Origin of the sequence: Xanthobacter oligotrophicus (assembly GCF_008364685.1) — a bacterium.
Taxonomy (GTDB): domain Bacteria; phylum Pseudomonadota; class Alphaproteobacteria; order Rhizobiales; family Xanthobacteraceae; genus Xanthobacter; species Xanthobacter oligotrophicus.
On the sequence record NZ_VTTL01000003.1, the window covers coordinates 113,789 to 171,459 of the forward strand.

The window sequence follows — 57,671 nt, forward strand, 5'->3', positions numbered from 1 at the left end:
CGGCGGTCAGGCCGAGCCGGCGCGCCGCGGCAGCGATGGACCGCTCCTCGATGACGGCGATGGCGGTCCTGACGAACTCGGTGTCCATCCGCAGTTTTCCTGATTCTTGAAGTCAGGCTCCAGCAGCTTTTATCGCCTATCGGCATGGCGTAGCAAGGAGCCGCACAGGAGATTGCCCCCATGTCGCTTCCCTCCACCTCGCTTCGCCCCTTCCACCTCGCCTTCCCCGTCCATGATCTTGCCGCCGCCCGCGCCTTCTATGGCGAAAGGCTCGGCTGCCCCGAGGGGCGCAGTTCCGACGAATGGATCGATTTCGATTTCTACGGCCACCAGATCGTCGCCCATGTGGTGCCGGGCATGGCCGAGGCCGACCGGGGCGGCAATGCGGTGGACGGTCATCACGTGCCCGTGCCGCACTTCGGCGTGGTGCTGAAGATGGCCGACTGGCAGGCCCTGGCCGACCGGTTGACGGCGGCGGGCACCCGCTTCGACATCGAGCCCTATGTGCGCTTCAAGGGCCAGCCCGGCGAGCAGGCCACCATGTTCTTCCGCGACCCGAGCGGCAACGCCATCGAGATCAAGGCGTTCGAGGACCTGGGCCAGCTGTTCGCCAAGTGAACGTAACGTATGAGGTGTGAAGCCGGGGGGCGGCGCGGGTTCAGCCCCGCGGCGTACCCCGGGCTTTTTCAAAGCGCTTGATCACGCGCTCCCGCTTCAGTCGCGAGAGCCTCTGGATCCAGAACACGCCGTCGAGCTGGTCGATCTCGTGCTGGTGGCAGATCGCGCGCAGGCCCTCGGCCTCCTCGACGTGTTCGGCGCCGCTCAGGTCCTGGTAGCGCACGTGGACGCGCGCCGGGCGCTCCACCTCCTCCGACACGCCGGGCATGGAGACGCTGCCTTCCGGATGCCGGATCAGCTCCGCCGAGGCCCACACGATCTGCGGATTGATGTAGGCGCGCACGCCGTCCTCGGCCGAAAGCTCCAACACCACCACTCGCTTGCCGATGCCGATATGCGGTGCCGTGATCCCGATCCCCGGCGCGGCACGCAGGGTGTCGAGCAGGTCGGCGACGAGATGTGCCAGCTCTTCATCGAAGACGGTCACAGGCGCGGCCACGCTGCGCAGGCGCGCATCCGGGAAGATGATGATCTGCCTTGCCGTCACGATCCGCTGCCTCGCGCCGCCGCTTCTCTGGTACGCCCCTGGAAGCCCTGACGCTCCAAGTGCCTCAACGATAAGCGCACGCCGCTGAAGCCCTCCTTCTCAGAACCTCCGCGTCGCGCGCAAGAGGGCTTTGGAGTGGCAGATCCAGCCTCTCCGTTCAAGTTTCCAACGGACGTTTCGGGCTGCAATTTCGGAGCTGATGCACCCGGCACTATACGAACGTGCGGCCTCTGCCTTCGGCAGGGATTACTGGTAGCTCCGTCGAAATTACGAAGTAGCGCGAAGAAATTAATTATCATACTGCGAATAATCAAGAATTTTAGATGAGCTTTAGCCGCGGCTATCCTTTTCGCCGACAAGGGCTATGACGCCAAGGCCGACCGGGCCGTCGCCCGAGCCCGCGGCATCGCGCCGGTCATCCCTTTCAAATCCAACGCGAAAACCCGGCCGGTCTTCTTTCCGAAGGCGCTCTATCGGGGCCGCGCCCGCATCGAGCAGTGCTTCGGAAAGCTCAAGCGATTCAAACGCGTCGTGCTAAGATGCGAGAAGATCGAATGCGGCTCCGACGCCATCGTCGCTCTTGCCTGAAGCTTGATCCTCATCAAGGTCGTCCACACCTCCTAGACGCCGGTTTCCGCCGTCAGCTGGATTCAGCCCGGCGGCATGGGGCGTCAAGGTCCTGAAGGAGGAGCTTCCGGTCATCCGGGATGACGCCAACAGCAAATCCGGGACAATTGAGTGACCCGATTGCCAATTGGCCGTCCCGGATCGTCAGGCGAGCCGGCTTTCCCGGGGCGCGATGGTAAAGATCGGGGTGCTTCGCCACGAAATGGTCCTGCTCGTCATCAGGGGCGAAGCTCATTCCGTCGATATAGTGGTGGCCGTTGCGCTCGAGGTGCGTGAGGCCGAGCAGCGAGACGAGGGCGATGTCCTGCTGCGTACAGATGCCGGCCCAGGTGCACAGGTCCTCGGCGGAGACGAAATAGCGTCCGCCGCCCCCTTCGGCATTGCGCCGGGCCACCCGCGCCGCATTCAGGATGGACTTGTAGAAGCCCTTGCACGTCTTACTGGAAACGCCCTGGTAGCCGAGCCCGACGGCACGCGGGAAGGCGTCGAGATCGCCATCCGATTCATCGATCATCATCGGCTTGAGCATGGAGAGCGCCCGGACATCCCGCTCCAGCGCCACGGCCCGCTTGATGGGCTGCTCGATGCATAGAACGGAAGCCGCGAGCCGCTTCAGGGCCGGGTGTTCATCGATGCGGCGCCATAGCTCGGCGATGCCTTCCACGTCGCCATATTGCTCATTGCCGTCGAGGGTGGAGCGGTAGTCTCCGGCGGACCCGTCCAGGACGGCGGCGATGCCCTGGAGCCGGTCGAGGTCCGCCGCCGGGTCGCCGGACACCTTGATCTTGAAGTAGCGGCAGCCATAGGCCCGCACCACCTCCGCCAGCGTGCGCGGCAGACCGTCATCCGGCGCCGCCGCATCCAGGTCGCCGGCATCCAGGGCATCCACCAGCCCTACCGTGTGGCGCACGGCGATGCTGTCGGCGGGCGCAAGGCCGGCGAGGAATCCGGGCAGGTCGAAGCCCGCAAGGTCGGGCGTCAGCTCGGTGACGGCCAGGCCCGGCACGTTCGCCGTGATCATTTCGGCAAACGACAGGCCGAGCATGCGCCCCACCGCGTCAAGGATCGCCCGGTCGATCAGTGCCGGGCCGTAGGATGCCACCAGCGGGTTCAGCCCCACCACGCGGCAGCTTGCTTGCTGTTGCGGATAGACGCGGGCCGAAAGACCGAAAGGCGTATCGGTGCCAGCGTGCCGGTAGAGGTCGAGGGCAATGGCGAGGGCGGTGCGCAACTGTTCGACATTGTCGGCGTCGGTGAGCTGCGGGTTCTTATCGAACCATTTCGGCAGCAGACATTCCGCTGCGATGCCGACCGCTCCGCCACCATCGGCCCGCGCGATGCGCACCCGCAGCACGGCCTGCCGGGCCTCCGTCATGGTGGTGACGCCGAAGCGGAACGGCAGGCGCAGGCGCACTGTGCGTTCCGTCAGTTCGGCCTCGACCAGACGCACGCGCACGTCTTCCGGTCTGCTCATGGAACAGCCTCTTGAAGCAGGAAGGGAGCAAGATGAGAACCGATGCCGCGCGCGCGGCCGGCCCCTATTCCACCATGCGCGGGAAGGCGCCGCTGCGCGCGCGTGCCTCCAGCGGCCAGGTCTCGCCGAGCCGCGTGGTGGTGGAAACGACGATGGAGCCGCAGCTTTCGAGATCGGAGCGGCTCATGCGGTTGGTAGGAGCGGCGAGGCTCACCACGCCGACGCATTCGGAAGCCCCGCCGAGGGTGGGCGCCTTGATCGGCGCGGCTACCGCGCCCACGCCCAGTTCGTTCTCCTCATAGCTTAGCGCGAAGCCCCGGCGCGCCACTTCCTCCAGCTCGGCACGAATGTCCGAGATGGAGGTCTTGGAATAGGCCGTGGCCGGCTCGAGGCCATGCTGAAGCAGCAGTTTCAGGGCGGTCTCAAAGGGTAACGTTGATAGCCATGCCTTGCCGGTCGCATGGGTGTGAAGGCCGATTTCGAGCGTGTAGTTCGGATCGATGCGCAGGGAGCGCTTGCTCCCGGCAAAGGACTGCACCCAGACGATGCGCTGGCCGCCCGGCTCGACGATGGCCAGGCGGACCAGCTCGCCGGTCTCCTCCGCCAGCTGGCGCAGGGCGGCGGAGCACTGGTCCAGAAGGCGGCTCGTCTGCAGGTGGCGCAGGCCAAGATTGCTGATGCGATAGGTGAGGTAGTAGCGCTGGGCCCGCTCGTCGCGCCACACCAGATTCATGCCTTCGAGCGTATTCAGCAGCTTGCTGACGATCGACTTGTTGAGGGCCAGCCGGCGCGAGATCTCGGACAGGGGCAATCCATCCACGGAATCGGCCAGCATGCCGACGATCTCGAACGCCCGCTCGACCGAAATGATGGTCTCATCGATTTTCTCTGACCGCCCCGGCGTCACGATCTTTGCCGTCTCTCGCACCATGTCTCACGCACCATGTCTACTGCCGCTAACGGCGATACCCATATTTGATAACAGTGTTACTCATATTCATGCAGGGCGCAACGGCAGATTTGCGTGCAGAATTCAGATTGAAGCCAGTTGACTCCCAAAATCGGTGCATATATCCCATTCATCAATGGTAACGCAGTTACCTAATCAGAGGCCGCCGCCGACGGGCCCTTACCCCGGCAGGGCCGCCCAGCACAGGGAGCCGTACCTTGAGTGGACGCCTGACTTTCGACACCCTTCCCGACCTCATCGAGACCGAGGCCCAGCTCGAAGAGCTGATCTCCCGGCCGACCCAGGGCCTGATCGACGATCTCGCCACGGTGGAGGGCGACATCGTCGTCCTCGGCGTCGCCGGCAAGGTTGGTCCCTCCCTCGCCCGCATGACCAAGCGCGCGGCACCCGACAAGAGGGTGATCGGCGTCGCCCGCTTCTCCGAGCCCGGATCGCAGGAGGAGCTGGAGGGCTGGGGCATCGAGACCATCAAGTGCGACCTGCTCGACCAGTCCGCGGTCGCGCGTCTGCCGCAGGCCGCCAATGTGGTCTACATGGCCGGCAAGAAGTTCGGCACCAATGAGGATCCGTCCTTCGCCTGGGCCATGAACACCATGGTGCCGGCCACCATCGCCGCGCATTATCGCCAATCCCGCATCGTCGCCTTCTCCACCCTGTGCGTCTATCCGTTCGGCGTGGTGGCGCATAATGGCTGGGACGAGCGGGTGCAGCCCCGCCCGGTGGGCGACTACGCCAATTCCTGCGTCGGCCGCGAGCGCGCGTTCCAGTACGGCTCCCACAGCTGGGGCACGCCGGGCCGGCTCATCCGGCTGAACTATGCCATCGACCTGCGCTACGGGGTGCTGCACGACATCGCCCAGTGGGTGATCAAGGGCGAGCCGATCCCGATCCGCACCGGCCATGCCAGCGTCATCTGGCAGGGCGATGCCAATGCGCAGATCCTGCGCTGCCTGAAGCATGCCACCGTGCCCACCTCGCCCATCAACATCGGTGGCCCGGAACAGGCGAGCGTGCGGGCCATCGCCCACGCCTTCGGCGAGAAGTTCGGGAAGGCACCGATCTTCGACGGCGAGGAAGAGCCCACGGGCTGGATCAACAGCACCTACCTCTCCCAGCGGCTGTTCGGATACCCAAACGTGCCGCTGGCCCGGATGATCGACTGGGTCGCCCACTGGGTGGAAAACGACATGCCCATCTACGGCAAGCCGACCCGCTACGAAGTCCGCGACGGCCTGTTCTGAGCCCCGGGAGGCCGCACCAATGAACGGCAATCTCGGCTTCATGGGCTTCTGGTCCGACATCGACCAGGACTACCAGCTCCGCTACCAGGAATGGCACAATTGCGAGCACATTCCCGAGCGTCTCGGCATTCCCGGCTTCATCGAGGGACGTCGCTATCGCGGCGCCCCCGGCGGCCCGAACTTCTTCATGTGCTACATCACCGCCGGACCGGAAGTGTTGCGGAGCGAGGCTTATCTTTCCGCCCTCAACCGGCCGACCCCATGGACGAAGGAGGCCCTGACCCACTTCCGCAATCCCACCCGCACGCTCTATCGCAAGTTGAGGGCGGTGAGGTCGGAAGGGGGCTACGCGCCCTATGTCCTGCTCCTGCGCTTCGACGATGAACGCCCGGCTGAAGTGCTGGAAAATCAGGTGGTTGAGGCGCTTTCCGGTACCGGATCCGCCGCCGTGTCGGGGGGGCTCTACGAGGTGGATGCGGAGGCGTCCGGCATCATGACGGCGGAGCGCCGGATCTATTCCGGCGGCCCCGGCAGCCAGCGCTACCTCATCGCCGTGGAGGCGCTCGACCGCGCCCAGGCGGAGGCGGTGGCGGAGCATGTCGAACGACGGCTCTCGCCCGGCATCCATGACCTCGACCGCAGCATCTACTGGCTGGAAACCCGCATCCGCGCTGAAGATCTGCGCGGTCCCGCCCGGAAGGACGTGCAATGAAACTCCTCAGATACGGCGCGGCGGGGCAGGAACGCCCCGGCCTTCTCGCCCCCGACGGCTCCCTGCGCAGCCTTGCCGAACACATCGGCGACTTCGACAGGTTCCTGTTCGCCGACCCGGCCCGCCTGGCCGAACTGCAAGCCATTGATCCAGAAACGCTTCCCGTCGTTGAGGGGGCGGTGCGCCTCGGGGTACCGCTCGCCGATATCGGCAAGATCGTCGGCATCGGCCTCAACTACCATGACCACGCCCGCGAGTGCGGCGCCGCCATCCCCTCCGAGCCCATCCTGTTCCTGAAGGCGACCACCTCGCTTTCCGGCCCGAACGATGCCATCCGCCTGCCGGAGGGCGCCGAGAAGACGGATTGGGAAGTGGAGCTGGGCGTGGTCATCGGACGGACCGCGCGGGACGTGCCGCTGGCCTCCGCCCTCGATCACGTCTTCGGCTATTGCGTCGCCCACGACGTGTCGGAGCGCGCGCATCAGCTGGAGCGCGGCGGGCAGTGGACCAAGGGCAAGAGCCACGACACCTTCTGTCCGGTGGGGCCCTATCTGGTCACCGCCGACGAGGTGCCGGACCCGCAGTCTCTCGACATGTATTGCGAGGTGGACGGCATCCTGCGCCAGTCCAGTTCCACCGCCGAAATGATCTTCGGGGTGGCGGAGGTGGTCAGCTACGTGAGCCGCTTCATGACGCTCGCCCCCGGCGACCTGCTCATCACCGGCACGCCGGCCGGGGTCGGCCTCGGCCTGAAGCCCCCCACCTATCTTGCCCGTGGCGCGCAGGTGCGGCTCGGCATCGCCCGTCTCGGCGACCAGCACCAGCACGTCGTCTGATCCAGCACCGGAAAGGCGCCTGCCATGGCCTTGCTCGATAGCCTGAAGAAACTGGCCTCCTCCGAGGCCGCGCGACCGCTGCTGCTGGTGGCGGTCATCCTCGTCGGCTGGGATATCGCGGTGCGGATCTTCAAGATCCCACCCTATCTCATCCCCGCCCCGTCGCTGGTGGTGGAGCAGGTGATCGCCCAATGGCCGCTGCTGTTGCGCGAAAGCCTGCCCACCCTCTACGCCACCCTGGGCGGCTTCCTGCTCAGCGCGCTGTTCGGCATTCCGGTGGCACTGCTGATCGCCTCGTCCCGCACCATCGAAAGCTATCTCTACCCACTGCTGGTGTTCTCCCAGAGCGTGCCGAAGATCGCGGTGGCGCCGCTGTTCGTGGTGTGGTTCGGCTTCGGCATCGTGCCGAAGATCATCGCCGCCTTCCTGCTCGGCTTCTTTCCGGTGGTGGTCTCCACCGTGCTGGCGCTGAAGAGCATCGACCAGGAGATGATCGACCTTGCCCGCTCCATGCGCGCAGGGCCGCTTCGGACCTTCCTGCGCATCCGCCTGCCCCATGCCCTGCCGGGCATCTTCGGCGGGCTGAAGGTGTCCATCACTCTCGCGGTGGTGGGCGCGGTGGTGGGCGAGTTCGTGGGGTCGAACTCCGGCATTGGCTACGTACTGCAGATCGCCAACGGCAATTTCGACCTGCCGCTCATGTTCGCCGCCCTGTTCGTGCTCTCCATGATGGGGGTCATCCTGTTCATGGCCCTCGACCTTTTGGAGCACCTGATGATCCCCTGGCATGCGTCCCGCCGCACGGGCGGGGGCGGGGCCGCCTGACGACACGCAAGACTACAAAAGTAAAAACAAAATCACCGGAGGAGGAAACCATGTTCTGGCGAATTCTCGTCGCTGTATGCTTAGCATCCGGTCTGGCCGCACCGGCCCTGGCCCAGACCGCCGACAAGCCCCTCGAAAAGCCCCTCGACAAGGCGGTGCTGATGCTCAACTGGTTCGCCTATGGCGAGCATGCGCCCTTCGTGCTGGGGCGCGACAAGGGGTTCTACAAGGACGAGGGCATCGACCTTGAGATCCAGGAGGGGCGGGGCTCCAGCGTCACGGTGCAGGCGGTGGCCGCCGGAACCGTGCTCTTCGGCCTTGCCGACGTATCGGTGATGATGAAGGCCGCGACGAAGGGCGCCCCGGTGAAGTCCGTGGGCGTGCTGCTGCAGCGGACCCCCGCCGCCGTCATCACCCCCGAGGGCAAGATCAAGAACCCCAAGGACATCGTCGGCAAGACCATCGCCATCACCCCCGGCGATGCGCTGACCCCCATCTGGCCGTTGTACCTGAAGAAGGTGGGCCTTGCCGACGGCAGCTTCCGCACCGTGGCCGGCGATGCCCAGACCAAGCTCAACGCCGTGGTGAACGGCCAGGCCGACGGGCTCATCGGCTTCACCACCGAGCAGGGCGCGCGCCTGCCCGACATCATCAACAAGCCGGTGACCATGCTGCGCTTCACCGATGCGGGGGTGAACCTCGTCAGCCTCGGCATCGTCGCCAACCACGACACCATCAAGAACCGGGGCGACCTGGTGCGGCGCTTCATGCGCGCCACCACCCGCGCCGTCGAGGCGGCGATGGCCGATCCCAAGGGTGCCGTGGACCTGCTTCTGATCGCCTATCCCAAGATGGGGCTTCCCGACGCGCAGCTGCGCAGCCTGCAATATGCCCAGGCCCTCTACAGCGCCCCGAACGCGCTTGGCCCACGGCCGTTCCAGATGAACCCGGCCCTCATCACCGACACCCTGGACGTGCTCAGCCAGTATGGCGGCCTGAGCGAAGCCGATCGCGGCAAGGTCTCCGACTACTACACCGCGGAATTCCTGCCATGAGCCGCACCCTGAGCCCCACTGCAACGAGAGCCTCGGCGATGGTCCTTCCTGCTCATGCCGCGACCCCCGTGGCCGCGGCCCGCGAGACGCATATCGAGATTTCCGCCGTCACCAAGACCTACCGGTCGAAGACCGGCGCGGTGCCCTCGCTGCGGCCCTTCGACCTCTCCATCGCGCGCGGCGAGTTCGTCGCCATCGTCGGGCCGAGCGGCTGCGGCAAGAGCACCCTGCTGAAGCTGGTGGCGGGCCTCCTGCCGGTCACCAGCGGCACCATCTCCATCGCCGGCAAGACGGTGAAGGAACCACTCGACGACGTGGGCATCGTGTTCCAGAGCCCGGTGCTGCTGCCGTGGCGCAACGTCCGCGACAACATCCTGCTTCAGGTGGAGATGCGCGGGCGCAATGTGGGCGCCTACCGTGAGACCACCGCGCGGCTGCTGAAGACCGCAGGCCTCGAAGGCTTCGAGGACCGGTTTCCGTGGGAATTGTCAGGCGGCATGCAGCAGCGCGCCGCCATCTGCCGCGCTCTGGTGCACGATCCCGGCGTGCTGCTGATGGACGAGCCCTTCGGCGCCCTCGACGCCATGACCCGCGAGCGCATGAACGCCGAGCTGCAGCGCATCTGGATCGAGACCGGCAAGACGGTGCTGCTCATCACCCACTCCATCCCGGAGGCGGTCTATCTCGCCGACCGCGTGGTGGTCATGTCGAGCCGGCCCGGCGCAGTGGAGGCGATCTACGACATCGACCTGCCGCGCCCGCGTGACCTTTCCATCATGGGTGAGCCGGCCTTCGTGCGGTTCACAAAGGAGATCCGCAAACACTTCTTCGCCGCAGGCAATCTCGACCACTGAACACCCGGCATGTGCTCCTCCCCTGAAAGCGCCGCGACGGCGCTGCTCAGGCACCATACGTGCCCGCAGGAGGGGGCATCCACCCCATCAGTTCAGGTTTGACGAGGGGACGCGTTGCAGCGTGTTCAGGCCTCCGCGGGTCGGTTGCAATCGGAACCTAGGGGCTGTCGTCGTCCGCCTTCGCGGCGAGGATGGTTCCTTCAGCACCTGGAACCGCCGGCCAGCGGATCAGTGCCTCGCGCCCCGCCGGCGTGAGGCCGTAGATGCCGCGATCTGCACGGGCGAACCAGCCATAGACATTGTCCAGAAGGATTTTTCCGGCGTTGGGCGCGAACGCACGAAGATCGCGCGGGCGTTTGGGGGCCTCCGTCATGGCCAGGGCACAGGCGAGCGCCTGCTGCCGATATGCGGTCATGATGGGTGTACGAGACCCGCCCCCCACCGCCGGATCGCCCACCCGGCGCCGGTGCTCATCCACGAGCCGCGACTTGCGGCGCGGATCCTTGCGCGGCATGGGAGACGTGGGACTGACGATGATCGTCACCTCGCCCGCAGGCGAGACGCCGAGCATCCCGAAACCAAGGCGTCGACACAGGTTGCGGAAACGCGAGTCGCTTTCCCGTCCGTTTCCGCGCGCCGATGTGCGCGCTGCGAGCCAGACCTCGTCGCAGGCGGTAGCGCGGTCGACGGCCTGGAGGACGAGTTCCAGATTGAAGCTGAGCTTCAATTCCCCGATGACCACGATCGGTATTCCGTCTCCTGCAAGCGCAACCAGGTCGCAGCCGCCGACCTCGCCTTTGACGGCAAAGCCGAGGCCTTCCAGAAACGCTTTCACCGGCGGATAAAGGGATGTCTCCAGGATACGCTCTCCGTCATCAGGCCGGCCTGTGCCGGGCAGGGCCGGGAGGGCGAACCTCCGGATTGGTGGCGATCCAGATGATATGGCGCGCGCCCCCGCGCCCTCCATTGGCCCGCACCCGCGCCTCTTCGACGCCAAACCCCGCCTTGCGAAGCCGCTGGGTGAAATTTTGGTCCGGTCTCGATGACCAGACGGCCAGCAAGCCGCCGGGTCGCAGCGCCGCCCTGGCCGCGTTGAGGCCGGCACTATCGTAAAGCCGGTCGTTGGCCGCGCGTGTCAGCCCTTCGGGTCCGTTGTCGACATCAAGCAGGATCGCATCGAACGTCGCCCGGCCGGCGCGGATCGGGCCGCTCACGTCCTCTTCGCGGATGCTGACGCGCGGATTGGTCAGGCAACCTGCGAAGATCTCCGCCATGGGGCCCCGCGCCCACGCAACCACCGCCGGCACCAGTTCCGCCACGGTGACACGGGCATCGGGCCCGAGTTCGGCGAGCGCCGCGCGAAGGGTAAAACCCATGCCCAGCCCCCCGATGAGCACATGTGGCTTGGGGCGGTCCCGAAGCCTGGCGCAGACCATCGTGGCGAGCGCCTCTTCCGACCCGCTGAGGCGACTGTTCATCAGCTCGATGGAGCCGGCCATGATCGAGAATTCCGCGCCGCGCTGCATCAGGCGGAGCTGGCCGCCGCCATCGGGCACTTGCGCGGTGTCGAGCTGCAACCAGGGGATCACGGGTCACTCTTCGGTTGAGGATCGCGTTTCGCGAGCCGCCGTATATAGGCCAAACCTCCGTCCCCCCGCCACCGGCGAGGAGACGACCACGTACCGTCTCTCGATGAGCGGGCTGGTGTCCCAAGTTGAGGTTTAAGGCGAAGCAGAGGTCCCACTGACCGCTTTCGCCGTGCCCGACCGCGCCAGGAGCAGGCGTTGGCTCGGTTACGGGATCCGAACCTTCAGAGAGCGGCCACCCTCCAGAACGCTGAGTGTCCACACGGCACTGGGCTTCTCGCTAGAGACGTGCGGCGGAGACGCGAGAGAGACCATCCGCGCCCTCCTTGTCGGGCAACAGGAGCGACCAGAGGCCGCCCGTATGCGGCATGCCGGCGGGGAGTTGGTCGCCGGCTCGTGAGAGCCGCGCACCATGCCCGATTTTGTGTCGCGTGGTGACCCGGTGGTGACCCAGATCCGCCGCCAAGGAACGGGGGCTTCCCCGCGCCGCACAAGTCCAGGATTTTATTTAAGAAATGGCGCACCCGGCACGATTCGAACGTGCGGCCTCTGCCTTCGGAGGGCAGCGCTCTATCCAGCTGAGCTACGGGTGCCTGCTGCTGCAGGGCTTACGCGGATTTTCCACGAGAGAAAAGCTCTCCCGGACCATCCTTGCAAGACACTGAACTTACAAACTCTTGTCTTCTCGCCTGACACACCGGCCGGAGTGGCATCCGCCCTTGGAAGGCGATGCTGCTTCTGGCTGGCAGACCGACGCGTGGCGCGGACGTCACTTCGGCCTTCATACTGGAAGCCGTCGCGGGCGGCAACAGGCGTCGGGACCTGTGGCCGCGGCGTCCCCAATGGATCTCCCGGAGCTCGGCCACATCGCCCGCGCGCCAGGACCAGGACCCGGCCGGAACAATCCGTCGGCTGAGCCGGCGCAGGCTCCTTCTTGAATTTAGAGGGCGCTGCCCGACGAAGCCTCGGCTTGCGCCTGCAAGGCCGCGAGCAGGGCCATGAAACGCTCGCCCAGAACCTGGACATGGGCGCGCATCCGCTCCGCAGCCCCAACGCCGTCGCCGGCGGAAAGCGCCGCCATGATGGCCTCGTGTTCGGCGAAGGACGCCTCCATGCGGCGCGGCACGTTGAGCTGCAGCCGGCGATAGGGCCGCAATGCCCGCTGCAGGCGCAGGGCCTCGCCATGGATCACGCGATTGCCGGTGGCGGCATAGATGGCGGCGTGGAACGCAGCATTGGCCGTATAATAAGCGGATGGGTCCCCTGCCGCCACCGCCGCCCCGCAGGCGGCATGGGCGCAGGCCAGGGCGGCACGATCGGCGGCTCCCATGCGCTGGGCAGCCAGGCGCGCGCAGGCGGCTTCCAGTTCCTCCATGAGCTCGAAGGATTCCAGCAGCTCGCGGGGGCCAAGCAGCACTACGAAGGCGCCGCGGCGCGGGCGGATCTCGATGAGGCCCGAGGCGGACAGCTGGATCAAGGCTTCGCGGATCGGCGTTCGCGATACGCCGAAGCGCTCGGCGAGCCCCACCTCGTCGAGCCTCTGGCCCGGTCGCAGCCGGCCGGAGACGATGTCCTCCTCCAGCGCCTCCCTCAGCCTCGGGGTCTGCTCGCCGCGCACGATCCGCCTCCGTTCGCTCCATCGTCGCTGCGCCGACGCCAAGGATGCACTTACAATAATCTTGTATACAAGATTATTGACAAAAAATCCAAACTGGATTTCATTCCATGCATCCTAGTCGCAGAGGTCGCCATGCCCCATCCTTCCTCGCGGCACCGTCCACGCGCCGCAGCGCCCGGACGCCCTCAGCCGAAAGAGATGGGGCATGCGGCGCACGCGCGCCTTGCCATTGCCGGTTTCCCGCTCTCCCATAGGCGCTTCGACAGCGGGCTCTGAGACCACGGCGGGGCGATGCGATGAGTTCCAACACTTCCTTCTTCGGCGACCTCCTCACCTCCATCGCGGAGCGCGGGCGCTCGCTGCTCGACCGGTCGAGCCGGGTGTCCGGCGCCACCAAGGCGGCGACCCTGGTGGAGCGGTGCGAGCAGCTTCTCTCCGGCCGGGGCGAGGCCTCCGGCGTGGCGCTGGCCTCCGACATCCTGGACCGTTACGCCCGCATGAAGACCGGCGAGCGCATCGCCTTCTTCGAGGCGCTGGCGGAGACCTTCGGGCCGGACCGGGCGCGGCTTGAAAAAGCCATCGAGAGCTACGGCCGCACCGGCTCGGACGCGGCGGCGGCCGAACTCCATCTCGCCAGCGAGCCGCGCCGGCAGGAACTGTTCCGCCGGTTCAACCTCGGCCCCGGCGCGACCCTCTCCCTGGTGCGCATGCGCGAGAATCTCATGGACGCCCTCGTCCATCGCCGCGATCTTGCCGCCGTGGACCGGGATTTCGGCCATCTGTTCTCGTCCTGGTTCAACCGGGGGTTTCTCGTGCTGCGCCGCATCGACTGGTCGACGCCCGCCAACGTGCTGGAAAAGATCATCCGCTACGAGGCGGTGCACGCCATCCGCGACTGGAACGATCTGCGCGCCCGCGTGGATACGCCGGACCGGCGCTGCTACGCCTTCTTCCACCCCGCCCTGGTGGACGAGCCGCTGATCTTCGTGGAAGTGGCGCTGATGAAGGACATTCCCGGCGGCATCGCCCCGGTGCTGGACCAATCGCGCGCGCATCTGGAGCCGGAAAAGGCCACCACCGCGGTGTTCTATTCCATCTCCAACTGCCAGCGCGGGCTCGGCGGCGTGTCCTTCGGCAACTTCCTGATCAAGCAGGTGGTGGAGGAGATCTCCCGCGAGATCCCCTCGCTCTCCACCTTCGTCACGCTCTCCCCCGTGCCCGGCTTCCGCGCCTGGCTGGATGCCGAGCGCAAGGCGGAGAATTCCCCCGCGCTCACCGCCCTCGATCGCGAGGCGCTGGCGGCGCTCGATGCCCCGGACTGGGCCGAGAAGGCGGAGACGCGCGAGGCGCTGGTGCCGGTGCTCTCGGCGGCGGCGGCCTATTATTTCCTCGTCGCCCGCACCACCAAAGGCAAGCCGGTGGACCCGGTGGCGCGCTTCCACCTTGGCAACGGGGCACGGCTGGAGCGCATCAACCCCATGGGCGACCTCTCGCCCAAGGGCATCGCCCAGGCCGCCGGGCTGATGGTGAACTACCGCTATGTGCTGGCGGACATCGAGAAGAACCACGAAGCCTTCCTCGGCAAGGGCGAGGTGGTGGCGAGCGGGCCGGTGAAGAAGCTGCTGAAGGCCGAGGCCGCCAGCCGCGCGCTCGTTCCCACCTCCTGAAGCAGGACGGACCAAACCAGATCGGCCCCCGGAAGAAGGGGCCGATGGCACGAGAGAAACGATGAGCGACAACCATCTCTTCGGCGCCATCCGCGCCGCCATGCCCGCCCTCGACACCCCGCTCGCCAGCCTCATAGACGGGCGGGTGGAGACCTATGGCGATGCGCTGGCGCTTTCCGCCCGCCTCGCCCACCTGCTGGTGGCGCGCGGCGTGAAGCCCGGCGACCGGGTGGCGGTGCAGGTGGAGAAGTCCTGGCCCGCCCTCGCGCTCTATCTCGCCACGGTGCGCGCCGGCGGCGTCTACCTGCCGCTCAACACCGCCTACACCCTGAACGAGGTGGAGTATTTCCTCTCGGACGCGGAGCCCACGCTCTTCGTCTGCCCGCCCCACATCGAGGCCGACGCCCGCGCCCTGGCGACGCGTCTCGGCGTGCCCTCCATCGAGACGCTGGGCGCCGACGGCACCGGATCGCTGACGGACGGGGCCGCGAACCTGCCCACGGAATTTGCCGACGTGCCGCGCGGGCCGGAAGACCTCGGCGGCATCCTCTACACCTCCGGCACCACGGGCCGCGCCAAGGGCGCCATGCTGAGCCACGACAACCTCTTGTCCAACGCCCTGACGCTGAAGGACGAATGGCGGTTCACGGGCGACGACGTGCTGCTCCACGCCCTGCCCATCTTCCACACCCACGGGCTGTTCGTGGCCTCCAACATCGTGCTTCTGGCCGGCGCCGCCATGATCTTCCGGGCGAAGTTCGATCCGCGCGAGGCGCTGGAGCTGATGGCGGCGGGCAAGGCGACGAGCCTGATGGGCGTGCCCACCTTCTACACCCGCCTCCTCGACCAGCCCGGCCTCACCAGCGAAGCGACGGCGAAGATGCGCCTGTTCGTCTCCGGCTCTGCGCCGCTTTTGGCGGAGACCCATCGCGCCTTCTTCGAGCGCACCGGCCACGCCATTCTCGAACGCTACGGCATGACCGAGACCGGCATGAATACCTCCAACCCCTATGACGGCGACCGCATCGCCGGCACCGTGGGCTTCCCCCTGCCCGGCATCTCCCTGCGCGTCACCGATCCGGAGAGCGGGCGGGTGCTGTCCACTGACGACATCGGCATGATCGAGGTGAAGGGCCCCAACGTCTTCAAGGGCTACTGGCGCATGCCGGAGAAGACGGCGGCGGAATTCCGCGACGGCTTCTTCATCACCGGCGATCTCGGCAAGATCGACGCCAGGGGCTACGTGCACATCGTCGGCCGGGGCAAGGACCTCGTCATCACCGGCGGCTTCAATGTCTATCCCAAGGAAGTGGAAGGCGAGATCGACGCCATTCCCGGCGTCGCGGAAAGCGCGGTGATCGGCGTGCCCCACCCCGATTTCGGCGAGGGCGTCACCGCCGTGGTGGTGAAGGTGGCAGGCGCCAGCCTGACCGAGGCGGACATCCACGCCGCGCTGGAGAGCCGGCTCGCCAAGTTCAAGCAGCCCAAGCGCGTGTTCTTCGTAGCCGAACTGCCGCGCAACACCATGGGCAAGGTGCAGAAGAACGTGCTGCGCGACACCTACAAGGACATCTTCCGCGCCGTAGCGTGAAGCGCGCTCATGCCAGCGGTCCCGGTCTTTGACCGGCGCCGGGGGCGCTCAGGCGCCGCACAGCCTTGCGGCAACGCGTGTTCTTGCGGCAACGCGTGTTGGCCTCACCGCACCACGGGGGCCACGTCCACGCCTACGGACAGGCGATGGTCGCCGGAGGTGACGATCACCCCGTCCACCGGCGCCACATCGGCATAGTCGCGGCCGACGGCGAGGATGATGTGGTCGTCCCCCACCGGAATGGCATTGGTGGGATCAAGGCCGATCCAGCCCGCCTCCGGCCCGCACCAGATCTCCACCCACGCGTGGGTGGCGTCCGCCCCTTCCAGGCGCGGCTGGCCCTCCGGCGGGATGGTGCGCAGATAGCCCGACACATAGCGCGCCGGCAGGCCGAGGCCGCGCAGGCCGGCGATCATCACCTGGGCGAAGTCCTGGCACACACCGGCCTTGGCGGCGAACGCCTCGTGGGGCGGGGTGGCCACATGGGTCGCGCCGGGCTGGTAGGTGAAATCCTCGTACACCCGATGCATCAGTTCCAGCCCCGCCTCGAGCACCGGGCGGTCGCCGCGGAAGCTGGTGGCCGTCCACTCGGTGATCTCGGTGTCGAGCGGCACCGCGCGGCTCGGGAACAGGCCGTGGGCCGCCGCATCCGGGCCGAGGTCCGCCTCCTCCAGCGCCGCGGCGCGCACGTCGTCCACCAGCAGCGTCTCCTCCGGGTCCGGCAGGGCGGTGGAGGTCACGTCCACCCGGCTGCGGGTGGTAAGCGAGAGATGGCCGTGGGGCTGGTCGATGGTGAGCCAGGTGAGGCCGTTGCCGAAGAAGTCGATGCCGTGCTCCAGCTCCGCCGGATCGGGATCGATGTCGAGGATGTGGGCGATGACGTGCTGGTGGCCGATGCGGTCCACCGGCGTCATGCGCAGCACCTGCCGCACCACCCGCACGGGCACCTGATAGCTGTAGGTGGTGGTCTGGCGGATGTCGTAGAGCATCTGTCCCTTCCTCGCGGATCCCTCGGATGCGCCGCATCCGGGATCCCTCTTGCTCAATCGCCGCGCGGGCTACGCGCCCACATGGGAGAGAGACGGCGTCATCTCCGGGGCATGACCCTGGAGGAAGTAATGGGCGGCGATCTCATCGGAAAGCTCCATCAGCATCTTCTCCATGGCGTTGAACCAGGCCGGCTCGAAGCTATCCGCCGTGCTCGCGGCCAGCTCTGCCTGCATGCGGGCGACAAGGCGCTCCCAGAGCGGCGGCGGCGCATCCTGGTCACGGCCCGGCAGCACCTTCAGATGGTTGGCCATGCGGTGCACCTGGAACGCCACCGAACGCGGATTGTCGGGATCGAGCAGCACCAGGTCCAGCACCGGCCCGCGCGCTTCCATCATCACGTAGCGGGTGCGGTAGGTGATGAGGCTGTCGGCCACCTGCAGCAGCGCATCGAGGGAGCCCAGCGGCGCCCCCACCTCGCCGAAGGTGCGGGCGAAGCGCAGGGTGCCGATGGCCCGCTCGGTGCGACGGCCCAGTTCCAGAAACCGCCAGCCGGTCAGCCGGTTCATGTTCTCCGAGGCGAGGCCGTAGAAGGCGGCGATGATGCGCAGGGCGGCATCCGCCCGCTCCGCCGCGTCCGCCTCGGACGGGGCGGTGGCGATGGGCGCGTCCACGCAAGCCTCAAGGTCCACCAGCGCCCGCCAGGCGTCGGGCGAGAAGCGGTCGCGGATCACCGAGGCCGAGGCCCGGGCCGCCTGCACCAGCTGCGGCAGGGCGCCGGGCACGTCGCGGCGGGTCAGCACCGCCACCGCATAGCGGGCCGGGGTGGCGCGGGCGAGATCGCGCGGCATGGCGCCCCAGGCGCCCAGAAGGCCGAGTAGGCGCGTGACCAGGGGGCTGGCGCCACTGTCGCCGCTCTCGGCGAGGCGGCCCACCAGCACCCGCGACAGCCGCAGCGTCGCCTCGGCGCGCTCCACATAGCGCCCGAGCCAGAACAGATTGTCCGCCGCCCGGCTCGGCAGCGTACCGGAGGAGCGGCGCACCTTCACGTTGGCCGAGCTCGGCAGCAGCGTGGTGTCCGACACCGCCTCGTCCGCCAGCACCCACACATCCGCCGAGCGGTCGCCCTTCTGCATGGAGACGGCGCGGGCGTCGGGTGCGGAGGAGATGCGGCAGAAGCCGCCGGGCATCACCGTCCAGCCCTTGTCGGTGGCGGCGAGGAAGACGCGCAGCATGAAGGGGCGTGGCGTCAGTTTCTCCCCGGTCCACACCGGGGTCGTGGACAGGCGCGCGATATCCTGGCCCACCACGTCGCCGCCACGCCGGGCAAGCAGGGTGGACAGGCGCCGCCGGTCGGTGGCGGTCAGGTCGGCGCCCAGCACCGAGCCGCCATCCGGCAGGCCCGGCAAGGCGCGGCCAAAGGCCGAGGAGATGACCAGCTCGTCCAGATGCTCCATCACCTGCGCCCGCTCGGCGGGCTGGCCGCACCACCAGGTGGCCACGTGCGGCAGCTTGAGCGGCCGGCCGAACACGCGGGTGGCGATGCGCGGCAGGAAGGCGAGCAGGGCCGGCGCCTCGATGAGGCCGGTGCCCAGCGCATTGGCCAGCGACACGCCGCCCATGCGCACCGCCTGCACCAGGCCGGGCACGCCGAGCCGCGAGCCGGCATTCAGCTCCAGCGGATCGGCAAAGTCGGCGTCGAGCCGGCGCAGCAGCACGTCGATGCGCCGCAGCCCGGCCACCGTGCGCACATGCAGCGTATCGCCCCGCACGGTCAGGTCCTCGCCCTCCACCAAGAGGAAGCCGAGATAGCGGGCCAGCAGCGCGTGCTCGAAATAGGTCTCGTTGAGGGGACCCGGGCTGAGCAGGCCGATGCGCCCCTCCCCGGTCCGGTCGAGCTTCATCAGCGAGGTGCGCAGCGCCTGGAAGAAGGAGGCGACGCGCTGCATGTTGAGGTTGCGCGACACGTCCGGCAGGGCGCGGGTGGAGGCGAGGCGGTTCTCCAGCGCATAGCCGGCGCCTGACGGCGCCTGAGTGCGATCCGCCAGCACCCACCAGCGGCCATCCGGCCCGCGTCCCACATCGGCGGCATAGACCCGCAGGAAGCGCCCGCCCTCGGGCTTGATGCCCACCAGCGGCCGCAGGAATTCGGGGCTGCCGGCCACGGCCGCGGCGGGCAGGTCGCCATCGGCGACGAGATGGCCGGCGCCGTAGAGATCCTGAAGCACCACTTCGAGAAGCTCGGCGCGCTCGATGAGGCCGGCGGAGAGCGCCTGCCAGTCCGCATCCTCGATGAGCAGCGGCATGTGGCTGAGCGACCACGGCCGCTCGCCGCCGCCGGTATCGTCATAGACGCGATAGAAGACGCCCGAATCGCGCAGATAGCGGTCGGCAGCGGAAAAGCGTCGGCGCAGTTCGTCGGAGCCAAGTTCGGCGAGGGCGGCGAGGAAAGGCATCCAGTGGCGGCGCGGCTGGCCGTCCTGGTCCATCATCTCGTCGCGGATGCCGGGCAGGGTCCGGTAGCCTCCGATGAGGCTTTCCGCGGCCGCCCGTTCAAACACCTCGCTCCGCTGCTCGGCCCCCGACACGACTACCCCTTCCAGGGCCGGATTCGGTGTGGGCGGAATGTGCGCAGCGATCCCGTCCAAAATCTGAACCCGCCTCTAAGCCTAAGAGAAGAGCACATTTTACCCATCGGATTGCACCGCAATCCGATGGCAACGCGCTCAAGGTGCCCGGCGTTCCCGAACGCCCCATTATGACCCGCCCGGCGCCGGATGCACTCTTCTTTGGAAGAGGTCGAGGCCGACCCCTGTGCGGAGCACTTCCGCCGGCCCCGCACGTGTCGGGCCTTCCGCGTGAAGATGGAGGCCGGGCCAAAGCGCAGTTCCCGCTGGTCCCAGGCTAACCCGGCTCAAGCAGCAACCCTACACCGGTCGTTTGTTTACCAACAGTTTTCGACCAGCCCGACAGCTCGTCCATTGCAACGCCCGCCTGATCCGGACGAAGCCGGACCGCGCGCGTTGCCACGGCACCGCCCCTGCCCCACCCCGTCCCGATGAGGAGGGATGAGGCAGGCAGCGGCCGGTGGCTTTACGCGCCGATGGGGCGGCGCAGGTCGAGGGTGGTGGGGAACTCGTCCGGCGCGTTCTCCTCCGGAACGGGGGTGGTGCCGGGCGTGTGGCCGTAATCCTGGAAGCGGGCGAGGCGGCGGGCCTCGGCTTCATAGGAATTCACCGGGAAGGTCTCGTAGCTGCGACCGCCCGGATGCGACACGTTATAGCGGCAGCCGCCGCGCGACCGCTCGCTCCAGGTGTCCACCACGTCGAAGGTGAGGGGCGCCTGGACCGGGATGGTGGGATGCAGGCCCGACCAGGGCTGCCACGCCTTGTAGCGCACGCCGGCCACGAAGGTGCCGTTGCGGCCGGTGGGCGCCAGCGGCAGCCGCCGCCCGTTGCAGGTGACGATATGGCGGGCGGGGTTGAAGCCCTCCACCTTCACCTGCAGGCGCTCCACGGACGAGTCCACGTAGCGCGCCGTGCCGCCGACGACGCCCTCTTCACCCAGCACATGCCAGCATTCGAGGGCCTGGCGGATCTCCAAGTCCACGCCGCCCCGCTGCACCTTGCCGTAGTGCGGGAAGCGGAACTCGAACTGGGCGCGGAACCACTCCGGATCGAAGCTGTAGCCGGCGTCCGAGAGGTCCTCCAGCACGTCCACGAAGTCGGCCCACACATAGTGGGGCAGCATGAAGCGGTCGTTGAGGATGGTGCCCCAGCGCGCGCACTTGCCGGTGACCGGCTTGTGCCACAGCCGGGCGACGAGGGCGCGCAGGAGCAGCTGCTGGGCCAGGCTCATGCGCCAGTCCGGCGGCATCTCGAAGCAGCGGAACTCCACCAGGCCCAGGCGGCCGGTGGGGCCGTCCGGCGAATAGAGCTTGTCGATGGAGATTTCGGTGCGGTGGGTGTTGCCGGTGACATCCACCAGGATGTTGCGCAGCAGGCGGTCCACCAGCCACGGCGGGGTCGGGCCTTCTTCCGCGCCCGGCAGGCCGATCTTGGAAAGCGCGATCTCCAGCTCGTAGAGGCTGTCGTGCCGCGCCTCGTCCACCCGCGGATGCTGCGAGGTCGGGCCGATGAAGAGGCCCGAGAACAGGTAGGACAAGGAAGGGTGGCGCTGCCAGAACAGCAGCAGGCTCTTCAGCACGTCCGGACGACGCAGGAACGGGCTGTCGGCCGGCGTGGCGCCGCCCACCACCACATGGTTGCCGCCGCCGGTGCCGGTGTGGCGGCCGTCCACCATGAACTTCTCGGTGCCGAGACGGGCCTGGCGCGCCTCCTCATAGAGGATGCGGGTGATCTCGACGCAGCCCTCCCACGAGTCCGACGGATGGACGTTGACTTCCAGCACGCCCGGATCCGGCGACAGGCGGATAAGGTGGAGGCGGTAGTCGAAGGGCGGCGGATAGCCTTCAAAATGAATGGGGGTGTTCAGCTCGATGGCCACCTGCTCGATGGCGGCGATGAGGTCCAGATAGTCTTCCAGAATCTCCACCGGCGGCAGGAACACGCACAGGCGACCGCCCCTCGGCTCCACGCAGAGCGCAGTGCGGGTGTCCTCGGTAAAGACCTGGGTGGAATTCTTGGCGAGATACTGGCGCACCAGCTCCTGCGCGCGCTCGCCGGTGCCGTAGGCCTCGGTGCGGGGCGCGATGCGATAGCGTTCGCGCGCATCGCTTGCCGGCTCACCGCCCCCATCGCCCGCGGGCGCGCCGCGGTAGCGGCCGGTGAAGGCCTCGGCGTCGGGCAGAGGGTCGCGCGGCTCGAACGGGTCGGCGGGCACGATGTAGGGATAGCGCGTGGGCGCCAGATACATCATGGATTCCAGCGGCAGCCGGTATCCGATCGGGCTTTCGCCGGGGATCAGGAACAGGAACTCGCGGCGGAAGGTCCAGGCTTCCGAGCGCCAGACCGGACCCTGCGGCGTCCGCACCCGCGCCAGGGGCAGCACCGAGCCGGTGGCATTGGCGAGGCCCTGGTTGAAGGTGCGCGCCAGCATGCGGCGCTGCACCTCGTCGGCCATGCGCTCGTCGCCGGGGGCGATGTTCTCGGGAAGGCACTGCTCCTTCCACATGAAATAGATGTTGTCCTCGAACGCCTGGTGCACGAACTGCTCGCCCACGGCCAGCTTCTCGGCCACGGCCTTGCAGAACCGCTCGGCATCGGCGGCGGTGACGCCGTAATCCACCGTCTCGTCCGCGATCAGGTCCTCGCGGGTCCAGATGGGCTGGCCGTCCTTGCGCCAGAACAGGTCGAACGACCAGCGCGGCAGCGTCTCGCCGGGATACCACTTGCCCTGGCCGTAATGCAGCACGCCCTCGGTGGAGAAGCGCTTGCGCAGGCGGCGGATGAGATCATCCGCGCGCACCCGCTTCTGCGGGCCGAGGGCCTCGGTGTTCCACTCCGGCGATTCATAGTCGTCGATGGAGACGAAGGTGGGCTCGCCGCCCATGGTCAGGCGCACGTCGCCGGCCTTGAGGTCCTCGTCGACCTTGTGGCCCAGCTCGTCGAGGGCGGCCCAGGTCTCGTCGGAGAACGGCAGGGTCACGCGCGGCGCCTCGGCCACGCGGGCGACGCTCATGTCGAAGCCGAATTCGGTCTCCGTCTTCTCCATCAGATAGCCGGTGATGGGGGCGGCGGAGCGATAGTGCGGGGTGGCGGCGAGCGGGATGTGCCCCTCGCCGCAGAGCAGGCCCGAGGTGGGGTCGAGGCCGATCCAGCCCGCGCCCGGCACATAGACCTCGCACCAGGCGTGCAGGTCGGTGAAGTCCACGTCGGTGCCGGAGGGACCGTCGAGGGCCGCCACGTCGGGCTTCAGCTGGATCAGGTAGCCGGAGACGAAGCGCGCGGCGAGGCCGAGATGGCGCAGCACCTGCACCAGCAGCCAGCCGGTGTCGCGGCAGGAGCCGAGCTTCTTGGTGAGCGTCTCGTCCGGGGTCTGGACGCCCGGCTCCATGCGGATGACGTAGCCGATCTCCTTCTGGAGCAGCTGGTTGATCTCCACCAGGAAATCCACGATCCGGCGCGGCTCGAGCGAGACGCCGGCGACGAAGGCGTCGAACGGGGCGCCCTCGTTCTCCAGCTCGAGGTAGGGGGCCAGCTCCGCCTTCAGCTCGGGGGTGTAGGCGAAGGGGAAGTTCTCGGCATATTCCTCGACGAAGAAGTCGAATGGATTGAGCACGTCGAGCTTGGCGAGGAGGTCCACCTCGACCTTGAACTCCTCCACCTTCTCCGGGAACACGATGCGCGCGAGCCAGTTGCCGAACGGGTCCTGCTGCCAGTTGATGAAATGTTCAGCTGGTGAAATCTTGAGCGAATAGGCGGGGATCTCGGTACGGCTGTGCGGCGCCGGACGCAGCCGGATGGTCTGCGGTCCCATGGTGACCGGGCGCTCGTACTTGTAGCTCGTAACGTGATGCAGGCTCGCGAGGATCGACATATATGGCACCTGGTCCTGCGGGCATTGGCCCTACGGGCAGCCCAAGGGGTGGGGTGGGCGGTTTCCGGCCAAGGTTAGACAAGGCCGTTATAGGGAGAAAGCGCGACTTTGCGGCGACATCTGCCCACAGAACGGGCAGATGTCACGGGTTTCGGCAGGGCCGGCGCGCCCCGATCAGGCAGATGCGGGCGCGGGTGGCACGCCGGCATCGGCCGCAGGGGCTTCCGGCGGCTCGGGCGGCGCATGGCCCGCAGGCTTCTTCCTGCCCTTCAGCTTCTCCTCGAACCGCTGCAGCACCGTATAGAACGACGGCACGAACAGCACCGCGAGGCAGGTGGACGCCAGCATGCCCGACACCACCGCGATGCCGATGGATTTGCGGGAATTGGCGCCGGCGCCGGTGGCGAACACCAGCGGCAGCACGCCCAGGATGAAGGCGAAAGAGGTCATGAGGATGGGGCGGAACCTGAGGCGCGAGGCCTCCACCGCCGCATCCATGATCTCCATGCCCTCCGCCCGTTTCTCGCGCGCATATTCCACGATGAGGATGGCGTTCTTCGAGGCAAGGGCGATCAAGAGCACCAGGCCGATCTGGGTGTAGAGGTTGTTGGAGATGCCGAGGCCCACCAGCGCCCCCACCGTGCCGAGCAGCGCCAAAGGCACCGCCAGGATCACCGCCATGGGCTGGATCCAGCTCTCATACTGGCCGGCCAGCACGAAATAGACCAGCAGGATGGCGAGGCCGAACACGTAGTAGATCTGATTGCCGACCGCCTTCTCCTGGTAGGACATGGCGGTCCACTCGAAGCCCGTGCCGGGAGGCAGGGTCGCTGTGGCGATCTGCTCCATGAGGGAGAGCGCCTGGCCCGAGGAGAAGCCCTGGGAGGTGCCGCCCACGACGGTGGAGCTGGGATAGAGATTGTAGAGCGAGATCAGCGGCGGCCCCTGCACCATTTTCACGGTGACGAGGGTGCCCAGCGGGATCATCTGCCCCTTGGGCGTGCGCACCTTCAGGTTGGTGAGGTCGGTCGGGGTGACGCGATAGCCCGATTCGGCCTGCACATAGACCTGGAAGACGTTGCCGAACTTGTTGATCTGGTTGACGTAGGTCGAGCCGAGATAGGACGAGATGGTGTCGAACACCTGCCCCACCGTGACCCCCAGCGTCTCCGCCTTGACGCGGTTGACCTCCACCTCGATCTGCGGCGCCCCGGCGCGGAACGACGAGGAGACGTGCTGGAGGGCGGACTGGGCCGACGCCTTGTCCACCATCGAGGTGGTGATCTGCTCCAGCAGGCGGTAGTCGAAATTACCGTTGCGCAGCTGGGGCTGCATGGTGAAGCCGGCGGCGTTGCCGATGCCCTGGATGGCCGGCGGCAACAGGATCAGCACCTCCGCCTGCACCACGTCCGCCACCGCCTTGTTGAGGTTGATGTAGAGCGAGAGCAGGTCCTGTCCGGTGGTGGCATAGCGCTCCGACCACGGCTTCAGGGTGATGTAGGTGACGCCCGCATTGGCGAGGGTGGATGAATTGTCCAGCACCGAGATGCCGGAGATGGCGAGCACGGTCTCGACCCCCGGCACCTTGCGGATGCGCTCGCTGACATCAGCCATCACCTTCTTGGTGCGGTTGAGGTTCGATGCGTCCGGCAATTGCACGTGGGCGAGAAAATAGCCCTGGTCCTCGATGGGGAGGAAGGACGTGGGCACGCGGGTGAGGCCGTAGGCGGCGACGCCCATGAGCGCCAGGGCGATGATCACCATGACCTTGGAGTGATGCACCATGCGGGAGATGAGGCCCGTATAGCCGTGCTCGGCCTTGGCGTAGATCTTGTTGAAGCCGCGAAAGATGAAGTTGCGCTTTTCCGGCGGCACCGGCCGGCGCAGCCAAAGGGCGCACTGGGTGGGCTTCAGCGTCGCCGCATTGATGGCCGAGATGAAAGCCGTGGCGGCGATGACCAGCGCGAACTGCTTGAACATCTGCCCGGTCAGGCCGGGGATGAACGAGGCCGGCAGGAACACGGACATGAGCACCAGCGTGATGCCCACCACCGGGCCGAACAGCTCGTCCATGGCCTTCTCGGCGGCCGGCTGGCCCGCCATGCCTTCCTCGATGTGGCGGGCGACGCCCTCCACGATGACGATGGCGTCGTCCACCACGATGCCGATGGCCAGGATGATGGCGAACAGCGTGGACAGGTTGATGGTGAAGCCCATGGCGTCCATGGCCGCGAACGCGCCGATGATGGTCACCGGCACGGTGGTGGCCGGCACCAGGGTCGCCCGCCAGTCCTGGAGGAACAGCAGGATCACCACCAGCACCAGGAGCGCCGCCTCGAACAGGGTCTTCCAGACCTCGTCGATGGAGGCGGACACGAACAGGGTGGTGTTGAAGGGGATGCTGTATTCGAGGCCTTCGGGGAAGTCCTTCTTCAGCTCTTCCATTTTCTTGGAGACGCGCGCCGCCACGTCGAGGGCGTTGGCGGCGGGCAGCTGGAAGATGCCGATACCGGCAGCAGGCTTGTTGTCCTGCATGAAATCCTTGGAATAGCTCTGCGCACCCAGCTCCACCCGGCCGATATCGCGGATGCGGACGATGCGGCCACCGTCCGAATTGTCCACCTTGACGATGATGTTCTCATAGTCCTTGGCGTCGTCGAGGCGGCCGGCGATGTTCACCGTATATTGGAAGGAGGCATTGTCCGGCGCCGGCGGAATGCCGAGCTGGCCGGGGGTGACGATCTGGCTCTGCTTCTGGACGGCGTTGGAAATGTCCTGGGGCGTCAGCCCGAAGGCCTGCATGCGGTCCGGGTCCATCCAGATGCGCAGGGCATAGGTGCCGGCGCCGAAGATGCCCACGTTGGCGACGCCCGCCACGCGTTCCAGCTCGTTCTGGATGTTGATGATGGCGTAGTTGTTGAGGAACAGCCCGTCATAGCGCCCGTCCGGCGAGATCAGGGTCACGAACTCGAGGATCGAGGTGCCCTTCTGCAGGATGGTGACGCCCTGCGCCTGCACCGCCGTGGGCAGCGAGGCGAGGGCGATGTTGACGCGGTTCTGCACCAGCACCTGCGCCATGTTGGGATCGGCGCCGATCTCGAAGGTGACGACCAGCGTGTAGGTGCCATCCGAGGCCGACCACGACTGCATGTACAGCATGCCCTCGACGCCGTTCACCTGCTGCTCGATGGGCAGGGCGACGGTGTCGATCATCGTCTTGGCGGAGGCGCCGGGATAGGAGGTCGACACCGAGACCGTGGGCGGCACGATGTTGGGATACTGCGACACCGGCAGCCGCGACAGCGAGACCAGGCCGATCAGCACGAAGACCAGTGCGAGCACATTCGAGAGGACCGGCCGCTCGATGAAAAAGCGCGATATCATGGGCGCTGCCTCTTTCTTCGAGAGCGGGTCAGTTCTTCTGTGTCGCGGGTGCCTGCGACGGCGCCACCGAGGGCGCAGCCTTGGCGGGTGCATCGGCGGGCGCGACGCCCGCGGGCTTGGCCAGGGGCTTGTTGCCCTGGTCGACGGCGGGCGGCGCGATGCCGACGATCGTGCCCTCCTCCACCTTCACCTTGGAGCCCGGCACCGCGCGCTGGATGCCGTTGATGATGATGCGGTCGCCGGCCTTCAGCCCGCTCTGGATGGCGCGCAGCCCGTCGGCCTGGAGCTGGCCGAGGGTCACCTGGGTCTGGGAGACCACATTGTCCGCGCTCACGGTCAGGACATAGGGCCCGAGCTGGTTGGCGTTGAGGGCGGCATCCGGCACCAGCACGGTGGTCTGCGCCGCGCCGAGCGGCACCCGCACCCGCGCGAACAGGCCCGGCAGAAGCGCGAAATCGTCGTTCTGGAAAATGCCGCGCACGGTCAGGGTGCCGAGGTTCGGGTCCACCTGCGGCGCCACATAGTCGATCTTGCCCTGATGGGGATAGCCGGTCTCGGTCTGGAGACCGATCTCGATGGCAAGGTCCGGCACGTCACGGGTGAGGGAGACCAGCGAACGGCCCTGCTTGGCCAGGTGCTCCTTGATCCGCAGCACCTCCTGCTCGCTCAGGGTGAACCAGACCCAGATGGGGTTGATCTGCACCACGGTGGCGAGCTTCGTGGGGCCGCTGTAGCCCACCAGCGCACCCACGTCCTGGAGATGGGCGGTGACGGCGCCGTCGAAGGGCGCCGTGATCTGGGTATAGCTGAGATTGATCTGGGCCAGCACCAGGGAGGCCTGGGCGTTCGCCACCTCGGCGACCGCAGAATCGCGCTTGGCCCGGGCCTGGTCGAGGGTGGCCTGGGAGGCGAAATCCTGCTTGGCGAGCTGGGCCTGGCGGTTGAACTCGGCCTCGGCCTGCACCTGCGAGGCCTGGTTGGCGGCGAGCTGAGCCTTGGCCTGGTCCACCTGGGCCTTGTACTGGTCCTGCTCGATCACGAACAGGACGGTGCCCTTCTTGGCGAACTGGCCGTCCCGGTAGTTGATCTGCGTGAGGAAGCCCTGGACACGGGCCTCCAGGTCCACCGAATTGATGGCGGCGGTGTTGCCGGTCAGCTCGAGGAAGCGGGTGACCGGCTTCTCCAGAACGGGGGCAACGGTAACGGCAGCGGGGGGCGGCGGTACGTAGGTATTCTTTTCCTCGCAGGCCGAGAGCAGAAAAGCCGCGCAAAGCGCCACCATGCCGTGGCGCAGCCCGCCGGACACCCCGATCCCCCCCACCATACCGCATTCCCCCATATCGCAGTTGCGCCGGATACTAAGCACCGGGTCATGACGTGTCCATGAGAGGAATGGGCCGAACGGTGCCCATGCCCCTGACGACGCTGCGGCAGCGCCGCTGCCGCCCCCACTCGCATTGACATTGCCCTGACCCGTTCATAAGTGTCCGCGTGGCACGCTGCCCAAGAAAGGGGAGCGGGACTTGAGGAGCGGGATCTGGGCTGCGCGCTTTGCCGCTGCGCCCGCCCCGTCCCTTCGGACTTGCTGACGCCGCATTGAAGGTGTCCAACGGCGCATCATTTCCCGGAGGGTCCGGCGGCTCGTCTCCGCCCTCCCTGAGACCTGACGGATCGGAACAGAGACACAACTCATGTTAGGTGGACTTGCCCGCAAGCTCTTCGGCTCCGCGAACGATCGCCGGGTGAAGGGATACCGTCCCCGCGTTCAGGCCATCAATGCGCTGGAGCCGGAGCTGGAAGCCCTCTCCGACGAGGCGCTCCGGGCCCGCACCGAAGATTTTCGCCGCCAGCTGGCCGAGGGCAAGACCCTCGACGACCTGCTGGTGCCTGCCTTCGCCACCGTGCGCGAGGGCGCCAAGCGTGCCTTGGGCATGCGCCCATTCGACGTGCAGCTCATCGGCGGCATGGTGTTGCACGAAGCCGGCATCGCCGAGATGAAGACCGGCGAAGGCAAGACCCTGGTCGCCACCCTCCCGGTCTATCTCAATGCCCTGGCCGGCAAGGGCGTGCACGTGGTGACGGTGAATGACTACCTCGCCAAGCGCGACGCCGAATGGATGGGGCGGCTGTACCGCTTCCTCGGCCTCTCCACCGGCATCATCGTCCATGGCCTCGACGACGACGAGCGGCGCGTGGCCTATGCCAGCGACGTGACCTACGCCACCAACAACGAGCTGGGCTTCGACTATCTGCGCGACAACATGAAGTACGAGCGCGGCCAGATGGTCCAGCGCCCGCAATTCTACGCCATCGTGGACGAGGTGGACTCCATCCTCATCGACGAGGCGCGCACGCCCCTCATCATCTCCGGCCCGCTCGACGACCGCTCCGACTTCTACAACACCATCGACGCCTACATTCCGCGCCTCGGCAAGGAAGACTACGAGGTGGACGAGAAGCAGCGTTCCGTCTCCATGACCGAAGCCGGCATGGAGAAGATGGAGCAGATGCTCAGCGCCGCCGGGGTGCTGAAGTCGGACTCCCTCTACGACATCGAGAACGTCTCGGTGGTCCACCACGTGAACCAGGCCCTGCGCGCCCACACCCTGTTCCAGCGCGACAAGGACTACATCGTCCGCAACGACGAAGTGGTGATCATCGACGAGTTCACCGGCCGCATGATGCCGGGCCGGCGCTATTCGGAAGGCCTGCACCAGGCGCTGGAGGCCAAGGAGCGCGTCCAGGTCCAGCCTGAGAACCAGACGCTGGCCTCCATCACCTTCCAGAATTATTTCCGCCTCTACGAGAAGCTGTCCGGCATGACCGGCACCGCCAACACCGAGGCGGCGGAATTCGCCGACATCTACAAGCTCGAGGTGGTGGAGATCCCCACCAACGTGCACATCTCGCGCATCGACGACGATGACGAGGTCTATCGCACCGCCGGCGAGAAGTACGCCGCCATCATCGAGCTGATCAAGGAGTGCGCGGAGCGCAGCCAGCCGGTGCTGGTGGGCACCACCTCCATCGAGAAGTCCGAGCTTCTGGCCGAGCTGCTGAAGCAGGCCGGCTTCCGCCAGAAGGACTTCTCCGACCCCACCGCCTTCAACGGCCGCGAGCTTCTCATCAACGACCGCTCCGGCAAGAGCTTCGCGGTGCTGAACGCGCGCTACCACGAGCAGGAGGCCTATATCGTCTCCCAGGCGGGCGTGCCGGGGGCGATCACCATCGCCACCAACATGGCCGGCCGCGGCACCGACATCAAGCTCGGCGGCTCGGCCGACATGCGCATCGAGATCGAGCTGAAGGACCTGCCCGAGGGTGTCGAGCGCGCCGCGGCGGAAGCCAGGATCCGCGCCGAGGTGGAAGAGCTGAAGCAGAAGGCGCTGGAGGCCGGCGGCCTCTACGTGCTCGGCACCGAGCGCCACGAAAGCCGGCGCATCGACAACCAGCTGCGCGGCCGCTCCGGCCGCCAGGGCGACCCCGGCCATTCCAAGTTCTTCCTGTCGCTCGACGACGACCTGATGCGCATCTTCGGGTCGGACCGGCTCGACGGCATGCTGCAGCGCCTCGGCCTCAAGGAAGGCGAGGCCATCATCCATCCCTGGATCAACAAGGCCCTGGAGAAGGCGCAGCAGAAGGTCGAGGCGCGCAACTACGACATGCGCAAGAACGTCCTCAAGTATGACGACGTGCTGAACGACCAGCGCAAGGTGGTGTTCGAGCAGCGCGTGGAGCTGATGAACGACGAAGACGTGGCCGAGACGGTGGAGGACATGCGCCATGCCCTCATCACCGAGACCGTGGCCAAGTTCATTCCCGAGAACGCCTATCCCGAGCAGTGGGACGTGGACGGCCTCGACGCCGCGCTGAAGGAAATGCTGGCCCTCGACCTTCCGGTGAAGGACTGGGCCAAGGAAGAGGGCATCGCCGGCCCCGAGGTCACCGAGCGCATCATCCGCCGCGCCGACGAGCTGATGGCCGCCAAGACCGCCCAGTATGGGCCGGACATCATGCGCTATGTGGAGAAGTCCATCCTTCTCCAGACCCTCGACCATCTCTGGCGCGAGCATATCGGCATGCTGGACCACCTGCGGCAGGTGGTGGGCCTGCGCGGCTACGCCCAGCGCGATCCGCTCAACGAATACAAGTCGGAAGCCTTCAACCTGTTCTCCGCGCTGCTGAACCGGCTGCGGGAGGTGGTCACCGCCCAGCTCATGCGGGTGGAGATCGTGACCCAGCCGCCGCCGGAAGAGCTGCCGCTGATGGAAGCCCACCACGCCGACCCCTTCACCGGGGAAGACGAGATGGCGTTCTCCGGCGCGGCCCTGGGCAGCCGGCCGGAGCCGCTCCTCTCCGGCGACCTCGCCGTGGCCGAGCGCGATCCCAACGATCCAGAGAGCTGGGGCAAGGTGGGCCGCAACGAGGCCTGCCCCTGCGGCTCCGGCAAGAAGTACAAGCACTGCCACGGCCGCTTCGCCTGAGGCAGGATGAGAGGCCGCCCCCAGCGGGGGCGGCCCAGTGGCTGGGATCAACGCCCTGCGCTCAGGCGCAGCGCCGGATGAGCGTGACCCGAAAGCCTTAGGTTCGGGCCGCAATGCTCAGGGCTTGCGGCACGCCAGGAGCCGGTCGAGCCCCAGAAAGATCAGCGCCGTCGCCAGGAACACCGCCGCCAGCAGGACGGTATTGAGCGCCATGCGCCCATCCCCCAGCTTGGCCGGATCCAGGAACCAGTAGGCATACCAGCCATCCGCCTCGCCCCGCGCCAGCGCATAGGCGAGGTACAGGACCGGTGGCGCCATGGCCCAGGCCGCGTCCCGCACGCCGAGACGGCCGAGACTGCCCTCCCCGAGACTCCCGCTCCCCGGCTCCGCCCGCGCCGCCAGCACCCAGGTGGCCAGGAAGAGCACCGGCGTGGCCTGATGCAGCAGGCGGTCGGCCACCAGTTGCCAGCCCTCCGGTTTCCACACATTGCGCAGCAGCAGGGCATAGATGATGCCCACGAGCACGATGGACACCACCGCCGCGAGCCGCACCCGCGGCCCAGCCATGGGGCCGTTGGGACGACGCGCATAGGCGCTCGCCACCGCGGCTACGAACAGGTTGGTGAGAACGGTGAAATAGCCCAGGAAGCGCCACAGGGCCGGCCCGAAGCCGTCGCCGGCGGCGGCCATCTTCTCCACCACGATGCCGAGCTGAAGCGCCAGCGCGCCCCACGCCACCAGCGCCGTAACGGCGCTCAGCCGCCGCGCCCAAATAGCGCTCGTCCAGGCTCCGATTTCTTGTCCCACGCCCCTGCCCTCCCCCGAGGCTGAGGCGCGACAAAGGACCAGGCCAGACAGACGCGCCCCATATGGGCGCAAGCCTAAGCGCGGCCGCATGGCCCCCGCAAGGGGGCCGCGACCGGAGCCTTATTGCGAGAACGTGCCGGTGGACATGATGGCCGAGCCACCCGACACCGAGGCCGGCGGCGTCAGCGTGCCAACGGAAGCAACCGTGGCCGGCCTGTAGGCCTGGGCTGCCGGCTTGTCCGATGCCGAATTCGCAGGCACAGGCTTGGCCGCAGACGAGGCCACAACAGGCTTGGCCGTCGCGGAAGCCGCCACCGGCTTGGACGCCGGCGTCACCACCCGCGCCGCCGGGGCAGGCTTGGCAGTCGGTAGCGGAGCCGGCGCGGCGGCTGCGGCAGGAGCGACGGGCGCGCTGCTGGCCGTCGCCACGGGGGCAACCGGCGCCTCCGTATCCAGCGCCACCTTCTCAGGGGTCATCTTGGGCGGATTCACATATTCGGGCAGCGTGCCGGGCGCCGCGGCGAAGGACATCTGGCCGCTCTCGCGCTCCTTCAGCTTGGCGAGGAAGACCGGGTGCATGCCGCCGTCCGCATTGGTGCGCACCGGCGCCAGCGGCGAGGACGGCGCGAGCGCGGCCACCTGGGCCTCGTCGCTGCGCTGCTTCTCGGCCACGGCCGAGGCCACCTGGGGCGGCACCTGGTAGGGCGGGCAGGACATGTTGGCGTCGAAGCTGCGGCCAGGAACCGGCTCGGCGTCGAACACATAGGAGCGCCCGCAGACATTGACCTTCGGCACCTGTTTGGTGACCTCGAAATGGTCGTAGCCTTGCTTCAGGTTGCGCCAGAACGCCATGTTCGGGTTGTTGCGGTGGCGGGCAAGGTTCTTCGGCGTCATGCGGAAGGGATAGGCCTGCACCTGGAAGCCCCGCTGGCCACCCGCGAAGCTCTCCCGCGCCAGGGAGAAGATCTCGGAAATCTGCTCGTCCGTCATGGCGTAGCAGCCGGCCGACGAGCAGTCGCCGTGCACCATGAGGAACTCGCCCGTCCGCCCGTAGGAGCGATCGAAGGCGTTGGGGAAGCCGAGGTTGAAGGACAGATAGTAGCTGGAGTTCGGGTTCATCTGCCCCGGGGTGATGGTGTAGAAGCCCTCCGGCGCCTGCCGGTCACCCATGTTCACTTTCGGGCCCAGTTCGCCCGACCAGCGGCAGATGGGGTAGGTCTTCAGCAGCGCATAGGAGCCGTCGGAGGTGGCTTTCCACACTTCCAGCTCGGCTTCCTGCTTGAAGATGCGCACGAGCATGGGGCTCGCGGGCGACATGTCCTTCTGCGCGATCAGGGACACCATCTCGGGCGTCAGCGGCTTGTTGGCCTTGCGCGCCACTTCGGAGTCGGTCTGGTTGCAGGCGGCGAGCGCGAGCGCTGCGGTGGCGGCCAGGGCCACCATGCGGATGCGGGACGAGACCATCGTCCACGAACGGTTCGACGCGAAACGGTTCACCGCGCAACTCCTGGGTCCGTATCGGCCACATGGACCGACAGGGTTAGCCCCTTCCCCTTGACGATGCGTTAGCACCCTCGACCGCCGCGCGGAGCGTTGCCGCTACCGCCTGGGCAGGCTTGGAGAAAATAAGGCAAATGCGGCCAAGATGAGATGCCGGACCGGCATGGGCCGCCTGCCGTGCGCTCATGGTTAAAGCGACCGGCCGATTGCGAGAAATTTGTCACGCCGCGCCTTGCGCACGGCAGCACCGTCGAGCCCGGCGAGCTGCGACAGCGCATCGGCGATGGCATCCCCGGCGGCACCGATGGTGGCTTCCGGATCGCGATGGGCGCCGCCGGGCGGCTCCTTCACGATGGCATCGATGATGCCGAACTTCAGCAGGTCCTGCGCCGTGATCTTCATGTTGGTGGCGGCGTCCTGCGCCTTCGCGGTGTCGCGCCACAGGATGGAGGCCGCGCCTTCCGGCGAGATCACGCTGTAGATGGCGTGCTCCATCATCAACACCTTGCTAGCGGTGGCGATGGCGATGGCCCCGCCCGAGCCGCCCTCGCCGATCACCAGCGCCACGTTGGGCGCGCCCAGCGCGAGGCAGGCATCGGTGGAGCGGGCGATGGCCTCGGCCTGGCCGCGCTCCTCGGCGCCGATGCCGGGATAGGCGCCGGCGGTGTCCACCAGCGAGATCAGGGGAATGCCGAAGCGGTCGGCCAGCTCCATGATGCGCGCCGCCTTGCGGTAGCCCTCGGGGCGCGCCATGCCGAAATTGTGCCGGATGCGGGTTTCCGTGGTGGAGCCCTTCTCGTGGCCCAGCACGCACACCGCCTCGCCGCGGAAGCGGGCGAAGCCGCCGATGATGGCCTCGTCCTCGCCGAACTTGCGATCACCGGCCAGCGGGGTGAAATCCTCGAACAGGCCCTTGGCGAAATCGGCGAAATGGGGCCGCTGCGGATGCCGCGCGACCAGCGTCTTCTGCCAGGGGGTGAGATTTGCGTAGAGGGCGAGGAGCGCCTCGCGGGCCTTGGTCTCGAGCCGCTGCACCTCGTCGGTGATGGTTACACCATCGCCCGCAGAGGCAAGCGCGCGCAGCTCTTCCACCTTGGCCTCGAGTTCGGCGACCGGCTTCTCGAAGTCCAGATAGCTGCGCATGAGGGTCCGTAAAGGTTGGAGGAGGCCCGTTACCGGCGCCGCCCACGGGGCCGGAAGCTGCCTGCGCCGGGTCGGCAAGTCAAGGTCGGCAAATCAAGGTCGTCACGTCAAGCCTGGCAGCGCAAGTCCCAGACATCACGGTTGCCGGTCAGGCATCCCGATCTTGCGCTCTGCCCGCACCGGCCAAAGCCGCTGTGAAACGCCGCCGCTCTGAAACGTGAAGGCCGCACCGCCCCTTTCGCGTTCGGCACTGCAACGGAAGGGGCGGCGAGAGCGTTGTTCCCCAATCATGGTCACATCATGGAGGCAGCCATGGCCGCCCATAAACGTACCCTCCCCCGCCAGAGCGCTCCGAAGGCCGCAAAGCCCGGCCGCGCGCCGGCCTCCCCGGCGCCACCGCCGGAATACGACTTTCCCGCCGCCGGCCCCCATGCCCGGCCCGAGCTGATGGATCCCGAGCGCACCCCCGGCACCGGCGCCCTCTCGGAGCCGGGCCGCTCGCGGGACGGGGACGCGACGGGCTGACGCAGGCGCGGCAGGAAACCTTCATCGGACCCGTCACGAGCGGCCTGCGGCCTTGTTCACAACCGCCTCGGGGGGCTATTGCTGACGCGCAACTCCCCGGGGACCCTTCCTGCGATGCGCGCGCTGCTCGACGTCATCCTTCTCGTTCTTCAGCTTTATGTCTGGCTGCTCATCGCCTCGGCGGTGCTGTCCTGGCTCGTGGCGTTCAACGTCGTGAACCCCCACAATTCGTTCGTCCGCAGCGTGGGCGAGTTCCTCTACCGCATCACCGAGCCGGTGCTCGCGCCCATCCGCTCCGTGCTGCCCAACCTCGGCGGCCTCGACCTGTCGCCCATGGTGCTGATCCTGATCATCTTCTTCATCCAGCAGGTCATCGGCTACTACATCTACCCGAACGTCTTCTGACGGGCGGGGGGCTCTTGTCGTTCCTGAAGCTCCTGCCCGACGGCCTGGAGGTGACAGTGCGTGCCACCCCGCGGGGTGGGCGCGACGCCCTTGATGGCGTGGCGGAGCTGTCCGATGGCCGCGCTGTCCTGAAGATCAGGGTCAAGGTCGCGCCGGAGGACGGCGCGGCGACGTCCGCCGTCGCCCGCGTGCTGGCGCAGGCGGCAGGAATAGCCGCATCCCAGGTCAGGCTCACGTCGGGAGCCACCGCGCGGGTGAAGACGTTCCGCATTGCTGGAAATGCGGCCGAGCTGGCCACCGCCCTCACCCAGGCCGCCGCGGCGCCCGCCGGCAAGGCGCGAAAATAACGCTGAGAATGGGCGGGTCCTGATCATCGGCCATTGAGCGAGCCCAAGCGGCGCTTGCAAGACCTCGTCGGAGTCTCGGCCCCTCTCCCGGGCCAAGATGGCCCCGAGGGGCCGGCCGGGACACTTGCCCCCCCTCATACCATCGGCCTTTGTCGTTGACCGATGCCAAGTGGGTACGCTCAAGCGCCGCGCGGGCTTGACCAATGGCCCGTGAGACAAGCTCATGGGCCATTGTTATCACCCCTGCCGCTCCAGTCCCGAAGCGCGCGAGCGCCGGGAGCCGGATTGCGGCCCCCGTTCCTTCCTTCCCCAACCTTCCGATCCGATCTTCCCTCGCGGCTCATGCGCCATGGGAAACGGTGCCCGGCCCATGTGCGGACCCATGTGCGGACCCATGCACCCGGCCGCATGACCCTGGCGGATGCCCCCGGCGGGGGCCGGCACCGGCGACACGCCTCAGGATAAGTCGCCCGTTTCAACACCGGGGATGCCGGGACGCAGGCACTCGGCGGACCGCGCACCAGCCAACCAACCAGCCAGCCAGCCCCGGCCGGATCACCCCGACAGCTACTCCTGCCACAAAAGAAAAAGGCGCCGCGCGGTAAGCGCGGCGCCTTCTGGCGTCAGGGACGCCGGTTCAGATCACTTGAGGGCGTTCAGGGAGGTCGCGAACGACAGGGTCGCGAGGAACTTGTTGCCGCAAGAGTTGGTGTTGCTGATCATGAAGCCGCAGTCGGCATCGCTCAGGTCGGTGCCGGAGTAGCGCAGGTCGAGGGTGGCGGCCTTGTAGGTGAAGGCAACGCCCACGTTCCACCAGTTGTAGCCGGGGATCGTCTGGATGTAGGTCAGGTCGGTGAAGGCGTAGCTGACTTCATAATTGTAGGCGCTGGTGGACAGCCACTGATGGCCGAACTCGCCAGACGCATACCAGCCGAACGCTTCGCCGGGACCGAAGGAGGGGAGCGGAACCTTGGCGGTCACCGAGAGGGCGGTGCCATCGGTGCCGGTGGAGGCGAAATCGCTGGTCCAGTAGAGGTTCAGGCCGAGGGTCAGCCAGGGCGCGACCGTGTAGGTCGGCTTGGCATAGATTTCCCAGTAGTTGAAGTCGCTGGAGCCCGGGCCGAAGTTCAGGCCGGTGATCGGGTCCTTGCTGGAGCTGCTGCCGGGATAGGTGTAGTAGACCGCGCCGACGTCGAGGGCGAAGTTGCCCCAAGTGTGGCGCAGGCCGCCCGAGAAGTCGACTTCCAGCGAGCTGTTGCCGTTGGTGTAGCCGAGGCCGTCAATGGTGGTGTTCACCCAGTTCTGGTTGGACGCCCACACGTTGAAGTACACCCAGTCGAACAGCTGCAGTTCGACGAAGCCCTGGATGGCGGGGTTGTTGTTGGTCTGGCTGATACCGCGGAAGAGGTAGTCCGACGTGCCGGTCACGCCGAAGGCCAGATCCCACAGGGGAGCCTCGGGAGCCGGAACAGCCTTCACCGGCAGCGGCGAGCTGAGGTCGGCCGCGGAAGCGGCTCCGGCCAGGAGCAAGGAGGCGGCGACGACTGCGATCTTCTTCATAACGGTACCCCGGCTGCGATTTAGATTGATAGAAATCAGGTCCCCGCCTCAAGTCCAATGGCAAAATTCAGGCAGCAATTGCTACCCAATTGGGCAAACCCGCATGAATGCTGGATTTCTGTGTTGCGAAGATGCAACGCACTCTGGCGAAACGGTGACGACGCCGGTTCCTGACACGAAAAACATCTGACGCAGGAGCAGTTTAGAAGCCTCTGAAGAGGTATTTCAGTAAGCCACGCCGAGTTGGGTGACGCGGCCGCGCCACAGCGACTCGATGCGTTTCGGACGGCGTCCGACCGCCCGCCAACGACCGGGAGACGAAACCGGCCCCCGTCGCGCCCTGCATGACCGGCGCGTCCGGATCGCAGATGCTCAAGCTGGCGTGCCTGCTTATGCCATCGGCCTCGGTCTTCGACCGATGCCAAGCGGGGACGCTCAAGCGCCGCGCGGGTTTGAGCAATAGCCCATGAGTCAAGCTAACGAGCTATTGGTATTTAAGGCCGGTTCATGAGCAGCGGGCGGCCACGCTCCGGCGTCCGTGCCCAGCCGCCGTCTTCCTGCCGCGCGAAGCGGATCACGGCGGTGTCGGTGTCGCCGCGCACCAGGATATTGCCGCCCTCGATGTCCCACGCCACGGGACCAAAGCGCAGAAGGGCCGGATCACAGCCCGACGCGATGGCGAGCGCCTTGCCCTTGCCGTTGCCCGCGGGCTGGTCGAGCAGGGTCACGCGGCACACCGGCGTTCCCGCCTGCCGGGCGAGGTCCCATTCGCCCACGACCTCTTCCACCTTGATCTCGGCGTCCTCGTCGGCCGCAGCGGGATTGGCGAGGAAATAGACCCCGTCGCCTTCCCTGAGCGCCTCAAAGCTGCCGTTGGTGCCTTCGGTGAACTCGGCCACGGTGCGGCCCTGGGCATTGAGCAGGCGCAGGGAGCCGGACGGGTCGGGCAGCCAGGCCACCACCTGCGCCGAAAAGGCGATGATGGCGCAGGCCTGCCGGTCGAACTCCACCGCGAGGCCCGGCCCGGCGGGCTCCGCCTTCAGCGCGAAGGGACAGGTCCGCGAGCCATCGGCATTGGCCAGACGGAACGGCGCGGCGAGCCGCGCGCCCGCTTCCCGCACTGCAGGATCGAGCCGCGGAGGGGCCTGCGGCCGCGGTGCCGCGGCGGGCGCTGCAGGGCCGGAGGGCGCATCGCTGCGCTGCGCCAGCTGGATGCCAGCCGGAATCATGGCCGCGCCAGCGGTGGCGGCGCGCGCGAGGGCCGCGCCCGGCGGCGTCACGCCCATCTGCGCGCCCAGCACCAGCGCCGCCGCAAGACCCATATGCCGTGGAGCCATCCTGCCCTCGAAGCCGAACACGGGCCGAAACGCTACCACCTTCCGCCTACCGGTTCACCCCCGGTGCGCGCGCGATTGCCTCTGGCGAGCCACTATGGGTGAACCACGTCCGCCGGACAGGTCACGCGCGCGCCGACGGACAGACCGAGCCTCACGCCTTCGGCCAGGGGGTCTCCGCCACCGGGGTCAGCGGACCCTTGCCGTCCATGAAGGACACGATGTTGTCCACCACCAGTTGGCCCATGGCCGCACGGGTATGGTGCGTCGACGAGCCCACGTGGGGCAGCAGCACCACATTGTCGAGGCCGAAGAAGGCCTCCGGCACATGGGGCTCCTTCTCGAACACATCGAGCCCGGCGGCCAGGATGGTGCGGGATTTCAGTGCCGCGAGCAGCGCCGCCTCGTCCACCACCGTGCCGCGGGCGACGTTGATGAGGATGCCGTCCGGCCCCAAAGCGGCGAGCACGTCCGCATTCACCAGATGGCGGGTCGCCGCCCCGCCGGGGACGATGACCACCAGCACGCTCACCTCCCGCGCCATGTCGAGCAGGCTCGCATGATAGGGCAGGTCCACGTCCGGCTGCTGGCGCCGGCTGTGATAGGCGACCGGCACCGCGAACGCCTCCAGCCGCCGGGCGATGGCCTTGCCGATGCGGCCCATGCCGACGATGCCCACCGTGCGCTCGCGCAAGGTCGGCCCGAGCGGATAGGCGCCCTTCAGCCAGTTGCCGTCGCGCACGAAGCGGTCGGCCTGGGGGATTTGCCGCACGGTGGCGAGCAGCAGGCCGAGGGTCAGATCGGCCACCTCCTCGTTCAGCACGTCCGGCGTGTTGGTGACGATCACGCCGCGCCGGGCTGCGGCGGCGGCATCCACCGTGTCGTAGCCGACGCCGAAATTGGCGACGATCTGGAGATTGGGCAGGCGCGCCATCAGCGCCTCGTCCACCCGCCCCTTGCCGCGCGTGGCGATGGCGCGCACCGCGCCGGCGGTGGCGTCGGAAAGCCCATCCAGGGGCAGGAGGTCGAAGCGGGCGGCGAGCTGGCGCTCCACCACCTCTTCCATCACGGGTCCGGTCAGAAGGACGGCCGGGCGGGCTTGATCGGTCATGGCAGGCTCTCAGTTCCGACGGTCAAATCTGGCCCAGGACCAATGCCAAGGGCAAGGAAACGGTAGCAAGGTATCCCGGCGCCGGCCGGGAACGCCCCCTGTCTACCCCCATCGCAGGGGCCGGTTCAATGAAAGTTCAATCGTTTTAAATTCCCTCTTGATCCCGGCTTCGGCTTTCACCATGATCGCGCCGCGTCACACAGAGGGCGCAAGGTTCCCCTAAGGGACCCAAGAAACAGAATGAAGATCACGCGCGACGTTGAAGGCGGACGGATATCCGCCCGGCGCGCTGGCGAACACGAGGGAGAGGACGCTTCATGGCGACCGTGGACATTCGCGGTGTGAAGAAGGCCTATGGCGCGACGGCTGTCATCCATGGGGTGGATGTCAGCATTCGCGACGGCGAATTCGTGGTGCTCGTGGGGCCTTCCGGCTGCGGAAAATCCACCCTCCTGCGGATGATCGCGGGGCTCGAGAACATTACCGGCGGCCAGATCCTCATCGGCAACCGCGTGATCAACGAAATGCCGCCGAAGGAACGGGACATCGCAATGGTGTTCCAGAACTACGCGCTCTACCCCCACATGACGGTGGGGGCCAACATGGGCTTCTCGCTCAAGCTGCGCAAAGCGCCCCAGGCGGAGATCGATTCGCGGGTCAAGCGCGCGGCTGAAATCCTCAACCTCACGAAGCTGCTCGACCGCTACCCCCGCCAGCTCTCCGGTGGCCAGCGCCAGCGCGTCGCCATGGGCCGCGCCATCGTGCGCGACCCGCAGGTGTTCCTGTTCGACGAGCCGCTCTCCAACCTCGATGCCCAGCTGCGTGTGCAGATGCGCACCGAGATCAAGGAACTGCACCAGCGGCTGAAGACCACCACGGTCTACGTCACCCACGACCAGATCGAGGCCATGACCATGGCCGACAAGATCGTGGTGATGCACGACGGCATCGTGGAGCAGATCGGCGCCCCGCTCGACCTCTACGACCGGCCCGCCAACCAGTTCGTGGCCGGTTTCATCGGCTCGCCCTCCATGAACTTCGTCAAGGGCAAGGTGCGCCTCGGCGCCGACCCGCGACTGGTGACGGACAGCGGCGTCGAGATGCCCCTGCCGGCAGCCCCCGGCCTCACCGACGGTCAGGCGGTGGTCTACGGCCTGCGGCCCGAGCACATCCGGCTCGACCCCAACGGCGTGCCGGCGACGGTGGTGGTGACCGAGCCCACCGGCTCGGAAATCCTGGTGGTGGCCCGCCTCGGCGAGGCCGGCCAGAAGGGGCAGGAAATCACCTGCCTGTTCCGCGAGCGCCTGTCGTTTGCCCCCGGCGAGGTGATTCACATCGCGCCGCAGCCCGGCCTCACACACCTTTTTGAGGAGGCGACGGGCAACCGCCTCTGACACACTCCAGACGGCAGCAAAGACGGCCCGGCGACGCCAATCCACAACGCCAGGGCCGCACCAGAACTGCTCGCACGCCAAAACAAACATATCTTCACGGGAGGAAGACGAATGACCCTTTCCAGACGCGACGTGCTGATGGGCGGCGCCGGTCTCGCTGCAGGCAGCATGGCCCTGCCCTTCCTGGGCGGCACCCAGGCCTTCGGCCAGTCCGTTCCCAAGTTCGAGCCGGAGCCCGGAGCCTCCCTGCGCCTGCTGCGCTGGTCGCCCTTCGTGAAGGGCGAGGAGGATGCCTGGCTCGCCAACACCAAGAAGTTCACCGAGGCCACCGGCGTCGAGGTGCGCATCGACAAGGAGAGCTGGGAGGACATCCGTCCGAAAGCCGCCGTGGCCGCGAACGTGGGCTCCGGCCCCGACATGGTCTGGGTCTGGTTCGATGACGCCCAGCAATATCCCGACAAGCTGCTCGACGTGACCGACCTCGCCAAGGGCCTCTCCGCCACCTACGGTGGCTATTATCCGGGCAACGAGGTCTATGCCCAGGTCAACAATCGCTTCGTGGCGCTGCCGCTGGCCACCATCGGCAATGCGGTGGTCTATCGCGACAGCTGGGTGAAGCAGGCTGGATTTAGCGAATTCCCGAAGGACACCAAGGGCCTGCTGGAACTGGGCAAGGCGCTCAAGGCCATCAACCACCCCATGGGCTTCACGCTGGGCCACGGCGTGGGCGACGGCAACAATTACTGCCACTGGATCCTGTGGAGCCACGGCGGCAAGATGGTCGACGAGAACGGCAAGGTGGTGATCAACTCGCCGGAGACCGTCGCCGGCCTGCGCTACGCCGCCGAGCTGTACAAGACCTTCATTCCCGGCACCGAGAGCTGGCTCGACGTCAACAACAACCGCGCCTTCATCGCTGGCGACCTGTCGGTGACGGCGAACGGCGTGTCCATCTATTATGCGGCGGCGAACGACCCCAAGCTCGCCGACATGGCGGCGGACATGAAGTCCACCAACTTCCCCATCGGCCCCATCGGCAAGAAGGTGGAGCTGCACCAGACCACCCAGGCCTGCATCTTCAAGTACACCAAGTACCCGAAGGCGGCCCAGGCCTACCTCGCCTTCATGTTCGACGCGCCGCAGTACAATGCCTGGCTCACCGGCGCGAGCGCCTATTGCTGCCAGACGCTGAAGGCCTTCGCCAACAATCCGGTGTGGACCTCCAAGCCCATCCACGCCGCCTATTCGGTCGCCTCCGAGACCCTGCAGCCCAACGGCTATGCGGGTCCGCTCGGCCCCAAGTCGGCGGCGGCCATGGCCGACTGGATCGTGGTGGACATGGTGGCGGAAGCCGCCACCGGCCAGCGCACCCCGGAAGAAGCCGCCAAGCGCGCCCAGCAGCGCGCGGAGCGCATCTACCGCTGATGTGACGGGGGCTCCGGCGCCGACGCGCCCGAGCCCCTTCCCGCTCCGCCCTCTCCCGCCTCGCCCTGCACGCGGGAGAGGGCATTTCCCGACAGCGGCGGCACCGGCTTCAGGCCGGCCGCCCCCTCCCCCTTGGGGAGAACGGCACGTCAGATTCCCGGAGATTCCTTCCATGGCCAACGTCACTGCGACCGAGCCGTCCCCCTCGCGGTCCTTCTGGGCCGGCATCGGCCAGGGCCGGCATGTGATCGGCATCCTCTTCATGCTGCCGGCCGCCGTGTTCCTGCTGTTCTTCCTCACCTATCCGCTGGGGCTCGGCGTCTGGCTCGGCTTCACCGACACAAGGATCGGCCGCGCCGGCGTCTTCATCGGCCTGGAGAACTACCAGTCGCTCATGGGCGACAGCCTGTTCTGGCTGGTGGTGTTCAACACGATTCTCTACACGGTGGCCGCCTCGATCCTGAAGTTCGCGCTCGGCCTGTGGCTGGCGCTGCTGCTGAACGAGAACCTGCCGTTCAAGGCCTTCTTCCGCGCCGTGGTGCTGCTGCCTTGGGTGGTACCCACCGTGCTCTCGGCCATCGCCTTCTGGTGGATCTTCGACAGCCAGTACTCGATCATCTCCTGGGCGCTCATCAAGATGGGGCTCATCTCCACGCCCATCAACTTCCTCGGCGACGTGGCCAACGCCCGCGCCTCGGTGATCGCCGCCAACGTGTGGCGCGGCATTCCCTTCGTCGCCATCTCGCTGCTGGCCGGCCTGCAGACCATCTCGCCCTCGCTGCACGAGGCCGCGACCCTGGATGGCGCCACCAACTGGCAGCGCTTCCGCTACATCACGCTGCCCATGCTCTCGCCCATCATCGCGGTGGTGATGACGTTCTCGGTGCTGTTCACCTTCACCGACTTCCAGCTCATCTATGTGCTGACGCGCGGCGGGCCGCTGAACTCCACCCACCTGATGGCGACCCTGTCGTTCCAGCGCGCCATTCCCGGCGGCTCCCTGGGCGAGGGCGCGGCCATCGCGGTGGCCATGATCCCGTTCCTGCTGGGGGCGATCCTGTTCAGCTATTTCGGCCTCCAGCGCCGCAAGTGGCAGCAGGGCGGAGCCGACTGATGGCCACGCCCCGCCCGGCCGGCACCGGCCCCTCCCGCTCTTTCCTTTCCCCGACCCTTACCCGCATACGGGTGAGGGAAAGCGCCGCGCCCGCGTCGAGGACCCGCCCATGACCCAAACTTCCGAACAGATGACCGACAATTCCACGGGCATGAGCTATCTCGACAGCCTGCCCCGGCGGCTGGTCACGGTCATCCTGCCGCTGCTGGTGTTCGTCTTCGTGCTGCTGTTTCCGTTCTACTGGATGGCGATCACGGCCATCAAGCCGAACTACCAGCTCACCGACTACAACAACTATTCGCCGCTCTGGGTGGTGGAGCCGACGCTGGAGCACATCAAGTATCTCCTGTTCGAGACCTCCTATCCGCACTGGCTGTGGAACACCATCTACATCTCGGTGGCGGCCACCGTCATCTCGCTGGTGACCTCGGTGTTCGCCGCCTATGCCATCGAGCGGCTGCGCTTCAACGGCTCGCGCTGGGTCGGCCTCGGCATCTTCCTCGCCTATCTGGTGCCGCCCTCCATCCTGTTCATCCCGCTCGCCATCATGGTGTTCGGGCTCGGCATCTACGACACCAAGCTCGCCCTCATCCTCACCTACCCCACCTTCCTGGTGCCGTTCTCCACCTGGCTGCTGATGGGCTATTTCCGCTCCATCCCGTTCGAGCTGGAGGAATGCGCGCTGGTGGACGGCGCCTCGCGCTGGCAGATCCTGATCAAGGTGCTGCTGCCGCTGTCGGTGCCGGGCCTGATCTCGGCGGGCATCTTCTCCTTCACCCTGTCGTGGAACGAGTTCATCTACGCGCTCACCTTCATCCAGTCGTCGGAGAACAAGACCGTGCCGGTGGGCGTGCTCACCGAGCTGGTGCGCTCGGACGTGTATGAATGGGGCTCGCTGATGGCCGGCGCGCTGCTGGGCTCGCTGCCGGTGGTGATCCTCTACTCCTTCTTCGTGGACTACTACGTGTCGTCCATGACCGGAGCGGTGAAGGAATAGGCATCTCGCGCAGGCGGGACCTCCCCCGGTCGGCAAAGCTTCCCCTGCGAAGCTTTGCCCGCTTGCCCTTCGGCCGCGACCGTGGCACCCCTTTGCGCCTTCGCTGCAACGCGGCAGGGGTGGCCCGCAGGGTCGATACGGAGGGGATGGGACGATGCTGGAACGTGCGATCGAGTCGGTGCTCTTCCGCAGCCGCTGGATCATGGCGCCGTTCTATCTCGGCCTCGTCGTGTCCCTGCTGGTGCTGCTGTTCAAGTTCGGCAGCGAGCTGCTGCACTTCGTGACGCATGCTACCGGCGCCACCGAGAGCGACACCATCCTCGGCATCCTCGCCCTGGTGGACCTGACGCTGACCGGCAACCTGGTGCTGATCGTCATCTTCTCCGGCTACGAGAACTTCGTCTCCAAGATCGATCCCGAAGGCCATCCCGATTGGCCGGAATGGATGACGCGGGTGGATTTCACCGGCCTGAAGCAGAAGCTTTTGGCCTCCATCGTCGCCATCTCCGCGATCCAGCTGCTCAAGGCCTTCATGAACATCGACAAGGGGATGAACGAGAACACGCTGATGTGGCTCGTGATCATCCATGTGGTGTTCGTCGGCTCGAGCCTTATCCTCGCCTGGTCCGACAAGCTCTCCAACAACAAGCATTAGGCCGGGTCCCGCTGCCGGGCCTATCGCCCCGGCAGCACCAGCACGGTCGGCGCCTTGGGCAGGGTCTCCCGCGCCAGCATCACGCTGGCGTCGGCGGAGCGTTCCACCTGCCACTCCCGGCCGAGGCGCGACAGGAACCGTTCCAGCCCCCACGCGCTGAAATAGTGCATGGGGATCACGAGGGGGGCGTTGATGGCCTTCAGCGTCTCCACCATGCCCTCGATGTCGAGGGTGTAGGAGCCGTCCACCGGCGCCAGCACCACGTCGATGCGCCCCAGCGCCTCCAGGTGGGCGGGCGTCAAGAGATGGTGCAGGTGGCCGAGATGGGCGATGCACAGGCCCGCCACCTCGAACACGAACATGGAATTGCCGTCATACTCGGTGCCCGCGCCCCGCCGGATGTTGGTGGGCACATTGCGGATCCACACGTCGTCGAGGGTCAGCTCGTAGTGCGCCGCGCGCCCGTCCGGGCTCCAGCCGCGCAGCACGTATTCAATCCCGGCCTCGGGCGCATCGGTGTAGTGGCTGTCGTGGGCGTGGTTCATGGTGACCACGCGCGGCACAATGGGCGGGCGGATATAGTCGTTGTAGTCGGTGACGATGGTCACACCCGCGGGGCTCTCGATGAGAAAGCTCGCGTGGCCGAGAAAGGTCAGCCGGACGAGACCCGCAGCCGCAGCCAGCCGCAGCCCACCACCGTCCAGCGCCGCGAAGCGGACCGGCGCGCGATCGGCCACCATGCGGGGACATTTCTCCGGCTGCGCGGCGGCGAAGCCCGGCACCAGCACCAAGGCGGCGAGAGCAGCCAGCGCGGCTCGCCATAGATTGTGCATCGCAGCATGAAAGGGCAGGACCAACCGGGGGCGGGCAAAGGCGGCCATGGAGCCTCTCTGGGATCGGAGCCTCACGCGGATCGTGCCGGCGTATGGCGCGCGGACCGGCGCCAGAGGCGGGAGCAAACCGGAATGCTTTCAATTGTCGCCCGTTACCGCGTCCGCGCAATGCCACCCCACGTAACGGCGCCGTGAGCGCCACCCGAGCAAAGCGCGCGTGTGGCGGCTGTGTTCCCGCGGCGCAGCATGGACGAAAATCCAGCCCCGTCCGCCCAGGCGAAGACAGCCTGGGTCCGGATTGCGCCTTCGTGCATGCAGGCAAAGGGCGATTCCCCGCGCGCACGGGCTCCCCAGCGCTTCCGCGCCAACGGACCATTCTCTAGCATTGGCGGGGGATGACTATAAATCACGTGACGTGAGGAAATTTCACAATGTCTTTCAACCTCGTCATCATCCAGCCCTGGGTCGCCCTGGCGGCAGGCGTCCTCATCCTTGCCTTTCCGCGCCTTCTCAACGTTCTGGTGGCGATCTACCTCATCATCGTCGGTCTCACGGGGCTCGTCGGCCACTGAGGCGCCGCCTGGGGCAGGCAGGGGCTGCGGCGTTGGCCCCTGTTGCTGCTTTGTGCGCTGCACGCTAAGCATCTGCCCATTCCGCACATCCCAGCTACAGGGATCAGCTACATGACGAAATGGGTCTACACCTTCGGCGACGGGAAGGCCGAGGGCAAAGCCGACATGAAGAACCTGCTCGGCGGCAAGGGCGCGAACCTCGCCGAGATGTCCAATCTCGGCTTGCCAGTCCCTCCCGGGTTCACCATCCCTACCGAGGTGTGTACCTATTATTACGCACACGGCCAGACCTACCCGGCCGAGCTGAAGGGCGACGTGGAAGCCGCCCTGGCCCAGGTCGGCCAGCTCACCGGCAAATCGTTCGGCGATGCCGCCAACCCGCTTCTGGTCTCGGTGCGCTCCGGCGCCCGCGCCTCCATGCCGGGCATGATGGACACGGTGCTGAACCTCGGCCTCAACGACGAGACCGTGGAAGCCGTGGCCAGGCTCGCCGGCGACCGGCGCTTCGCCTATGACAGCTACCGCCGCTTCATCACCATGTACTCGGACGTGGTGCTGGGCGTGAGCCATCACCATTTCGAGGAGATCCTGGAGCACTACAAGCTCCAGAAGGGCTTCAACCTCGACACCGAGCTGTCCGCCGACGACTGGGCGGCGCTGGTGGTGAAGTACAAGGAGAAGGTCGCGGCCGAGCTCGGCAAGCCCTTCCCGCAGGATCCCCACGAGCAGCTGTGGGGCGCCATCGGCGCCGTGTTCAGCTCGTGGATGAACGCCCGCGCCATCACCTACCGCCGCCTGCACACCATTCCGGAGAGCTGGGGCACCGCGGTGAACGTGCAGTCCATGGTGTTCGGCAACATGGGCGAGACCTCGGCCACCGGCGTCGCCTTCACCCGCAACCCGTCCACCGGCGAGAACGCGCTTTACGGCGAGTTCCTGGTGAACGCCCAGGGCGAGGACGTGGTGGCGGGCATCCGCACCCCGCAGGACCTGACCGAGAAGGCCCGCAAGGCCGCCGGCTCGGACAAGCCCTCCATGGAGCTGGCCCTTCCCGAGGCCTTCAAGGAATTCGAGCGCATCTCCCACGTGCTCGAAAACCACTACCGTGACATGCAGGACCTCGAGTTCACGGTGGAGAAGGGCAAGCTCTGGATGCTCCAGACCCGCTCCGGCAAGCGCACCGCCAAGGCCGCCCTGCGCATCGCCGTGGAGCTGGCCGCCGAGGGCCTCATCACCGAGGAGGAGGCGATCGGCCGTGTCGATCCCGCCGCCCTCGACCAGCTGCTGCACCCGGCCATCGACCCCAAGGCCGAGCGCAAGGTGATCGCCACCGGCCTCCCGGCCTCCCCCGGCGCGGCGGCGGGCGCCATCGTGTTCACCGCCGACGAGGCGGAAGCGGCCAAGGAAAAGGGCCTGAAGGTCATCCTGGTGCGCGTGGAGACCTCGCCTGAGGACATCCACGGCATGCATGCGGCCCAGGGCATCCTCACGGCGCGTGGCGGCATGACCTCCCACGCCGCCGTGGTGGCCCGCGGCATGGGCAAGCCCTGCGTCTCCGGCGCCGGCTCCCTGCGCATCGACGCTGCCGCCCAGACCCTGACCGTGAACGGCCAGGTGTTCAAGAAGGGCGACCACATCACCATCGACGGCGGCACCGGGCAGGTGCTCTCCGGCGAGGTCGCCATGCTCCAGCCGGAGCTGTCGGGCGAGTTCGCCACGCTGATGGGCTGGGCCGACAAGGTGCGCAAGCTGAAGGTGCGCGCCAATGCCGAGACCCCGGCGGATGCCCGCATGGCCCGCTCGTTCGGCGCCGAGGGCATCGGCCTTTCCCGCACCGAGCACATGTTCTTCGATGCCGGCCGCATCCTGGCCGTGCGCGAGATGATCCTCGCGGACGACGAGGCCGGCCGCCGCGCGGCGCTGGCCAAGCTGCTGCCCATGCAGCGCGACGACTTCGTCGAGCTGTTCGAGATCATGAAGGGCCTGCCGGTCACCATCCGCCTGCTCGACCCGCCGCTCCACGAGTTCCTGCCGCACACCGCGGAGGAGACCGAGGAGGTGGCCAAGAGCCTCGGCGTGGATGTGGAGCGCATCGAGCGACGCAACAAGGAGCTGCACGAGGTCAACCCGATGCTCGGGTTCCGCGGCTGCCGCATCGCCATCGCCTTCCCCGAGATCGCGGAAATGCAGGCCCGCGCCATCTTCGAGGCGGCCATCATCGCCGCCAAGAAGACCGGCGAGGCCGTGGTGCCGGAGATCATGGTGCCGCTCATCGCCACCAAGGCGGAGTTCGACATCGTGAACGCCGTCATCCGCAAGACCGCCGAGGCGGTGGAGAAGGAAAGCGGCGAAAAGCTCACCTTCCAGGTGGGCACCATGATCGAGCTGCCCCGCGCCGCCCTGCGCGCGGAGGAGATCGCCAAGGGCGCCGAATTCTTCTCCTTCGGCACCAACGACCTCACCCAGACCACCTTCGGCGTCTCGCGCGACGACGCGGGCACCTTCCTCGGCCCCTATGTGCAGAAGGGCATCATCGAGGTGGACCCGTTCGTCTCCATCGACGTGGACGGCGTGGGCGAACTGGTGAAGATCGGCGTCGAGCGCGGCCGCAAGTCGCGTCCCGACATCAAGCTCGGCATCTGCGGCGAGCACGGCGGTGATCCCGCCTCGGTGGCCTTCTGCCACGAGGTGGGGCTCAACTACGTATCCTGCTCGCCCTTCCGCGTGCCGATCGCCCGCCTCGCGGCGGCGCAGGCGGCGCTGAAGAAGTAGGACCGGGTCCGGGTATCCGGACGGGCCCTGCTCGTCCGAATACCGCGTCAACCAAGACGCGAAAACAAAGAGGCCGCCCGGGGGAGCACTCCGGGCGGCCTCTTTGTTTTCGCGTTCCGGTGGCAGGCACCGGAACAAGCTGCGCCTTCGGCCGTTTCGCCTCAGTCACCCTCACGGTGACGCCAACGGTTGAGGCACATCATGCAAGACGCACAGGTCGGCTGGATCGCGGCCATCATCATCGGCGGCTTCGCCGGGTGGATCGCATCGAGCGTCATGAAGAGCGACACCGGCCTCTTCATGAATATCATCCTCGGCATCATCGGCGCCGCCATCGCGAGCTTCCTCTTCGGCCTGCTGGGCGTCAACTTCGGCGGCTGGCTGGGCTATCTCATCGCCGGCGTGGTCGGCGCGTGCATCCTCATCGGCGGCGCGCGAGCGATCCGACGATAGGCCCGTTCCGATCCGATCACGGCTCCGGCGGACCGGACGACCGGTCCGCCACGGCGCGGGCAGGCGGGCGATGTCACTGCACGAAGGTGTTGCGCAGCGTGCCGATGCCCTCGATCTCGATGGCGATGTCGTTGGACGGCTCCTTCATGACGCCAACCCCGATGGAGGTGCCGCAGGCGATGAGGTCGCCGGGGTTCAGCGTCATGTCCTGCGACAGCAGCGAGACCAGGCGCGCCGGCGGGAAGATCATGTCGGCGAGGGGATAATTCTGCCGCTCCGCCCCGTTCAGGATGGTGCGCACATGGGCTGTCGCCGGATCGAAATCGGTGACGATCCACGGGCCGAACGGGCCGTAGCCGTCGATGCCCTTGGCCCGCGCCCACTGGGGGAAGGTGGGGTCGCGGTTGAGGATGTCGGCGGCGGTGATGTCGTTCACCACCGTGTAGCCGAAGATGTGGGCGGCCGCCTCGTCCTCGGAAACGTTGGTGGTGGGCTTGCCGATGACGATGCCCAGTTCGCCCTCATAGACCGTCTTGCCGGAATAGGCCGCAGGCCGGCGCACCGTGGCGCCGGGAGCGGCCACCGAGGTCACGGCCTTCAGCAAGTAGAGCGGCTCGGCGGGCTCGGCCACGTTCAGCTTGGCCGCGAGCTGATGGAAATTGTTCCACAGGGCGATGATCTTGGTGGGCGCGCAGGGCGCCTCCAGCGTCACCTCGGCGAGCGGGATGCGCGCGCCCGTGGCGCTGGCGCCGGAGAACAGGCAACCGTCGTGGACGAGGATGGTCTCGCCCTCAAGGGTGCCGAAGCCGGTGGTGCCGTTGGCGCTGAAGCGCAGCCAGGTGGTCATGGGTGTTTCCTCTTGAATGTATTGGGCGCGCGAAGCACAGCGCTACCTCAGACGGCCGTCATGGCCGGGCTTGTGCCGGCCATCCACGCGGATCGACCGGGATGAACCTCGCCGAACGTCGCAATCGGCCCGGCGTGGATGCCCGGCACAAGCCCGGGCATGACGGTGGATAGGATGGCGGATACGAGAGAGCAGTCCTCAGCGATCGCTCAGCCCGAGAACCTCAGCCCTTGAGCACCTCGACGAGGGTCTTGCCGAGACGGGCCGGGGATGGCGACACGCGGATGTCCGCCGCCTCCATGGCCGCGATCTTGTCCTCGGCGCCGCCCTTGCCGCCCGAGATGATGGCACCCGCATGGCCCATGCGGCGGCCGGGAGGCGCCGTGCGGCCGGCGATGAAGCCAACCATCGGCTTCTTGCGGCCCTTCTTCGCCTCGTCCGCGATGAACTGCGCCGCCTCTTCCTCCGCCGAGCCGCCGATCTCGCCGATCATGATGATCGACGTGGTCTTCGGATCCGCCAGGAACATCTCCAGCACGTCGATGAACTCAGTGCCCTTCACCGGGTCGCCGCCGATGCCTACCGCAGAGGTCTGGCCCAGGCCTTCCTGCGTGGTCTGGAACACCGCCTCATAGGTCAGCGTGCCCGAGCGCGACACCACGCCCACCGAGCCGGTCTTGAAGATGTTGGCCGGCATGATGCCGATCTTCGACTCGCCCGCCGTCACGATGCCGGGGCAGTTGGGGCCGATGAGGCGGGACTTCGAGCCCGACAGCGCCCGCTTCACCTTCACCATGTCCAGCACCGGGATGCCCTCGGTGATGCACACGATGAGCGGGATCTCGGCGTCGATGGCCTCCAGGATCGCGTCGGCGGCGCCGGGCGGCGGCACGTAGATGACGGAGGCGTCGGCCCCGGTCTTCTCCTTCGCCTCGATCACGGTGTCGAACACCGGCAGGTTCAGGTGGGTGGTGCCACCCTTGCCCGGCGAGGTGCCGCCGACCATCTTGGTGCCATAGGCAATGGCCTGCTGGGCGTGGAAGGTGCCGTTCTTGCCGGTGAAGCCCTGGGTGATGACACGGGTGTTGGCGTCGATAAGCACGGACATCACGCAGCTTCCTTCTTCACGGCCGCGACAATCTTCTGCGCCGCGTCATCGAGGTCATCCGCCGGGATCACGTTCAGACCCGACTCACGGATGATCTTCTTGCCCTCGTCCACATTGGTGCCGGCAAGCCGCACCACCAGGGGCACGTTCAGCCCCATCTGGCGCACCGCGGCGATGACGCCCTCCGCGATCACGTCGCAGCGCATGATGCCGCCGAAGATGTTCACCAATATTCCCTCGACATTGGGATCGGCGGTGATGATCTTGAAGGCGGCCGTCACCTTCTCCTTGGTGGCGCCACCGCCTACGTCCAGGAAATTGGCCGGCTCGCGGCCGTAGAGCTTGATGATGTCCATGGTCGCCATGGCGAGGCCCGCGCCATTCACCATGCAGCCGATGGTGCCATCGAGGGCGATATAAGACAGGTCGTAGCGCGAGGCCTCGATCTCCTTGAAGTCCTCCTCGCTCTCGTCGCGCAGTTGCACCACCTCCGGATGCCGGAACAGGGCGTTGGAATCAAACCCCACCTTGGCGTCGAGGCAGACGAGGCGATCGTCCCGCGTCAGCACCAGCGGGTTGATCTCCAGAAGGCTCATGTCCTTGTCGGTGAAGGCGCGATAGAGGTTTTCCGTCAGCGCCACCGCCTGCTTGGCGAGGTCGCCGGACAGCCCCAGCGCCTGCGCCACCTTGCGGCCGTGCAGGGGCTGCACGCCTGTGGCCGGGTCCACGGAGAAGGTGACGATGCGCTCGGGAGTGGCATGGGCCACTTCCTCGATGTCCATGCCGCCCTCGGTGGAGACCACGAAGGCGACGCGCGCGGTGGCGCGGTCCACCAGCATGGACAGATAGAATTCCTTGTCGATGGATGCGCCTTCCTCAATATAGAGGCGGTTCACCTGCTTGCCCTCCGGCCCCGTCTGCACGGTGACAAGGGTATTGCCGAGCATCTCGGCAGCATTCGCCTTCACATCGGCAGGGGTCCTCACCACCCGCACGCCGCCCTTGGCCTCCCCGGGCAGTTCCTTGAACTTGCCCTTGCCGCGGCCGCCCGCGTGGATCTGCGCCTTCACCACGAAGGCGATGCCGCCCAGCTTCGCGGCGGCCGCTTCCGCTTCCTCGGCGGTGAAGGCGGCGATGCCGCGGGACACCGGCACGCCGAATTCCTTGAGAAGGGCTTTCGCCTGGTACTCGTGAATGTTCATGGGGTTCCTCCCTCGTCGAGGGCCGCGCATGCGGCGACCTCGGGCGCGGCTCTTCCGGCTGCGTCCTGCATCCTCGGTCTTGCGACCAAAGTCGGAGTGTGCACGCATTCCGGGCCGCGCACCAATGCGACACGACGCCAGTTCACGACGCCAATCGGGGCCGCAGGCGTGACGCTCTCGGCGGGGTTCCAGAGTGAAATCGCCGGCCCCTCAGGGGCGACGCGGGACCGGCGGGGGGCGCTCAGCGCCAAAGTGCCGGCAAGACAGGTACGTTCGGCGGCGCCACTCTGCGACAGGACATGCTGCGTGGCAGGTGGGCTTCATGCGCGGCGGCCTGCCCTGCCGGGCCGCTCGTTCGAATGTCGGAACGTCGAGACTGATTTCTGGGCGCGGACAGTTGGAACCCGGATTTTCCGAGTTCCAACCTTGGAAAATGGAAGCCGGCTACCGCCGACTTCCGAGTTTGCCGAGTGCTCGATCAGACCACGCGGCCCTCGTGCATGGACTTGATCTGGTCTGCCGAGTAACCGAGCTCGGACAGGACCTCGTCGGTGTGCTCGCCGAGCAGCGGGGAGCCGGTGACTTCCACGCTCAGGTCGGAGAACTTGATGGGGCTGCCCACGGTGAGATACTTGCCGCGCTGCTTGTGATCCACCTCGACGATGGTGCCGCTCTTGCGAAGCGACTCGTCCTCGGCAATCTCCTTCATGGTCAGCACCGGCGCGCAGGGGATGTCGAACTTGCGCAGGATGTCCACCGCCTCGAACTTGGTCTTGTCGGCGAGCCATTCCTCGATGGTGGCGAAGATGTCGAAGATCTTGTCCTGGCGGGCGCGGGCGGTGGAATAGGCCGGGTCGTTGATCCATTCCGGCTTGCCGATGGCTTCCGCCACCTTGCCCCAGGCCTGCTCCTGCACGGTGAAGTAGATGTAGGCGTTGGGATCGGTCTCCCAGCCCTTGCACTTCAGCACCCAGCCCGGCTGGCCGCCGCCGCCCGCATTGCCGCCGCGCGGCACCACGTCGGAGAAGGTGCCGTTCGGATACTGCGGGTATTCCTCAAGGTAGCCCACGCGGTCGAGGCGCTGCTGGTCGCGCAGCTTCACGCGGCACAGGTTGATCACGGCGTCCTGCATGGACACGGCGACCTTCTGGCCCTTGCCGGTCTTGTTGCGGGCGTGGAGCGCCGTGAGGATGCCGATGGCGAGGTGCATGCCGGTGTTCGAGTCGCCGAGGGCGGCGGCCGACACGGTGGGCGGGCCATCCCAGAAGCCGGTGGTGGAAGCGGCGCCGCCGGCACACTGGGCGACGTTCTCGTACACCTTCAGGTCTTCATAGTGGTGGCCGTCGGAGAAGCCCTTCACCGAGGCGACGATCAGGCCCGGGTTCAGCTCGTTGATGTGCTCCCAGGTGAAGCCCATGCGATCGAGCGCGCCGGGGCCGAAATTCTCCACCAGCACGTCGCTCTCCTTGATAAGCTTCGTGAGCACTTCCTTGCCCGCGGGGGTCTTGGTGTCGAGGGTCAAGGAGCGCTTGTTGGAGTTCAGCATGGTGAAGTAGAGCGCGTCGGCATTGGAGATGTCGCGCAGCTGGTTGCGCGTCACGTCGCCCGAGCCGGGGCGCTCCACCTTGATCACGTCCGCGCCGAACCAGGCGAGGAGCTGCGTGCAGGCGGGACCGGCCTGGACGTGGGTGAAATCGATGATCTTGATGCCTTCCAACGGCTTGGTCGTCATGGTCGCGTTCCCTTATCAAGCGTTGCCTTAAGACCGGGAGAAGACGGGCAGTGGCGCCCTCTCGTCCCGAAAACCTCCGGTCGCGGCGGCCGGGCCGCCATCAACCGATCCGTGCCGGTTGATCCGGCTATTGTGCTTGTTCCGTCGCCTTCAGCTTCGCCTCGAGCTCGGCGACGCGCTTCTGAAGGTTGCGTTCTTCCTTCCAGCGCTCCGTCTCGTCGCGGATGACCGCGGCGACGTGCGTCGGCTTTCCGTCGGCCGAAAGGACGAGGGCGACGGTGAAGGCGATGGACAGGGCGTGGCCGTCCTTGTGGACGGCAGGGACGCGCAGCAGGCTGGTCCCGTAGCGGGTGACGCCCGTGCGCATGGTCACGTCGTAGCCGTCCCAGTGCCGCTTGCGCTGGCGCTCCGGGATGATGATGTCGAGCGACTGGCCCAGGGCCTCGGCGGGCGCGAAGCCGAACATGCGCTCGGCGCCCATGTTCCAGAGCGTGATGGCGCCGGCCTGGTCGCAGACGACAATGGCGTCTCCGACGGCATCTAGCAGCTGAGCAACATCTAGGGCCGCAGTCATGACTTCCGTTCCTTCCTGCCTTTTGCTCCCCGCCGGCACGCGGCCGGCGGCAAGGGGCGGCCCCTCAGGGTGCCGCCCGGAGGCGCGATGACCTATTCCGCCGCCATCCGGCGCGGCGCGCCGAGCGCACCCGACTGGCGCAGGGCGTCGATGCGGTCGGGGGTGAGGCCCAGTACCTGGGAGAGCACCTCGTCCGTGTGCTCCCCGAGCAGCGGCGAGCGCTCCACATCCACCTGGTTGTCCGAGAGCTTGATGGGGTTGCCGACCGTCAGGTAGGTGCCGCGCACCGGGTGCTCCACCTCCACCAGCGTGCCGGTGGCGTAGAGCGAGCGGTCCTCGGCGATCTCCTTCATGGACAGGATCGGCCCGCAGGGGATGTCGTACTGGTTGAGGATCTCCATGGCCTCGAACTTGGTGTGGGCCATGGTCCACGCCTCGATACGGGTGAAGATCTCGTTGAGGTGCGGCAGGCGGGCGGCCGGGCTCGCATAGTCCGGCTTGGTCTTCCACTCCGGCTCGCCGATAACATCGCAGATCTTCGACCACACCGGACCCTGGGTGATGAAGTAGATGTAGGCGTTGGGGTCCTGCTCCCAGCCCTTGCAGCGCAGGATGCGCCCGGGCTGGCCGCCACCGGAATCGTTGCCGGCGCGCGGCACGGTCTCGCCGAACGGGACCCCCTCGCCGAACTGGCTATATTCCTTGAGCGGGCCATGGCCGAGGCGCTGCTGGTCGCGCAGCTTCACCCGGCACAGGTTCAGCACCGCGTCCTGCATGGCGCACAGCACCTTCTGGCCGCGCCCGGTGTGCTCGCGCTGGAACAGGGCGGTGACGATGCCCAGCGCCAGGTGCAGGCCGGTGCCCGAATCGCCGATCTGGGCCGCGCTGACCACCGGCGGCCCGTCGCGGAAGCCGGTGGTGGAGGCGGCACCGCCGGCGCACTGGGCCACGTTCTCATAGACCTTGCAGTCCTCGAACGGGCCGGGGCCGAAGCCCTTCACCGAGGCGAGGATGAGGCGCGGATTGATGGAGGACAGGCGCTCCCACGTCAGTCCCATGCGATCCAGCGCGCCGGGGGCGAAATTCTCCACCAGCACGTCGCAACGCCGCACCAGGTCCTCGAGCACGGCCTTGCCGTCCGCGGTCTTGGTGTCCAGCGTGATGGAGCGCTTGTTGGAATTGAGCATGGTGAAGTAGAGGCTGTCCGCGTCGCCGACATCGCGCAGCTGGCCGCGCGTCACGTCGCCTTCACCCGGCCGCTCCACCTTGATCACGTCGGCGCCGAACCAGGCGAGCAGCTGGGTGCAGCTCGGGCCGGATTGAACGTGGGTGAAGTCCAGGATGCGGACCCCCTCTAGTGCCTTGCCCATCTTGTCCTCGCTCCGGCTGGTCTTGCGACTTTGCGCCGCTTTCGTGTCTCGTTCCCGGTTTACTGTTTTTGTTCTTGGTCTTCGGGTTTGGCAGGCGGGACTTGTCCCGCCTGCCAGTTTCATGGGGTCGAAAAGCTCACTTCTTCTTTTTGACCACGCTCTGCGGGTTGAGCGAGCCGATGTTGCCGCTCTCGGAGCCGGCCGCCGGATCGATCACCGCGTTGATCAAAGTGGGCTTGCCTGAGTCCATGGCGGCGCTCACGGCGCGATAGAGCTCGTCGGGGGAGGTGACATGCACGCCCACGCCGCCGAAGGCT

At 67.1% G+C, this 57,671-nt stretch carries 47 protein-coding genes and 1 tRNA gene (2 of these 48 running past the window's edge); 21 read left to right on the top strand and 27 right to left on the bottom strand.

Features of this window, described 5'->3' with window-relative positions; all coding sequences use genetic code 11:
• Positions 1-88, bottom strand: the beginning of a protein-coding gene (locus tag FZ033_RS05565) for a LysR family transcriptional regulator (protein ID WP_149575162.1). The gene continues 791 nt to the left of window position 1, outside the view; the window shows 88 of its 879 coding nt (coding positions 1-88); it begins with the start codon at positions 86-88; its stop codon lies beyond the left edge, outside the window.
• 92 nt (positions 89-180) lie between these two features.
• Between FZ033_RS05565 and FZ033_RS05570 the strand changes: the two genes are divergently transcribed.
• Positions 181-618 (top strand): VOC family protein, encoded by a 438-nt coding sequence (locus FZ033_RS05570; protein WP_149575163.1) that lies wholly within the window; start codon positions 181-183, stop codon positions 616-618.
• Positions 619-658: 40 nt separating this feature from the next.
• On the opposite strand, the gene FZ033_RS05575 is transcribed toward FZ033_RS05570, so the two are convergent.
• From FZ033_RS05575 to FZ033_RS05590, 3 genes are all read right to left on the bottom strand, one after another.
• On the bottom strand, positions 659-1,165 hold the full coding sequence (locus FZ033_RS05575; protein WP_149575164.1) for a peptide deformylase: 507 nt from the start codon (positions 1,163-1,165) through the stop codon (positions 659-661).
• Positions 1,166-1,805: 640 nt separating this feature from the next.
• Positions 1,806-3,266 carry an enolase-like domain-containing protein gene (locus FZ033_RS05585; RefSeq protein WP_188079321.1) on the bottom strand — a complete coding sequence of 487 codons (1,461 nt, stop codon included), beginning with the start codon at positions 3,264-3,266 and terminating at the stop codon, positions 1,806-1,808.
• Positions 3,267-3,330: 64 nt separating this feature from the next.
• Positions 3,331-4,197: an IclR family transcriptional regulator gene (locus FZ033_RS05590; protein WP_149575165.1), complete on the bottom strand. Its 867-nt coding sequence runs from the start codon at positions 4,195-4,197 to the stop codon at positions 3,331-3,333.
• 236 nt (positions 4,198-4,433) lie between these two features.
• Here FZ033_RS05590 and FZ033_RS05595 point away from each other — a divergent pair, with 236 nt between their 5' ends.
• The 6 genes from FZ033_RS05595 to FZ033_RS05620 are packed head-to-tail and all read left to right on the top strand — an operon-like array spanning position 4,434 to position 9,759.
• Positions 4,434-5,477 carry an NAD-dependent epimerase/dehydratase family protein gene (locus FZ033_RS05595; RefSeq protein ID WP_232847344.1) on the top strand — a complete coding sequence of 348 codons (1,044 nt, stop codon included), beginning with the start codon at positions 4,434-4,436 and terminating at the stop codon, positions 5,475-5,477.
• 19 nt (positions 5,478-5,496) lie between these two features.
• Positions 5,497-6,189 (top strand): DUF4286 family protein, encoded by a 693-nt coding sequence (locus FZ033_RS05600; RefSeq protein ID WP_149575166.1) that lies wholly within the window; start codon positions 5,497-5,499, stop codon positions 6,187-6,189.
• Entirely contained in the window at positions 6,186-7,025 is an 840-nt protein-coding gene (locus FZ033_RS05605; protein ID WP_149575167.1) for a fumarylacetoacetate hydrolase family protein, read from the top strand. Before FZ033_RS05600 ends, FZ033_RS05605 begins: the two co-directional genes overlap by 4 nt.
• A gap of 24 nt (positions 7,026-7,049) precedes the next feature.
• A complete protein-coding gene (locus FZ033_RS05610; RefSeq protein ID WP_149575168.1) occupies positions 7,050-7,850 on the top strand; it encodes an ABC transporter permease in 801 nt (266 codons plus the stop codon).
• A 50-nt stretch (positions 7,851-7,900) separates the two neighbouring features.
• The gene (locus tag FZ033_RS05615) at positions 7,901-8,905 is read left to right on the top strand and encodes an ABC transporter substrate-binding protein (RefSeq protein WP_149575169.1); all 1,005 of its coding nucleotides are present in this window, start codon (positions 7,901-7,903) and stop codon (positions 8,903-8,905) included.
• A gap of 38 nt (positions 8,906-8,943) precedes the next feature.
• Entirely contained in the window at positions 8,944-9,759 is an 816-nt protein-coding gene (locus FZ033_RS05620; RefSeq protein ID WP_149575170.1) for an ABC transporter ATP-binding protein, read from the top strand.
• 157 nt (positions 9,760-9,916) lie between these two features.
• Here the strand turns inward: FZ033_RS05620 and FZ033_RS05625 are convergent, their stop codons facing one another.
• The 4 genes from FZ033_RS05625 to FZ033_RS05640 form a co-directional block, all read right to left on the bottom strand.
• Entirely contained in the window at positions 9,917-10,618 is a 702-nt protein-coding gene (locus FZ033_RS05625) for a DUF2161 domain-containing phosphodiesterase (protein ID WP_188079358.1), read from the bottom strand.
• Between the two features lie 16 nt (positions 10,619-10,634).
• Positions 10,635-11,348, bottom strand: a complete 714-nt coding sequence (locus FZ033_RS05630) for a spermidine synthase (RefSeq protein WP_149575172.1) — start codon at positions 11,346-11,348, stop codon at positions 10,635-10,637.
• 513 nt (positions 11,349-11,861) lie between these two features.
• A tRNA-Arg gene (locus FZ033_RS05635) sits at positions 11,862-11,938 on the bottom strand.
• 347 nt (positions 11,939-12,285) lie between these two features.
• The gene (locus FZ033_RS05640) at positions 12,286-12,963 is read right to left on the bottom strand and encodes a GntR family transcriptional regulator (RefSeq protein ID WP_149575173.1); all 678 of its coding nucleotides are present in this window, start codon (positions 12,961-12,963) and stop codon (positions 12,286-12,288) included.
• 296 nt (positions 12,964-13,259) lie between these two features.
• Here FZ033_RS05640 and FZ033_RS05645 point away from each other — a divergent pair, with 296 nt between their 5' ends.
• Positions 13,260-14,630: a malonyl-CoA decarboxylase gene (locus FZ033_RS05645; RefSeq protein ID WP_149575174.1), complete on the top strand. Its 1,371-nt coding sequence runs from the start codon at positions 13,260-13,262 to the stop codon at positions 14,628-14,630.
• Positions 14,631-14,691: 61 nt separating this feature from the next.
• Complete coding sequence (locus tag FZ033_RS05650; protein WP_149575175.1) at positions 14,692-16,221, top strand: malonate--CoA ligase; 1,530 nt, start codon at positions 14,692-14,694, stop codon at positions 16,219-16,221.
• Between the two features lie 104 nt (positions 16,222-16,325).
• Here FZ033_RS05650 and FZ033_RS05655 read toward each other — a convergent pair whose 3' ends face one another.
• The 5 genes from FZ033_RS05655 to FZ033_RS05675 all read right to left on the bottom strand — a co-directional run bounded on the left by FZ033_RS05655 (position 16,326) and on the right by FZ033_RS05675 (position 28,414).
• Complete coding sequence (locus FZ033_RS05655; protein ID WP_149575176.1) at positions 16,326-17,210, bottom strand: transglutaminase family protein; 885 nt, start codon at positions 17,208-17,210, stop codon at positions 16,326-16,328.
• A 69-nt stretch (positions 17,211-17,279) separates the two neighbouring features.
• Positions 17,280-19,796: a circularly permuted type 2 ATP-grasp protein gene (locus tag FZ033_RS05660; protein WP_149575177.1), complete on the bottom strand. Its 2,517-nt coding sequence runs from the start codon at positions 19,794-19,796 to the stop codon at positions 17,280-17,282.
• 505 nt (positions 19,797-20,301) lie between these two features.
• Positions 20,302-23,706: a transglutaminase family protein gene (locus tag FZ033_RS05665; RefSeq protein WP_149575178.1), complete on the bottom strand. Its 3,405-nt coding sequence runs from the start codon at positions 23,704-23,706 to the stop codon at positions 20,302-20,304.
• A 174-nt stretch (positions 23,707-23,880) separates the two neighbouring features.
• Positions 23,881-27,090: an efflux RND transporter permease subunit gene (locus tag FZ033_RS05670; protein ID WP_149575179.1), complete on the bottom strand. Its 3,210-nt coding sequence runs from the start codon at positions 27,088-27,090 to the stop codon at positions 23,881-23,883.
• A 28-nt stretch (positions 27,091-27,118) separates the two neighbouring features.
• On the bottom strand, positions 27,119-28,414 hold the full coding sequence (locus FZ033_RS05675) for an efflux RND transporter periplasmic adaptor subunit (RefSeq protein WP_232847345.1): 1,296 nt from the start codon (positions 28,412-28,414) through the stop codon (positions 27,119-27,121).
• A 367-nt stretch (positions 28,415-28,781) separates the two neighbouring features.
• Between FZ033_RS05675 and secA the strand changes: the two genes are divergently transcribed.
• On the top strand, positions 28,782-31,574 hold the full coding sequence (gene secA, locus FZ033_RS05680) for a preprotein translocase subunit SecA (RefSeq protein ID WP_149575180.1): 2,793 nt from the start codon (positions 28,782-28,784) through the stop codon (positions 31,572-31,574).
• Between the two features lie 117 nt (positions 31,575-31,691).
• Here the strand turns inward: secA and FZ033_RS05685 are convergent, their stop codons facing one another.
• The 3 genes from FZ033_RS05685 to FZ033_RS05695 all read right to left on the bottom strand — a co-directional run bounded on the left by FZ033_RS05685 (position 31,692) and on the right by FZ033_RS05695 (position 35,024).
• Complete coding sequence (locus tag FZ033_RS05685; RefSeq protein ID WP_149575181.1) at positions 31,692-32,381, bottom strand: Pr6Pr family membrane protein; 690 nt, start codon at positions 32,379-32,381, stop codon at positions 31,692-31,694.
• Positions 32,382-32,501: 120 nt separating this feature from the next.
• Positions 32,502-33,878 carry a hypothetical protein gene (locus FZ033_RS05690; protein ID WP_188079324.1) on the bottom strand — a complete coding sequence of 459 codons (1,377 nt, stop codon included), beginning with the start codon at positions 33,876-33,878 and terminating at the stop codon, positions 32,502-32,504.
• A gap of 192 nt (positions 33,879-34,070) precedes the next feature.
• On the bottom strand, positions 34,071-35,024 hold the full coding sequence (locus FZ033_RS05695; protein WP_149575182.1) for an acetyl-CoA carboxylase carboxyltransferase subunit alpha: 954 nt from the start codon (positions 35,022-35,024) through the stop codon (positions 34,071-34,073).
• A 312-nt stretch (positions 35,025-35,336) separates the two neighbouring features.
• On the opposite strand from FZ033_RS05695, the gene FZ033_RS05700 reads away from it, so the two are divergent.
• The 3 genes from FZ033_RS05700 to FZ033_RS05710 all read left to right on the top strand — a co-directional run bounded on the left by FZ033_RS05700 (position 35,337) and on the right by FZ033_RS05710 (position 36,301).
• Positions 35,337-35,549: a hypothetical protein gene (locus FZ033_RS05700; protein ID WP_149575183.1), complete on the top strand. Its 213-nt coding sequence runs from the start codon at positions 35,337-35,339 to the stop codon at positions 35,547-35,549.
• Positions 35,550-35,663: 114 nt separating this feature from the next.
• The gene (locus FZ033_RS05705; RefSeq protein ID WP_149575184.1) at positions 35,664-35,954 is read left to right on the top strand and encodes a YggT family protein; all 291 of its coding nucleotides are present in this window, start codon (positions 35,664-35,666) and stop codon (positions 35,952-35,954) included.
• Positions 35,955-35,968: 14 nt separating this feature from the next.
• Positions 35,969-36,301, top strand: coding sequence for a DUF167 family protein (locus FZ033_RS05710; protein WP_149575185.1), 333 nt, complete (start codon positions 35,969-35,971; stop codon positions 36,299-36,301).
• 642 nt (positions 36,302-36,943) lie between these two features.
• Here the strand turns inward: FZ033_RS05710 and FZ033_RS05715 are convergent.
• From FZ033_RS05715 to FZ033_RS05725, 3 genes are all read right to left on the bottom strand, one after another.
• Positions 36,944-37,861, bottom strand: a complete 918-nt coding sequence (locus tag FZ033_RS05715; protein ID WP_149575186.1) for a TorF family putative porin — start codon at positions 37,859-37,861, stop codon at positions 36,944-36,946.
• A 494-nt stretch (positions 37,862-38,355) separates the two neighbouring features.
• The gene (locus FZ033_RS05720; RefSeq protein WP_149575187.1) at positions 38,356-39,198 is read right to left on the bottom strand and encodes a protease inhibitor Inh/omp19 family protein; all 843 of its coding nucleotides are present in this window, start codon (positions 39,196-39,198) and stop codon (positions 38,356-38,358) included.
• 151 nt (positions 39,199-39,349) lie between these two features.
• Positions 39,350-40,306, bottom strand: coding sequence for a 2-hydroxyacid dehydrogenase (locus tag FZ033_RS05725; protein WP_149575188.1), 957 nt, complete (start codon positions 40,304-40,306; stop codon positions 39,350-39,352).
• Positions 40,307-40,623: 317 nt separating this feature from the next.
• On the opposite strand from FZ033_RS05725, the gene FZ033_RS05730 reads away from it, so the two are divergent.
• The 5 genes from FZ033_RS05730 to FZ033_RS05750 all read left to right on the top strand — a co-directional run bounded on the left by FZ033_RS05730 (position 40,624) and on the right by FZ033_RS05750 (position 45,891).
• Positions 40,624-41,700, top strand: coding sequence for an ABC transporter ATP-binding protein (locus FZ033_RS05730; RefSeq protein ID WP_149575189.1), 1,077 nt, complete (start codon positions 40,624-40,626; stop codon positions 41,698-41,700).
• Between the two features lie 111 nt (positions 41,701-41,811).
• Entirely contained in the window at positions 41,812-43,125 is a 1,314-nt protein-coding gene (locus FZ033_RS05735; protein WP_149575190.1) for an ABC transporter substrate-binding protein, read from the top strand.
• Positions 43,126-43,387: 262 nt separating this feature from the next.
• Positions 43,388-44,239, top strand: a complete 852-nt coding sequence (locus FZ033_RS05740) for a carbohydrate ABC transporter permease (protein WP_408068469.1) — start codon at positions 43,388-43,390, stop codon at positions 44,237-44,239.
• A gap of 109 nt (positions 44,240-44,348) precedes the next feature.
• Positions 44,349-45,236, top strand: a complete 888-nt coding sequence (locus tag FZ033_RS05745) for a carbohydrate ABC transporter permease (RefSeq protein WP_149575192.1) — start codon at positions 44,349-44,351, stop codon at positions 45,234-45,236.
• Positions 45,237-45,390: 154 nt separating this feature from the next.
• Positions 45,391-45,891, top strand: coding sequence for a TIGR00645 family protein (locus tag FZ033_RS05750; protein ID WP_188079325.1), 501 nt, complete (start codon positions 45,391-45,393; stop codon positions 45,889-45,891).
• Positions 45,892-45,911: 20 nt separating this feature from the next.
• Here FZ033_RS05750 and FZ033_RS05755 read toward each other — a convergent pair whose 3' ends face one another.
• On the bottom strand, positions 45,912-46,772 hold the full coding sequence (locus FZ033_RS05755; protein ID WP_149575193.1) for an MBL fold metallo-hydrolase: 861 nt from the start codon (positions 46,770-46,772) through the stop codon (positions 45,912-45,914).
• A 383-nt stretch (positions 46,773-47,155) separates the two neighbouring features.
• Here FZ033_RS05755 and FZ033_RS05760 point away from each other — a divergent pair, with 383 nt between their 5' ends.
• The 3 genes from FZ033_RS05760 (at position 47,156) to FZ033_RS05770 (ending at position 50,521) form a co-directional block, all read left to right on the top strand.
• Entirely contained in the window at positions 47,156-47,296 is a 141-nt protein-coding gene (locus FZ033_RS05760) for a DUF3096 domain-containing protein (RefSeq protein ID WP_149575194.1), read from the top strand.
• Between the two features lie 111 nt (positions 47,297-47,407).
• Positions 47,408-50,068 (top strand): pyruvate, phosphate dikinase, encoded by a 2,661-nt coding sequence (gene ppdK, locus FZ033_RS05765; RefSeq protein WP_149575195.1) that lies wholly within the window; start codon positions 47,408-47,410, stop codon positions 50,066-50,068.
• Between the two features lie 201 nt (positions 50,069-50,269).
• The gene (locus FZ033_RS05770; protein WP_149575196.1) at positions 50,270-50,521 is read left to right on the top strand and encodes a GlsB/YeaQ/YmgE family stress response membrane protein; all 252 of its coding nucleotides are present in this window, start codon (positions 50,270-50,272) and stop codon (positions 50,519-50,521) included.
• Positions 50,522-50,594: 73 nt separating this feature from the next.
• On the opposite strand, the gene FZ033_RS05775 is transcribed toward FZ033_RS05770, so the two are convergent.
• The 7 genes from FZ033_RS05775 to oxc form a co-directional block, all read right to left on the bottom strand.
• Positions 50,595-51,368: a fumarylacetoacetate hydrolase family protein gene (locus tag FZ033_RS05775; RefSeq protein ID WP_149575197.1), complete on the bottom strand. Its 774-nt coding sequence runs from the start codon at positions 51,366-51,368 to the stop codon at positions 50,595-50,597.
• A gap of 223 nt (positions 51,369-51,591) precedes the next feature.
• On the bottom strand, positions 51,592-52,476 hold the full coding sequence (gene sucD / locus FZ033_RS05780) for a succinate--CoA ligase subunit alpha (protein ID WP_149575198.1): 885 nt from the start codon (positions 52,474-52,476) through the stop codon (positions 51,592-51,594).
• Positions 52,476-53,678: an ADP-forming succinate--CoA ligase subunit beta gene (gene sucC, locus FZ033_RS05785; protein ID WP_149575199.1), complete on the bottom strand. Its 1,203-nt coding sequence runs from the start codon at positions 53,676-53,678 to the stop codon at positions 52,476-52,478. Before sucC ends, sucD begins: the two co-directional genes overlap by 1 nt.
• A 478-nt stretch (positions 53,679-54,156) precedes the next feature.
• A complete protein-coding gene (frc, locus tag FZ033_RS05790) occupies positions 54,157-55,410 on the bottom strand; it encodes a formyl-CoA transferase (protein WP_149575200.1) in 1,254 nt (417 codons plus the stop codon).
• 127 nt (positions 55,411-55,537) lie between these two features.
• Positions 55,538-55,984 (bottom strand): PAS domain-containing protein, encoded by a 447-nt coding sequence (locus FZ033_RS05795; RefSeq protein ID WP_149575201.1) that lies wholly within the window; start codon positions 55,982-55,984, stop codon positions 55,538-55,540.
• A 92-nt stretch (positions 55,985-56,076) separates the two neighbouring features.
• Entirely contained in the window at positions 56,077-57,354 is a 1,278-nt protein-coding gene (gene frc, locus FZ033_RS05800; RefSeq protein ID WP_149575202.1) for a formyl-CoA transferase, read from the bottom strand.
• Positions 57,355-57,490: 136 nt separating this feature from the next.
• Positions 57,491-57,671, bottom strand: the 3' portion of a protein-coding gene (gene oxc, locus FZ033_RS05805) for an oxalyl-CoA decarboxylase (RefSeq protein ID WP_149575203.1). 1,574 nt of this gene lie beyond the right edge of the window; only the last 181 of its 1,755 coding nucleotides appear in the window; its start codon lies beyond the right edge, outside the window — the gene reads right to left on this strand; the stop codon is at positions 57,491-57,493.

Excerpts from the sequence above, each read along its gene's own strand:
- FZ033_RS05705 (WP_149575184.1), top strand. The coding sequence starts at position 35,664 with ATGCGCGCGCTGCTCGACGTCATCCTTCTCGTTCTTCAGCTTTATGTC.
- FZ033_RS05615 (WP_149575169.1), top strand. The coding sequence starts at position 7,901 with ATGTTCTGGCGAATTCTCGTCGCTGTATGCTTAGCATCCGGTCTGGCC.
- FZ033_RS05645 (WP_149575174.1), top strand. The coding sequence starts at position 13,260 with ATGAGTTCCAACACTTCCTTCTTCGGCGACCTCCTCACCTCCATCGCG.
- FZ033_RS05750 (WP_188079325.1), top strand. The coding sequence starts at position 45,391 with ATGCTGGAACGTGCGATCGAGTCGGTGCTCTTCCGCAGCCGCTGGATC.
- FZ033_RS05770 (WP_149575196.1), top strand. The coding sequence starts at position 50,270 with ATGCAAGACGCACAGGTCGGCTGGATCGCGGCCATCATCATCGGCGGC.
- FZ033_RS05740 (WP_408068469.1), top strand. The coding sequence starts at position 43,388 with ATGCTGCCGGCCGCCGTGTTCCTGCTGTTCTTCCTCACCTATCCGCTG.
- FZ033_RS05720 (WP_149575187.1), bottom strand. The coding sequence starts at position 39,198 with ATGGCTCCACGGCATATGGGTCTTGCGGCGGCGCTGGTGCTGGGCGCG.
- secA (WP_149575180.1), top strand. The coding sequence starts at position 28,782 with ATGTTAGGTGGACTTGCCCGCAAGCTCTTCGGCTCCGCGAACGATCGC.
- frc (WP_149575200.1), bottom strand. The coding sequence starts at position 55,410 with ATGACGACCAAGCCGTTGGAAGGCATCAAGATCATCGATTTCACCCAC.
- FZ033_RS05795 (WP_149575201.1), bottom strand. The coding sequence starts at position 55,984 with ATGACTGCGGCCCTAGATGTTGCTCAGCTGCTAGATGCCGTCGGAGAC.
- FZ033_RS05610 (WP_149575168.1), top strand. The coding sequence starts at position 7,050 with ATGGCCTTGCTCGATAGCCTGAAGAAACTGGCCTCCTCCGAGGCCGCG.
- FZ033_RS05745 (WP_149575192.1), top strand. The coding sequence starts at position 44,349 with ATGACCCAAACTTCCGAACAGATGACCGACAATTCCACGGGCATGAGC.
- FZ033_RS05590 (WP_149575165.1), bottom strand. The coding sequence starts at position 4,197 with ATGGTGCGAGAGACGGCAAAGATCGTGACGCCGGGGCGGTCAGAGAAA.
- FZ033_RS05585 (WP_188079321.1), bottom strand. The coding sequence starts at position 3,266 with ATGAGCAGACCGGAAGACGTGCGCGTGCGTCTGGTCGAGGCCGAACTG.
- frc (WP_149575202.1), bottom strand. The coding sequence starts at position 57,354 with ATGGGCAAGGCACTAGAGGGGGTCCGCATCCTGGACTTCACCCACGTT.
- FZ033_RS05755 (WP_149575193.1), bottom strand. The coding sequence starts at position 46,772 with ATGGCCGCCTTTGCCCGCCCCCGGTTGGTCCTGCCCTTTCATGCTGCG.
- FZ033_RS05620 (WP_149575170.1), top strand. The coding sequence starts at position 8,944 with ATGGTCCTTCCTGCTCATGCCGCGACCCCCGTGGCCGCGGCCCGCGAG.
- FZ033_RS05675 (WP_232847345.1), bottom strand. The coding sequence starts at position 28,414 with ATGGTGGGGGGGATCGGGGTGTCCGGCGGGCTGCGCCACGGCATGGTG.
- FZ033_RS05655 (WP_149575176.1), bottom strand. The coding sequence starts at position 17,210 with ATGCTCTACGACATCCGCCAGACCACCACCTACAGCTATCAGGTGCCC.
- FZ033_RS05605 (WP_149575167.1), top strand. The coding sequence starts at position 6,186 with ATGAAACTCCTCAGATACGGCGCGGCGGGGCAGGAACGCCCCGGCCTT.
- FZ033_RS05715 (WP_149575186.1), bottom strand. The coding sequence starts at position 37,861 with ATGAAGAAGATCGCAGTCGTCGCCGCCTCCTTGCTCCTGGCCGGAGCC.
- FZ033_RS05775 (WP_149575197.1), bottom strand. The coding sequence starts at position 51,368 with ATGACCACCTGGCTGCGCTTCAGCGCCAACGGCACCACCGGCTTCGGC.
- FZ033_RS05665 (WP_149575178.1), bottom strand. The coding sequence starts at position 23,706 with ATGTCGATCCTCGCGAGCCTGCATCACGTTACGAGCTACAAGTACGAG.
- FZ033_RS05725 (WP_149575188.1), bottom strand. The coding sequence starts at position 40,306 with ATGACCGATCAAGCCCGCCCGGCCGTCCTTCTGACCGGACCCGTGATG.
- FZ033_RS05735 (WP_149575190.1), top strand. The coding sequence starts at position 41,812 with ATGACCCTTTCCAGACGCGACGTGCTGATGGGCGGCGCCGGTCTCGCT.
- FZ033_RS05650 (WP_149575175.1), top strand. The coding sequence starts at position 14,692 with ATGAGCGACAACCATCTCTTCGGCGCCATCCGCGCCGCCATGCCCGCC.
- ppdK (WP_149575195.1), top strand. The coding sequence starts at position 47,408 with ATGACGAAATGGGTCTACACCTTCGGCGACGGGAAGGCCGAGGGCAAA.
- FZ033_RS05570 (WP_149575163.1), top strand. The coding sequence starts at position 181 with ATGTCGCTTCCCTCCACCTCGCTTCGCCCCTTCCACCTCGCCTTCCCC.
- sucC (WP_149575199.1), bottom strand. The coding sequence starts at position 53,678 with ATGAACATTCACGAGTACCAGGCGAAAGCCCTTCTCAAGGAATTCGGC.
- FZ033_RS05760 (WP_149575194.1), top strand. The coding sequence starts at position 47,156 with ATGTCTTTCAACCTCGTCATCATCCAGCCCTGGGTCGCCCTGGCGGCA.
- FZ033_RS05700 (WP_149575183.1), top strand. The coding sequence starts at position 35,337 with ATGGCCGCCCATAAACGTACCCTCCCCCGCCAGAGCGCTCCGAAGGCC.
- FZ033_RS05670 (WP_149575179.1), bottom strand. The coding sequence starts at position 27,090 with ATGATATCGCGCTTTTTCATCGAGCGGCCGGTCCTCTCGAATGTGCTC.
- FZ033_RS05695 (WP_149575182.1), bottom strand. The coding sequence starts at position 35,024 with ATGCGCAGCTATCTGGACTTCGAGAAGCCGGTCGCCGAACTCGAGGCC.
- FZ033_RS05730 (WP_149575189.1), top strand. The coding sequence starts at position 40,624 with ATGGCGACCGTGGACATTCGCGGTGTGAAGAAGGCCTATGGCGCGACG.
- FZ033_RS05600 (WP_149575166.1), top strand. The coding sequence starts at position 5,497 with ATGAACGGCAATCTCGGCTTCATGGGCTTCTGGTCCGACATCGACCAG.
- sucD (WP_149575198.1), bottom strand. The coding sequence starts at position 52,476 with ATGTCCGTGCTTATCGACGCCAACACCCGTGTCATCACCCAGGGCTTC.